The 56,387-nt window shown below is 73.2% G+C and carries 55 protein-coding genes (1 of these 55 only partly in view); 28 read left to right on the top strand and 27 right to left on the bottom strand.

All coding sequences use genetic code 11. From position 1 onward, the window contains the following. The 10 genes from BJ971_RS31515 to BJ971_RS31470 all read left to right on the top strand — a co-directional run. A protein-coding gene (locus BJ971_RS31515; RefSeq protein WP_184996784.1) for a JAB N-terminal domain-containing protein crosses the window boundary here: on the top strand, positions 1-180 show its end. Its footprint begins 825 nt before the window's first position; only the last 180 of its 1,005 coding nucleotides appear in the window; its start codon lies off the left edge, out of view; it ends in the stop codon at positions 178-180. Continuing rightward, the gene (locus BJ971_RS31510; protein ID WP_184996783.1) at positions 168-1,106 is read left to right on the top strand and encodes a hypothetical protein; all 939 of its coding nucleotides are present in this window, start codon (positions 168-170) and stop codon (positions 1,104-1,106) included. Before BJ971_RS31515 ends, BJ971_RS31510 begins: the two co-directional genes overlap by 13 nt. After that, on the top strand, positions 1,106-3,022 hold the full coding sequence (locus tag BJ971_RS31505) for an ATP-binding protein (RefSeq protein WP_184996782.1): 1,917 nt from the start codon (positions 1,106-1,108) through the stop codon (positions 3,020-3,022). Before BJ971_RS31510 ends, BJ971_RS31505 begins: the two co-directional genes overlap by 1 nt. 35 nt (positions 3,023-3,057) lie before the next feature. Beyond that, the gene (locus BJ971_RS31500; RefSeq protein ID WP_184996781.1) at positions 3,058-4,218 is read left to right on the top strand and encodes an AAA family ATPase; all 1,161 of its coding nucleotides are present in this window, start codon (positions 3,058-3,060) and stop codon (positions 4,216-4,218) included. A 28-nt stretch (positions 4,219-4,246) separates the two neighbouring features. Then, positions 4,247-5,020: a molecular chaperone DnaJ gene (locus BJ971_RS31495; protein WP_184996780.1), complete on the top strand. Its 774-nt coding sequence runs from the start codon at positions 4,247-4,249 to the stop codon at positions 5,018-5,020. A 19-nt stretch (positions 5,021-5,039) separates the two neighbouring features. Next, positions 5,040-5,312, top strand: coding sequence for a hypothetical protein (locus BJ971_RS31490; protein WP_184996779.1), 273 nt, complete (start codon positions 5,040-5,042; stop codon positions 5,310-5,312). Beyond that, positions 5,309-5,932 (top strand): soluble NSF attachment family protein, encoded by a 624-nt coding sequence (locus BJ971_RS42360; protein WP_184996778.1) that lies wholly within the window; start codon positions 5,309-5,311, stop codon positions 5,930-5,932. The genes BJ971_RS31490 and BJ971_RS42360 overlap by 4 nt, the downstream gene beginning before the upstream one ends. Next, positions 5,929-7,581, top strand: a complete 1,653-nt coding sequence (locus BJ971_RS31480) for a DUF8588 domain-containing protein (RefSeq protein WP_184996777.1) — start codon at positions 5,929-5,931, stop codon at positions 7,579-7,581. Before BJ971_RS42360 ends, BJ971_RS31480 begins: the two co-directional genes overlap by 4 nt. A gap of 70 nt (positions 7,582-7,651) precedes the next feature. Continuing rightward, on the top strand, positions 7,652-8,308 hold the full coding sequence (locus BJ971_RS31475) for a hypothetical protein (RefSeq protein WP_184996776.1): 657 nt from the start codon (positions 7,652-7,654) through the stop codon (positions 8,306-8,308). Next, positions 8,305-11,685, top strand: coding sequence for a WD40 repeat domain-containing protein (locus tag BJ971_RS31470; RefSeq protein WP_184996775.1), 3,381 nt, complete (start codon positions 8,305-8,307; stop codon positions 11,683-11,685). Before BJ971_RS31475 ends, BJ971_RS31470 begins: the two co-directional genes overlap by 4 nt. A gap of 21 nt (positions 11,686-11,706) precedes the next feature. On the opposite strand, the gene BJ971_RS31465 is transcribed toward BJ971_RS31470, so the two are convergent. Next, positions 11,707-12,381, bottom strand: coding sequence for a TetR/AcrR family transcriptional regulator (locus BJ971_RS31465; protein ID WP_307837376.1), 675 nt, complete (start codon positions 12,379-12,381; stop codon positions 11,707-11,709). Positions 12,382-12,488: 107 nt separating this feature from the next. On the opposite strand from BJ971_RS31465, the gene BJ971_RS31460 reads away from it, so the two are divergent. Next, complete coding sequence (locus BJ971_RS31460) at positions 12,489-13,223, top strand: DUF4386 domain-containing protein (protein ID WP_184996773.1); 735 nt, start codon at positions 12,489-12,491, stop codon at positions 13,221-13,223. Here the strand turns inward: BJ971_RS31460 and BJ971_RS31455 are convergent. Continuing rightward, entirely contained in the window at positions 13,188-13,547 is a 360-nt protein-coding gene (locus tag BJ971_RS31455; RefSeq protein ID WP_184996772.1) for a hypothetical protein, read from the bottom strand. The genes BJ971_RS31460 and BJ971_RS31455 overlap by 36 nt on opposite strands. A 116-nt stretch (positions 13,548-13,663) precedes the next feature. Between BJ971_RS31455 and BJ971_RS31450 the strand changes: the two genes are divergently transcribed. From BJ971_RS31450 to BJ971_RS31425, 6 genes are all read left to right on the top strand, one after another. After that, positions 13,664-14,068 carry a helix-turn-helix domain-containing protein gene (locus BJ971_RS31450; RefSeq protein ID WP_221478884.1) on the top strand — a complete coding sequence of 135 codons (405 nt, stop codon included), beginning with the start codon at positions 13,664-13,666 and terminating at the stop codon, positions 14,066-14,068. A 41-nt stretch (positions 14,069-14,109) separates the two neighbouring features. Then, complete coding sequence (locus tag BJ971_RS31445; protein ID WP_184996771.1) at positions 14,110-14,655, top strand: hypothetical protein; 546 nt, start codon at positions 14,110-14,112, stop codon at positions 14,653-14,655. A gap of 158 nt (positions 14,656-14,813) precedes the next feature. Continuing rightward, on the top strand, positions 14,814-15,224 hold the full coding sequence (locus BJ971_RS31440; RefSeq protein WP_239087384.1) for an HPF/RaiA family ribosome-associated protein: 411 nt from the start codon (positions 14,814-14,816) through the stop codon (positions 15,222-15,224). 28 nt (positions 15,225-15,252) lie between these two features. After that, on the top strand, positions 15,253-16,077 hold the full coding sequence (locus BJ971_RS31435; protein WP_184996770.1) for a TrmH family RNA methyltransferase: 825 nt from the start codon (positions 15,253-15,255) through the stop codon (positions 16,075-16,077). 77 nt (positions 16,078-16,154) lie between these two features. Next, positions 16,155-17,768 (top strand): methyl-accepting chemotaxis protein, encoded by a 1,614-nt coding sequence (locus BJ971_RS31430; protein WP_184996769.1) that lies wholly within the window; start codon positions 16,155-16,157, stop codon positions 17,766-17,768. Positions 17,769-17,872: 104 nt separating this feature from the next. Next, positions 17,873-18,685: a class I SAM-dependent methyltransferase gene (locus BJ971_RS31425; protein WP_184996768.1), complete on the top strand. Its 813-nt coding sequence runs from the start codon at positions 17,873-17,875 to the stop codon at positions 18,683-18,685. Between the two features lie 7 nt (positions 18,686-18,692). On the opposite strand, the gene BJ971_RS31420 is transcribed toward BJ971_RS31425, so the two are convergent. The 3 genes from BJ971_RS31420 to BJ971_RS31410 all read right to left on the bottom strand — a co-directional run bounded on the left by BJ971_RS31420 (position 18,693) and on the right by BJ971_RS31410 (position 20,606). Beyond that, positions 18,693-19,136, bottom strand: a complete 444-nt coding sequence (locus tag BJ971_RS31420) for an SRPBCC family protein (RefSeq protein WP_184996767.1) — start codon at positions 19,134-19,136, stop codon at positions 18,693-18,695. Positions 19,137-19,219: 83 nt separating this feature from the next. Beyond that, the gene (locus BJ971_RS31415) at positions 19,220-20,062 is read right to left on the bottom strand and encodes an SHOCT domain-containing protein (RefSeq protein ID WP_184996766.1); all 843 of its coding nucleotides are present in this window, start codon (positions 20,060-20,062) and stop codon (positions 19,220-19,222) included. A 106-nt stretch (positions 20,063-20,168) separates the two neighbouring features. Then, positions 20,169-20,606 (bottom strand): protein-tyrosine phosphatase family protein, encoded by a 438-nt coding sequence (locus tag BJ971_RS31410; protein WP_184996765.1) that lies wholly within the window; start codon positions 20,604-20,606, stop codon positions 20,169-20,171. Positions 20,607-20,813: 207 nt separating this feature from the next. Here BJ971_RS31410 and argS point away from each other — a divergent pair, with 207 nt between their 5' ends. After that, on the top strand, positions 20,814-22,472 hold the full coding sequence (gene argS / locus BJ971_RS31405; protein WP_184996764.1) for an arginine--tRNA ligase: 1,659 nt from the start codon (positions 20,814-20,816) through the stop codon (positions 22,470-22,472). Here the strand turns inward: argS and BJ971_RS31400 are convergent. Beyond that, the gene (locus tag BJ971_RS31400; RefSeq protein ID WP_184996763.1) at positions 22,408-23,427 is read right to left on the bottom strand and encodes an RDD family protein; all 1,020 of its coding nucleotides are present in this window, start codon (positions 23,425-23,427) and stop codon (positions 22,408-22,410) included. The genes argS and BJ971_RS31400 overlap by 65 nt on opposite strands. A gap of 40 nt (positions 23,428-23,467) precedes the next feature. Between BJ971_RS31400 and BJ971_RS31395 the strand changes: the two genes are divergently transcribed. After that, a complete protein-coding gene (locus BJ971_RS31395) occupies positions 23,468-24,463 on the top strand; it encodes a stage II sporulation protein M (RefSeq protein WP_184996762.1) in 996 nt (331 codons plus the stop codon). A gap of 6 nt (positions 24,464-24,469) precedes the next feature. Here BJ971_RS31395 and BJ971_RS31390 read toward each other — a convergent pair whose 3' ends face one another. Further along, the gene (locus BJ971_RS31390; protein WP_184996761.1) at positions 24,470-25,372 is read right to left on the bottom strand and encodes a LysR family transcriptional regulator; all 903 of its coding nucleotides are present in this window, start codon (positions 25,370-25,372) and stop codon (positions 24,470-24,472) included. 110 nt (positions 25,373-25,482) lie between these two features. Here BJ971_RS31390 and BJ971_RS31385 point away from each other — a divergent pair, with 110 nt between their 5' ends. Beyond that, positions 25,483-26,196: a type 1 glutamine amidotransferase domain-containing protein gene (locus BJ971_RS31385; protein WP_184996760.1), complete on the top strand. Its 714-nt coding sequence runs from the start codon at positions 25,483-25,485 to the stop codon at positions 26,194-26,196. On the opposite strand, the gene BJ971_RS31380 is transcribed toward BJ971_RS31385, so the two are convergent. Continuing rightward, the gene (locus BJ971_RS31380) at positions 26,174-27,328 is read right to left on the bottom strand and encodes an outer membrane protein assembly factor BamB family protein (RefSeq protein ID WP_184996759.1); all 1,155 of its coding nucleotides are present in this window, start codon (positions 27,326-27,328) and stop codon (positions 26,174-26,176) included. The genes BJ971_RS31385 and BJ971_RS31380 overlap by 23 nt on opposite strands. Positions 27,329-27,391: 63 nt before the next feature. On the opposite strand from BJ971_RS31380, the gene BJ971_RS42355 reads away from it, so the two are divergent. Continuing rightward, a complete protein-coding gene (locus tag BJ971_RS42355) occupies positions 27,392-28,033 on the top strand; it encodes an HAD-IIA family hydrolase (protein ID WP_184996758.1) in 642 nt (213 codons plus the stop codon). A gap of 4 nt (positions 28,034-28,037) precedes the next feature. Here the strand turns inward: BJ971_RS42355 and BJ971_RS31370 are convergent, their stop codons facing one another. Genes BJ971_RS31370 through BJ971_RS31345 form a run of 6 tightly spaced genes read right to left on the bottom strand, consistent with a single transcriptional unit; the run spans position 28,038 to position 33,579 of the window. Further along, positions 28,038-28,490: a pyridoxamine 5'-phosphate oxidase family protein gene (locus tag BJ971_RS31370; protein ID WP_184996757.1), complete on the bottom strand. Its 453-nt coding sequence runs from the start codon at positions 28,488-28,490 to the stop codon at positions 28,038-28,040. Positions 28,491-28,512: 22 nt separating this feature from the next. Continuing rightward, positions 28,513-29,832, bottom strand: coding sequence for a DUF58 domain-containing protein (locus tag BJ971_RS31365; protein WP_184996756.1), 1,320 nt, complete (start codon positions 29,830-29,832; stop codon positions 28,513-28,515). A gap of 6 nt (positions 29,833-29,838) precedes the next feature. After that, a complete protein-coding gene (locus BJ971_RS31360) occupies positions 29,839-30,813 on the bottom strand; it encodes an AAA family ATPase (RefSeq protein ID WP_184996755.1) in 975 nt (324 codons plus the stop codon). Further along, the gene (locus tag BJ971_RS31355) at positions 30,810-32,165 is read right to left on the bottom strand and encodes a DUF4350 domain-containing protein (protein ID WP_184996754.1); all 1,356 of its coding nucleotides are present in this window, start codon (positions 32,163-32,165) and stop codon (positions 30,810-30,812) included. Before BJ971_RS31355 ends, BJ971_RS31360 begins: the two co-directional genes overlap by 4 nt. Beyond that, on the bottom strand, positions 32,162-32,746 hold the full coding sequence (locus BJ971_RS31350; protein WP_184996753.1) for a DUF4129 domain-containing protein: 585 nt from the start codon (positions 32,744-32,746) through the stop codon (positions 32,162-32,164). Before BJ971_RS31350 ends, BJ971_RS31355 begins: the two co-directional genes overlap by 4 nt. Beyond that, entirely contained in the window at positions 32,743-33,579 is an 837-nt protein-coding gene (locus BJ971_RS31345) for a hypothetical protein (protein WP_184996752.1), read from the bottom strand. The genes BJ971_RS31350 and BJ971_RS31345 overlap by 4 nt, the downstream gene beginning before the upstream one ends. 184 nt (positions 33,580-33,763) lie before the next feature. Between BJ971_RS31345 and BJ971_RS31340 the strand changes: the two genes are divergently transcribed. After that, the gene (locus BJ971_RS31340) at positions 33,764-35,566 is read left to right on the top strand and encodes a bifunctional metallophosphatase/5'-nucleotidase (protein ID WP_184996751.1); all 1,803 of its coding nucleotides are present in this window, start codon (positions 33,764-33,766) and stop codon (positions 35,564-35,566) included. Between the two features lie 115 nt (positions 35,567-35,681). Here the strand turns inward: BJ971_RS31340 and BJ971_RS31335 are convergent, their stop codons facing one another. The 5 genes from BJ971_RS31335 to BJ971_RS31315 form a co-directional block, all read right to left on the bottom strand. Then, positions 35,682-36,899 (bottom strand): hypothetical protein, encoded by a 1,218-nt coding sequence (locus tag BJ971_RS31335; RefSeq protein ID WP_184996750.1) that lies wholly within the window; start codon positions 36,897-36,899, stop codon positions 35,682-35,684. A 178-nt stretch (positions 36,900-37,077) separates the two neighbouring features. After that, on the bottom strand, positions 37,078-37,920 hold the full coding sequence (locus BJ971_RS31330) for a MerR family transcriptional regulator (protein ID WP_184996749.1): 843 nt from the start codon (positions 37,918-37,920) through the stop codon (positions 37,078-37,080). A 44-nt stretch (positions 37,921-37,964) separates the two neighbouring features. Then, positions 37,965-39,446, bottom strand: coding sequence for a serine/threonine-protein kinase (locus BJ971_RS31325; protein ID WP_184996748.1), 1,482 nt, complete (start codon positions 39,444-39,446; stop codon positions 37,965-37,967). A 139-nt stretch (positions 39,447-39,585) separates the two neighbouring features. Then, the gene (locus tag BJ971_RS31320) at positions 39,586-40,161 is read right to left on the bottom strand and encodes a YdeI/OmpD-associated family protein (RefSeq protein WP_184996747.1); all 576 of its coding nucleotides are present in this window, start codon (positions 40,159-40,161) and stop codon (positions 39,586-39,588) included. A gap of 39 nt (positions 40,162-40,200) precedes the next feature. Continuing rightward, positions 40,201-40,686, bottom strand: coding sequence for a hypothetical protein (locus tag BJ971_RS31315; protein WP_184996746.1), 486 nt, complete (start codon positions 40,684-40,686; stop codon positions 40,201-40,203). A gap of 362 nt (positions 40,687-41,048) precedes the next feature. Here BJ971_RS31315 and BJ971_RS31310 point away from each other — a divergent pair, with 362 nt between their 5' ends. Beyond that, positions 41,049-41,417 (top strand): STAS domain-containing protein, encoded by a 369-nt coding sequence (locus BJ971_RS31310; RefSeq protein ID WP_184996745.1) that lies wholly within the window; start codon positions 41,049-41,051, stop codon positions 41,415-41,417. Positions 41,418-41,546: 129 nt separating this feature from the next. Next, on the top strand, positions 41,547-42,416 hold the full coding sequence (locus BJ971_RS31305; protein WP_184996744.1) for a serine/threonine-protein kinase: 870 nt from the start codon (positions 41,547-41,549) through the stop codon (positions 42,414-42,416). Positions 42,417-42,426: 10 nt separating this feature from the next. On the opposite strand, the gene surE is transcribed toward BJ971_RS31305, so the two are convergent. The 4 genes from surE to BJ971_RS31285 form a co-directional block, all read right to left on the bottom strand. Beyond that, positions 42,427-43,269, bottom strand: a complete 843-nt coding sequence (gene surE, locus BJ971_RS31300; RefSeq protein WP_184996743.1) for a 5'/3'-nucleotidase SurE — start codon at positions 43,267-43,269, stop codon at positions 42,427-42,429. Continuing rightward, positions 43,266-44,204 carry a 1-phosphofructokinase family hexose kinase gene (locus BJ971_RS31295; protein ID WP_239087899.1) on the bottom strand — a complete coding sequence of 313 codons (939 nt, stop codon included), beginning with the start codon at positions 44,202-44,204 and terminating at the stop codon, positions 43,266-43,268. Before BJ971_RS31295 ends, surE begins: the two co-directional genes overlap by 4 nt. 68 nt (positions 44,205-44,272) lie before the next feature. Continuing rightward, a complete protein-coding gene (locus tag BJ971_RS31290) occupies positions 44,273-44,584 on the bottom strand; it encodes a hypothetical protein (protein ID WP_184996742.1) in 312 nt (103 codons plus the stop codon). A gap of 77 nt (positions 44,585-44,661) precedes the next feature. Next, the gene (locus tag BJ971_RS31285; RefSeq protein ID WP_184996741.1) at positions 44,662-45,576 is read right to left on the bottom strand and encodes a cation diffusion facilitator family transporter; all 915 of its coding nucleotides are present in this window, start codon (positions 45,574-45,576) and stop codon (positions 44,662-44,664) included. A 133-nt stretch (positions 45,577-45,709) separates the two neighbouring features. Here BJ971_RS31285 and BJ971_RS31280 point away from each other — a divergent pair, with 133 nt between their 5' ends. Further along, on the top strand, positions 45,710-46,630 hold the full coding sequence (locus BJ971_RS31280; RefSeq protein WP_184996740.1) for an SMP-30/gluconolactonase/LRE family protein: 921 nt from the start codon (positions 45,710-45,712) through the stop codon (positions 46,628-46,630). Here the strand turns inward: BJ971_RS31280 and BJ971_RS31275 are convergent. Both BJ971_RS31275 and BJ971_RS31270 read right to left on the bottom strand, forming a co-directional pair. Continuing rightward, positions 46,627-48,750, bottom strand: a complete 2,124-nt coding sequence (locus BJ971_RS31275) for a HelD family protein (RefSeq protein ID WP_184996739.1) — start codon at positions 48,748-48,750, stop codon at positions 46,627-46,629. The two genes, BJ971_RS31280 and BJ971_RS31275, sit on opposite strands and share 4 nt — an antisense overlap. 139 nt (positions 48,751-48,889) lie before the next feature. Next, the gene (locus BJ971_RS31270; protein ID WP_184996738.1) at positions 48,890-49,831 is read right to left on the bottom strand and encodes an alpha/beta fold hydrolase; all 942 of its coding nucleotides are present in this window, start codon (positions 49,829-49,831) and stop codon (positions 48,890-48,892) included. A 185-nt stretch (positions 49,832-50,016) separates the two neighbouring features. Between BJ971_RS31270 and BJ971_RS31265 the strand changes: the two genes are divergently transcribed. Beyond that, the gene (locus BJ971_RS31265) at positions 50,017-50,679 is read left to right on the top strand and encodes a carbonic anhydrase (RefSeq protein ID WP_184996737.1); all 663 of its coding nucleotides are present in this window, start codon (positions 50,017-50,019) and stop codon (positions 50,677-50,679) included. Between the two features lie 81 nt (positions 50,680-50,760). Here the strand turns inward: BJ971_RS31265 and BJ971_RS31260 are convergent, their stop codons facing one another. Next, positions 50,761-51,090, bottom strand: coding sequence for a hypothetical protein (locus tag BJ971_RS31260; RefSeq protein WP_184996736.1), 330 nt, complete (start codon positions 51,088-51,090; stop codon positions 50,761-50,763). 253 nt (positions 51,091-51,343) lie between these two features. Between BJ971_RS31260 and BJ971_RS31255 the strand changes: the two genes are divergently transcribed. Beyond that, positions 51,344-51,835 (top strand): DUF3145 domain-containing protein, encoded by a 492-nt coding sequence (locus BJ971_RS31255; RefSeq protein WP_184996735.1) that lies wholly within the window; start codon positions 51,344-51,346, stop codon positions 51,833-51,835. 65 nt (positions 51,836-51,900) lie between these two features. Beyond that, complete coding sequence (locus tag BJ971_RS31250) at positions 51,901-53,640, top strand: glycoside hydrolase family 3 protein (RefSeq protein WP_184996734.1); 1,740 nt, start codon at positions 51,901-51,903, stop codon at positions 53,638-53,640. Positions 53,641-53,682: 42 nt separating this feature from the next. Here BJ971_RS31250 and BJ971_RS31245 read toward each other — a convergent pair whose 3' ends face one another. Next, positions 53,683-56,331, bottom strand: a complete 2,649-nt coding sequence (locus BJ971_RS31245; protein WP_184996733.1) for a tetratricopeptide repeat protein — start codon at positions 56,329-56,331, stop codon at positions 53,683-53,685. Positions 56,332-56,387: the final 56 nt, after the last annotated feature.

Here is a 56,387-nt window from a genome sequence, read left to right as displayed (position 1 = left end):
GGCGTCGGGCTCTCGTCGATCGACGTCGACCTGCACACCACCACCTTCCGCCGGCCGTGGCATCTAGCGGCGCTGCTCAACATCGACGACACCGGCGAGCGGCTGCTGCGGACCTACCGCTGGGACGGCGAGGAGATGCGGCTCGCCCGGCACCGGATCGGGGCGCCGTGGAAGCCCTGACGACGGCCCGCGAGGTGCTGCGCTGGTCGATGCGGCCCGCGGGGCCGCCGCCGGCCGGGCGGCTGACCCGGATCGGCGGCCTGGCCCGTCCCGACGCGGCCACCGCCGACACGCTGCGCTGGGCGACGGCCACCACCGCCGCCCGGATCGGTGCGGGCCGGCCGCCGCTTGGCGACCCGGGCGCACCCGGCCCGGCCGCGGTCCTGCTGGCCGCGGCCATCGGCGGCCGGCGGCAGTGGGAGCAGAGCGCGAAGGTGCTGAGCCTGGTTCCCCGCCTGCGGCTCACCCGGCGCGACGCCGGCTGGGCCGAGGGCGTGGCGCGCCACGCCGTCGTCGGCCCGGCGGTGTCCGCGGAGCCGCCCGCCGGGGGCGCACCGGCGGAGTTCGTCGAGGCGCTGCTGGCGGCGTCGCCGCTGACGACGGTGCTGCACCGGCCGCCGGACGCCGACCGCGCGACCGCGGGTGGCGTACTGAGCCGGCTCCTCCGCCGCCCCCGGGGCATCGCGGTCCTGGTCGCCGCGTGCGCCGCGCCGTCGGCCGATCCGCTCGTGCTGGAGTGGCGCTGGACGGTGCTCGACCGGCTGCGCCAGGAGCGGGTGGCGGACATGCTCGACGTCTACATTGCCGCGCGGCTGTGGCACGGCCCGGCCTGGGACGCACACATCGAGGAGGCCCGCCGCGGCCTCACCGGGCTGCCGAGCCCCCGCACCGTCGCGACGCTCCGCTTCTGGCTGCCGCTGGCCATCCTCGACGAACAGGAGCAGCGCGAGTCCGGCCTCGCCTACCGCGTCGAGCGGGGCGGCGCCGTCCTCGCGGCGCCCGGCACCTCGATCAAGGGCCGGATCCTGCTGGATCACGCCGAGTACGGACCGGTGCTGGAGCTGGTCAACCGGCATCGGGCCAGCCTCCAGAACGGAGGCGCCTGATGGCACCGCGAACCACCGTGCGGGTGGTGCCGCTCGGTGACCGCCAGGCGTTCGCCGACCGCATCGCGGAGGCCGAACACGACGGTCGCACCACGCTCGGCGATCTGCTGCGCGAGGGGCCCGCGCTCGCGTTGCAGCCGCTCGACGGGCTGGCCGGCACGCCCGTCGTCAGCCTCAGCGTCGAGATCGTCGATCCCGGCCCGGACCAGCCGCTCTACCGGCCGCCGGGGATGGTCGTCGACGGCACGGCCGCCGCCGCGCCGCCCGCCGATCCCGGCCCGCCGGCGGAGCAGCGGCCGATGGAGGGTGCGCGGCCGGCGGCCGGGCATCCGGAGGTCATCGACGAGGCCACCACGGTCCGCATCGCCTACGACGAGCAGATCAGGCAGACCGCGGAGTACCTCGCCGCCGACCTGTCGGTGCTGGTCCGGTGCGAGAAGCTGCTCGTCGAGCACCTCGCCCTGGAGATGGCCGGGCGCTCGGGACACCACGTCAAGGTGATCCCCGCCGAGTCGGCCGGCGGGAAGCCGTCCGGCGTGCTGGCCGGCGGCGGGGCCGGGCGCCGGCAGCAGATCCTCACCGAGCTCCAGGTCGCGGTGCGGCACTGCGGCAAGCGCGACGTCATCGTCGTCGCGCACCTCGACCTGCTCGCCGGCGGCAGCGACGCGGCCCTCGGCGCCGAGGCCCGCGAGCTCATCGACGTCCTGTACGAGCGCAGCAAGGTGGTGCTGCTCGCCTTCGTCGACCCGTCCCTTGTCATACCGGAGGTCCTGGCCAACCGCTTCGCGGTGCGGGTCGACATCGACATCCTGCCGAGGGAGGTCCTCGCCGAGTCCGGTGAGCCGATCCCGATCGGGACGGCGCTCGTCACCCGGGACGAGGCGGAGCGGTTCGAGGGCTTCCAGCCCGTGCAGTTCTACAAGCACATCGCCGGCCTCAACGCGGTCCGGCTCCGGCACGCGATGATCTACGCCAGCCACGTGCACCCGCGCGGCGTCTTCCAGGATCTGCTCGACGAGCTGCGCAAGTTCAAGGCCAGGACCACCGCCAGCTCGTTCGAGGTGCCCAACGTCACGCTCGACGACATCGGCGGCTACGGCGACGTGCGCAAGGAGCTGCTCCGGGCGCTGGCGCTGCTCAACGAGCCGGAGCGGATACCGAAGAAGTTCCGCTCGGAGCTGCTGCCCAAGGGGTTCATCTTCTACGGGCCGCCGGGCACCGGAAAGACGCTCTTCGCCAAGGCCGTCGCGACCGCCATGAACGCCACGATCCTCGTCGTGTCCGGCCCCGAGGTGACCGACATGTACGTCGGCGAGAGCGAGCGGAAGGTGCGCGAGATCTTCGCCGAGGCCCGGCGCAACGCGCCGTCCATCATCGTCTTCGACGAGATCGACTCGATCGCCTCCCGCCGCTCCGGGCGCGAGGACGGCGGATCCCGCGCCGGCAACGCGATCGTCGCGCAGCTGCTCACCGAGATGGACGGCTTCCGCCCCGAGGTGCAGGTGCTCATCATCGGTACCACCAACCGGCTCGACATCATCGACGAGGCGCTGCTGCGCCCGAGCCGGTTCCGGGCCGTCGCCATCGGGCTGCCCGACCGCGACGCCCGGCGCGAGATCGCCGCGGTGCACGCCCGCCACTTCCAGGTGACCGTGCGCGACGCGGTGCTCGACCGGATGGCGCTCGTCACCAGGGACATGAACGGCGACGAGATCCGGTCGATCTTCCGGGACGCGCGGGTCGACCAGCTGCTGACCAGCCCCGACGGCGACGTCGGGCCGGACCGGCTCGGCACGGTCGTCGGCCGGCTGCGGCAGGGCAGGCATCAGCGGGACCTGAACCGGGAACAGGGAGCCTCCGACCACCCCGAGGCGGACCCGCCCGCCACCGAGACCGACGACGACGTGGTGCTTTAGCACCTGAGCCCGAGCATCGACTGGAGAAGCAACCCGTGATCACCGAGCTCGACCCGGCGGTGCGCAGGCTCGCCCTGAACTTCGGCCGTCAGCTGCGACGCATCAAGGACGACTTCGTCGAGCGCGACACCGCGGTCGACGTCATCGCGCTCGCCGCGCTCTGCCGCGAGCACGTCCTGCTGATCGGGCCGCCCGGCAGCGCGAAGACCGGCGTGCTGGAGCGCTTCAGCCTCATGCTGCACGCCCGGTACTTCCGATATCTGCTTACCAAGTTCACCGAGCCGGACGAGCTCTTCGGCACCATCGACGTGCCGAGCTTCCACGCCGGACACCTGAAGCTGAAGACCGAGGGCATGCTGCCGCAGGCGCAGATCGCCTTCCTCGACGAGGTGTTCAACGGCAGCAGCGCCATCCTCAACACGCTGCTCACGCTGATCAACGAACGCACCTTCCAGAACGGGGCGCAGCGCGAGCGGGCCGACCTCATCACGCTGCTCGGCGCCTCGAACGACATACCGGACGACCCGATGCTGCGGGCGTTCTGCGACCGGTTCCTGTTCCGCTACTCCGTCCACTACGTCTCCGACGAGGCCGTCGGTGACGTGCTGCGGCTCGGCTGGAGCCGCGAACTGGCCGCGCTCGAACCGGCCGAGCCGGCTCCGGACCTCGCCGACTTCCCGCTCGGCGACCTGTCGGAGCTGCAACGGGCGGTGGGCGGCATCGACCTCACGCCGGTGCATCACACGCTGATCTCGATCCTTCGCGCCTTCCGCGACGAGGACGTGAGCTTCTCCGACCGCCGGGCGGTCAAGGCGCAGAAGGCGATAGCCGCCATGGCGCTGCTGGACGCCCGGGGGCGCGCCGAGCCGCAGGATCTCTCAGTGCTCGCACACCTCTGGGCCGATCCGGGCGACAGGCTGACGATCCGCCAGGTGATCAAGGCGCACGACGTGCCCGAGCCGGCCCGCGACGGCGCGGTGATGGACCTCGGTGAGCTGGAGAACATGGTCCGCAAGACCGGGCTGGATCTGCCGCAGGTGGAGTCGGCCGAGGAGGTCCGGGAGATCCAGCGGCGGCTGGGCCGGTGGCTGGCCGACGTGCGCGACTTCCATCCGGAGCGGGAGGACCTGCTGGAGATGCTCGGCCGCCTCCAGGCGGAGGCGCTCGACCGGCTGGAACGGTCCCTAGCGGGCTGAACGACCGCCCGAGACAGGAGGAAAGCCGATGTGCAATCCACGGCGGGTGGAGGTCACCGCCACCCGGCAGCTCGACGAGGCCTGGGAACACGAGATCCGCCGGCTGTCGCTGGTCTCCGCCACGGCGGTGGGTGAGGCGACGGTCCGCGAGGCGCTCGACGACAGCATCGGCGAGCCGACGCTCGAGGCGCTGGTCGGCGTGCTCGAACGCACCGAGGGCTGGGAGCGCGACGGCGACGCCTTCCGGTACGCCCTGCCGGACGGCCACGTCACCTATCACGTCGAGGACCAGGAGCTGGAGATCGTCGTCCGGCTGTCGGCCGAGGTGGAGGCCGAGGCGGAGGCGGTGGCGACCGCGGGCGGGCGGATCTCCGAGACGCTCACGGTCACCGGGCAGGGCACCTACTACGACGACGGATGGGGCGACATCACCGAGGACGACGCGGCGCGCGCGGCGCAGGCCGACGCGCAGCGGCTGCTCGACGGCGGGCGCCGCGAACGCCTTCAGGCCGAGGCCGCCGCCGCCGAGCGGGAGCACGACCGGGCGCTCACGGCCGAGGCCGGTGAGCGGGCGAGGGCGCTGCTGGACGAGCGGCTGCGGCAGCGGTCCGAACGACTGCGCACGGAGGCGCTGCGCCGCCTGTCGGCGGCCGGGATCCTCGCCCGGACGACCTTCTACCAGGCGCTGGCGCAGGCACTGCGGGACACCCTTGTGGCGTACGCGCGGGCGAACAACGCCGAGGGGCTGACGCTGAGCGAGAGCGACGGCGTGCTGAACATCCAATTCGAACTGCGCGTCTGAGGCCTGAGGGGTGGGGACCATGCGGGTGCGGATCACTTTCCGGTACCGGGTGGAGACCGGCGAGGTCGAGGTCTTCCAGGTCGACGACGTGCCCGAGGGCCCGAAGTCGGCCGATCACGATGCCCGGCACGAGCGGGCGGCGCGCGGCCTCGCCCGGCTGGTCGACCCGCATGCCCGGATCGTCGAGGAGCTGCCGGCCGACGTCGAGCCGGCCGCGACGCCGGAGCCGCCCGCCGTCGAGGAGGCCACCACCAGCCGGCAGCCGCCGCTGCGTGAGGGTGGATCGCGGTGACCCTCTGGGAGAAGGCCGGTGACTGCTATCAACAGAACGGTGCGCTCGGCGACGCCGCCCGTTGTTACGCCCGGGCCGGACGCTTCCGGCTGGCCGCCGAGCTGTACGTCCAGGCGGGCGACGTGCACGCGGCCGCACCGATGTACGAGCAGGCCGGCGACCCGAGCCAGGCCGCCTGGCTGCTGGTGCACACCGCCGGCGACGTGACCGCCGCCCGCGCCTGCCTCGCCCGCGGCGGTACGCCGGAACCCACCGACACCGGATCCGGCCCGGCCTGGTCCGCGGCCTCGCTGGTGCACCGCCTGGCCGAGGCCCGCTGCGACCTCGAGGAGCGGATCCGCGAGCCGGCCACCCTGCGCCTGCTCGCCGACGTCCAGGAGGCGCTGGCCGGCGGTCACCCGGTCAACGACATCCGGATTCCGGACTGGTCGACGATCATCGCCGTCCGGCTGCGCCGGCTCGACCAGGCGGCGCTGGTGCACGCCGCGGCGGTGCGCGGGCGCCGGTCGGGCGCCCGGCAGCGCTGGATCACCTGGTCCGCCGCCGAGTTCGGCGTCCCGGTCGTGCTGCCGCCGGATCCCGTCGCCGCGCCGGCCCGCGCCGCGGAGCGTCCGGCGTGACCGGCCGGCGCCGCGACCAGCACCAGACCCGGCCGGTGGTGCCCGAGCGCCGCGCCGCGCTCGCCATCGAACGGGTCGACGACCCGGAGCCCGGTGCGGCGGGCCCGGTCGCTCCCGTGGAACCCTTCGCCCCGGCGTACCGGATCGCGGCGGCGCCGTTCGCGTCCTGGGCCGAGCTCGCCGCCGGATTTCCCGACGCCGGCGCCGCGCTCGCGTGCGCCGGCCACCTCATCGGCGTCTACGGCGGCGACTGCCTGCGCGCCCACACCCGGGCCGGCGAGTGGTGGCTCACGATGTCCGTCGAGCCCGACCACGGTCGGTCGGCGGTATACGCCGCCGGTGGTGTCCTCTACGCCCTCGTCGACGGGCGTTTCACCCGCGACCGCGGGTTCGGCCGGCTGCCCGCGACCGTCGGCCGCGACACGGTCGAGCCGGATTCGCTCGCCGATCTTCCGCTCCTGGAGCTCCTGCGGGAGGCGGGCCTGCGCCCGATCCGCGGCGTGCCCAGGACGGCGGCGACGCTCCTGCTGCCGGGCCGGGTGGCGGCCGGCGCCATGCGGCGGGCCCTCGACGTCGGCCTGGAGGTGAGCTTCCAGCCGGTGCGGCTCGCGCCGCTCTTCGGGGACGCCGGCGTACCCACCGACGGCCACCCCGTCGCCCGCGTCGATCTCACCGCGCCGGACGGGGTGATCTCGCCGACGCTGCTGGACGCGTTCGGCCGGCTTCCGTTGACCCTGGTCGCCCGGCAGGGCGGCCCGGACCGCAACGTCCTCCTACAGCACCGCCGGGCCTCGCCGATGCCGGACGCGCACCTGGCGCTGCTCGTCGAGGAGGGCGGGAGCTGGGTGCTGGCGGACGCCGCGTTCGGCTGCTGGCGCCTCATGGAGCTGGCCGGCCCGCAGGACGCCGCGGACCTGGTGATGGCCGGTCCCGGATACCGGCTCCGCGACTCGGGGTCGCCGGCCGCCGCGGGCGAGGCGCCCGCCCCGCCCGTCGTGCGCGTGGTCGCCGACCGGGCCGCCAACCGGCGCAGCGACGCGATGCTGCTGACCGACGCGGAGCTGGGCGGGCTGGCCGCGCTGCTGGAGGGCCACCCGGTCGCCGACCTCGCGGAGATCGTCTACGGGGACACCTGGCACCTCGTGATGGCGCCGGGCGGTCTGCTCGAGACCTTCCCCGTCGGTCAGCCGCTGACCTGTATCGGGCCGGGCCTGCTCTACATCGGCCGGGGCCGGCGGCTCAGCCCGGAGCTGCCCCCGGCGGCGCGCCGGCGGATCTTCGCAACGGATCCGGAGCACGCGATCGTGCTGCTCGGGGACCGCGGTCTGCGGTTCCGGCTCGGCGAGCGGCGCCCGGTCTGGTCGCTGTGGGCCGTGTCGGGCCCGCCGATGGAGACCCAGCTGCCCGGCGACACCGTTGCGGCCCTCGCGGCCCTGGATCCGCAGCCACCGGTCCGGCGCCTGCCGGCCGGCCCCTGGCGGCGCCTCGCCCGCGACGCCGGGCACGACACCCCGGACGAGCTCCTTCGCCAGGCGCTCGTGGCCGAGGCCGCGGGCGACCTGGTCGCGGCCGCCGAGCTGCACCGGCGCCGCGGCGACCCGTACCGCGCCGGCACGCTCTACGAGCGCGCCGCCGAACAGGGCCTGTGACACCTCCACCCCAACCGCTCATCGATTGCTGAGGAACCAGATGGAACACCCGGAACTTGAATGGCGATCGGTGCCGATGGGACTCGACGAGGCCGTGGTGCGCGGCGGCGACGACGACCACGGCGGCGCCGACCTGGGCGAGCGGGTCCGGATCGGCGGCCCGCTCGCCGTTCCGGTGCGGCCCGAGGACGTCGAGGGCGACCTGCGGACCTTCGTCGCCGCCGAGGCCGGGCGCCACACGTACCACCTCACCCACGTCGCGCTGTCGCTGATCTGCGACCGCGGCGATCCGAAGTTCGAGTCGGCGACGCTGAGCCTGCTGCTGTCGGCGACCGGCGGCGCCGCTCCGGAGCCGGTGGCCTGGTCGATGCTGCCGCAGCGGGTCACCGAGGAGGAGAGCGTCACGACCAACTTCCGCTTCGGACCGGAGCTCACCCTCGAACCGGTCGGGCTGTCGCTCGGCTCGGTGGAACGCTCCGGCACCAGGACCAGCGCGCGGCTGGCCGTCGAGGCACGGGGACTCCTGCGGTCGGACCCGAGCTGGCGGCTGACGGACACGCCCCGGAACCCGATCGCGGGCATCCACCGGCTGGTGCTCGTCGTGCGCGGCGCGGCCGGTGCGGTGCCACAGGCCGTCGTCGGCGTGCGCGCCACCGTCCGGGAGCGGCGCGTGCTCCGTTACCGGAGCCGGGACCTGCCGCCGGTCGTGATCGCCGGATCGCTGTGAGCGCCCCGGCCGCGGGCGGCGGCGACCAGGACGGTGAGCTGGCCGCGTGGGCGTCCGGGCACGCCGCGACCGTCGGCCGCCCCGCCCCGGCCCGGCAGGCGGGTGCGGAGATCGCGGCGGCGGAGGAGCTCGAGCCGCGGCTGCTCAGCGTGCTACAGGGCAAGGGCAATCGCCCGGAGGGCGGGGCCACCCGCAGCGGTGAGGATCGCCAGGGTGTGCGGGGACTCGCCCTCGCGAGGGTCGACGACGGCGGCTTTCTGCTCGCGACCGGTTCGCACGACGGCACGGTGAAGGTGTTCGATCCGATAACCGGAGCGCTGCTGCAGACCATCACGGACCACACGGACACCGTGCGGGGCGTGGCGCTGCACGCCCTGCGCGACGGGAGCGTGCTCCTCGCCACCTGTAGCGAGGACGGAACGGTCCGGGTCTGGGATCCGGTGGAGGCCCGGTGTCTTCAGGTGCTGGAGGACACCGGCGGCTGCTCCGACGCGGCCGCCTTCATCGAACTGGACGGCGAGCTGCTGCTTGTCACCGGGGACCGGGACGGCGCGCGGATCCGGGACCCGCACACCGGCGAGACCCTGCGCATGCTCGAGGGTCACCGCCAGAAGGTGTACTGCCTCGCGGTGACCGTGCTGCCCGACGGCACCGCCCTGCTGGCCACCGGCAGCAACGACTCGAACGTGCGCGTCTGGGACCTGCGGACCGGCGCGTGCGTGCACGTGCTCGAGGGATACTCCGCAGAGATCCACACGGTGCGTTTCGGCACCCTGCCGGACGGCACCACGTTCGTCTTCTGCGACGGCATGGGCAGCCGGCTCATCGCGTGGGACGTCGGCACCGGGGCGCAGCTCTACTCGACCGTGCATGACGCCGGTGTGGTCGAGGCGTCGTCGTTCCTGCTGCAACCGGACGGTTCGATCGTCCTGCTCCTCACCGATTCGTCGGCTCGCGGTGTGCGCCTCTGGGATCCGGTGCGCGGCCAGCCGGTACGGCAGTTGCTCACGGTGGATGACCCGCCGTGGTCGATGCTGCTCTTCACCGCGCCCGACGGCCGCCTGTTCATGGCGGCCGGCACGAGCACGGGTGACGTCTCCGTCTGGACACTGACCGGCGAGCGGGCGCTCGCCGACGGGCCACGCGGACTCACCCTCGGCGCCGAGCAGGCGAGGCTGGGTGCCGCGGGGCCGAGGGGCCCGGCTCGCCTCCTGCGGAGGGCCGGCGCGCCCCCGCTGGTCGCCGTCGCCGACGAGGGCGTCATCCGCGTCTGGGACATCGCCCTCCAGGAGACCGTGCATACCCTCCAGGAGGGCGGCGCCCTGGTCTGGCACCTGTCGTCGGCGGCGCTGGACGGCGGCACCGAGCGGGTCATCGCCTCGGAGCAGGGCGGAACCGTACGGATCTGGGATCCGGAGGCCGGCACCTGCGTCGAACGGATCGAGACGTCGTCCGCGATCGCGGCCGCCGCGACGACCATGCCGGACGGCAGATCGATCATCGCCGTCGGCGGTGTCCGGTCGACACACGGCGTTCGCCCGGACGTGCAGCAGAGCGTCGGCCTCGCCTGGCTGCCCGCCGAGGAGGAGTATCCGCCGCAGGTCACCGAGCAGCCCGAGGTCGGCTACTCCCTCGCCTTCACCAGGCTGGGCGACGGCACGACGATCCTGTCGATGGGCGGTGGCGACGGATCCCTGACGCTGTGCGACATCGCGACCGGCGACTGCCGTACCAGAATCATGAGCCAGGGTTCCGTCCGGTCGGTGGTGAGCTGCGATCTGTCGGACGGGACGGCGATCGTCGTGGCCGGCACTGAGAGCGGCACGATCATGGTGGTCGATGCCGGCACCGGGGTCCGCCTGCACGAGATCGATACGAGTGTCGCCGGCGCCGCCCGGCGCGGCGTCGAATCGCTGTCGGCCGTCGCCCTGCCGGACGGGGGCGGGCTTATCGCGGCGGTCGTGAGGTCCGCCGAGGGTCCGGAGGTCGGCATCTGGGACGTGGTGACCGGTGAACAGCTGTTGCTGCTGCCCGGGGCCTCCAGCGGCAACTGGGTCTCGACGGAGACGATCGGGCTGCTCGCCGACGACACCGGCCTGATCTGGATCGTCTACCCGCACGGGCAGGACTACGTGGTATCGACGCTCGACGTCGCGCTCGGCGGGCCGGCCGGATTCCGGCACCGCGACCGCCGGCCGTTCGCGGCCGTGCAGGCCGCGGTGGACGGGCTGCCCTGGCTGGCGAACGCGGGCATCCACGCGCCGCTGTCGCTCCTGGCCGATCTGGTCGTCCTTACCGGAGGGCGCGAACCCGCGGACCAACTCGCCGCGCTCGCCGAACACCCGGGCGCGGACCGCCTGCGATCCCTGCGGTGGCCGCCGCCCGCGCGGGTCGGCCTCGCCGCCCTGCTGCTGGAGAACGCGAACTTCGACGCCGGGTTCGTCGCGCCGCAGGCACCGGTCCCGGACCTTCGGCGCGCTCTTCTCGCCGCCATGCGGAGGACCCCGAACGCCGCGGCGCCGGTCGTGCCGCCGATGGGAGCCCTCATGGCCGGCGCCGACGAGGTGACCGAACAGGTCCTCGCCCTGCTGGCGCTGCTGGGGCCCGACGCCGTCGCGGCGGATCCGCTGTTGCCGCTGCGGGTCCGGCACGAGGCGGCCTGCCTGCCGCTGCTCGACCCGCGCGTGCGTACCGCGATCACCGAGATTCCCCGCCAGGTCAAGACCCAGATCGAGTCGCACGCCGCCTCCTCGCGCGCCAGCGCCGGCACGGTGGGTCTGCGGCGCCGCGGTACGCCGCGCAGCCTGCTCCGCACCCAGCTGGCGCTCCCTTCCGAGCTGCGGAACCTGCTGGAGGTGCGGGGCAACCTGCTGTACCGGCTGCACGACGGTGAGCCGGAGCTCCACCTCGAGCCGATGGTGCTCGTGCTGGACACCTCGCCGCCGACCTTCGGGCCGGTGGAGAGCACGCTGCGGCTCGTCGCGCACGGGCTGGCGGGAGGGCTGCTCGGGCGGCAGCGCGAGGCGGCCGTCGTCACGCTCGACCGCCCGGCCCGGGTCGTACCGTTGCGCCGGCACAGCGACCTGATGGCGCTCTGGACCAGCCGCATGCTCGATCCGCCGCAGCTGCGGACGGCCCTGCTCACGGCCGAGAGCGTGGGGTTCGCGGCGACCGCCGTCCTCACCACGCACCACGTCGCCCGGGAGTATCCGTTGCCGGGCCGGGCGAACCTGCGCGTGGTGACCGCGCACGCGCCCGGCGAGAAGCCGCCGCTGGCCACGACCAACCCGTACACCGTGCACCTCGGCCCGCGGGCGCAGGCCACCGAGATCGCGCGGGCCGTGGTCACGATCCTCGTCGGCGCGGACGGCCGGTGAGGCGCGGGCGGCCGGTGAGGCTCAGCCGCGTGCGCGCTCGATGCCGTCGAGGAGCAGGTCGACGGTGAACTCGAACTCGACCTGACTGTCGCACCAGCCGAGCGTGGGGTCGGCGGCGGCGTGCGCCTCGGCCGCCATCATCGCGGTCAGGTGCGGCAGCGCCTCGGCCATCGCCGGCAGTTGCGCCTCCACGGCGTCGACGTCCATGCTCCCGCCCGCCGACGCGGGGCTGAAGACCTCCTGGGCGAAGCCGAGGGCCAGGCTGCCGAACGCGTGCAGCGCCCGGTGCGCGATCCGGTGTGAGAACCCGGCGCCGACGAGCGTGGCCACGATCGCGTCGTAGTAGCCGTAGACCCCGAACGGGATGGTTGGGCGTGAGGCGAGGAGCCCGGGCGCCCACGGATGACGCAGCATGACCTCCCGCGCCGCGAGGAACCGCCGCCTCAGCCGCGTCCGCCAGTCCGGGTCCGGCCCGCTCGACTCGGCGGCGGCGACCGCGGCGCCGATCTCGTCGACGACGGTCTCGGCGAGGCCGTCGAGCAGCCCCTGCTTGCCGGGGAGGTGGTGGTAGATCGACATGGCCTCGACGCCGAGGTCGGCGGCGAGGCGGCGCATGGTCAGCGCCCGGAGCCCCTCCGCGTCGGCCAGCGCTACCGCCGCCGCCAGCGCGCGGTCGCGGCTGAGTGGTTCCCGCACGGACTTCGCTCCCATTTCTCTGCCGACCCTTGCCCGTACCTTACAACGTATGGTTACCTTACAACGTAAGGTGGCCGACCTCGGGCACCCGGAAGAAGGAGTGCCAGATGCCACCGCTGATCCGCCTCGCCCGCCAGACCGGCCTGCTCTATCTCGGCCTGGCCATCGCCGGCGGGCTGGGTTTCCTGCTCATCCGCCCGCGGCTGTTCGCGGCCGGCGACGCCGGTTCGACCCTGGCCCACCTGGTCGAGCACGAGGGGCTCGCGCGCGCCGGCATCGTCCTCGAGCTGCTCGTCGTGCTGACCCAGGCGCTGGCCGCCGTCTGGTTCTTCCGCCTGTTCCGCACGGTCGACTCCGTCGCCGCCGGCGGCATCGCCGCGTTCGGCCTCGTCAACGCCGTCGTGGTCCTGACCAGCGCGGCCCTGCTGGCGACCGCGACCGAGGTCGCGTTGCAGCCGGTCGGCGACGCCGCCGCGAACGTCCAGCTGCTGTACCTGGTCAGCGGCAACCTGTGGACGGTCGGTGGCCTGTTCTTCGGGCTGTGGCTCATGCCGATGGGCTGGTGCGTGCTCCGCTCGGGATGGATGCCCCGGGCGCTCGGCTGGATCCTCATCGGCGGCGGCGCCGGCTACGTGCTGAGCCCGTTTGTGGGGTACCTCATCCCGCAGGCGGGTGCCGCCGTCGACCTCCTCGCGCTGCCCGCGTCGGTCGGCGAGTTCTGGATGATCGGTTACCTGCTCCTGCGCGGCGTGCGCGCCGGTGCGCCGGACGGGGATCCGGCCCGGGGCCGCGACCTCGGCAGGCTGTCAGACCCGGCTGGTGCGCGCCCGGCCGGCGGGTGAGGCGAACCGGCCGAAGCCGTTGTTACCGCGGGCGCGCCGCAGCGCCGGCGGGGCGGGCGCCGGGGCCGGCTGCTCCGCCGGCGTCTCGATGATCTCGGCGGTGGTCCGCGCGGCCGGTGCGGCGGCCGGCTCGGCCCGCGTCGCCGGTCGCGCCGCGGAGGCCGGTCGCGGGCCGGGCGCCGGGGCTGCCGCCGGCACCGGGCTGCCGCCCAGGTCGTCCGGTGTGCCCATGGCGAATCGGGTCCATCGTGGCCGGTGGCGAAGGAAGACGGCCGCGCCGATGCAGATCATCAGGATGCTCACCAGGACCGTCGTCCGCATCACGCCGCCACGACCTCTCGCTCCAGCCCCGATTTCATTGGTTATCTAGCCAACGACGGTAGCAGCACGCGGGGTTTCCACCAATCGCCCGACGGCCGCGGAGCGCCTATCCTGGGCCTATGACCCCTTCTCGGCCGCTGATCGGCTTCGGTGGCTACCTGAAGGAAGCGATCCAGGAGGCCGGGTTCCCGACGCCCACCCACTTCGCGCGGGCGGTCGGCACCGATCCGTCCGTCGTGCTGCGCTGGCTCAGCGAGGAGCAGCGGCCCACCATCAGGTCGATCGAGCGCATCGCGCCCGTGCTGGGACGGACCATCCCCGAGATCGTCATGGCGGCGTACCCGGATCGGCTGGGTGGGCCGCCGCCGGCCGCGCCCGCCGCCCATCCGCTGGTCCGCGAGCTCGGGCGGATCCTCGGCGAGGACTCGCCGATCCCCGCCGAGGACCGCGCCGCGCTGGAAACGGTGCTCGACCGGCTGTTCGAGCCGTACCGGAAAGTGTTGCGGCGGCGAAGATCAGCATGATCGATGTCGCATCCACACCGGAACTTCCGTAATCTCGGACCATGACTGAGCGGGCCCGCGCCGATCAAGGGTCCACCATGGGTGGCCTCTCCATCCACGTGAGTAAGCTGCTGCTGGTCTGCCTCGTCGTGGCCACGGCCGCGACCGGCGCCCTCATCGTCACGATCGTGGTCGGGCTGCCGCCATCGCACCCGCCGCCCGGACCCAACGGCATGCCGCCGCCCCCGCCCAGCCTGCGGCCGCTGGCCACGTTCCCGGTCGTCACCGGGTTGTTCGTGCTGGCCTGGCTCTCGGTCGTGGTGGTGTTCTCCCGCGACCAGATCCTGCGGCGGATCCGGCAGGGGCAGGACCGGCCGGAGGCGGCCTTCGAGCGGATCGACGAGTTGTTCACCGAGCTCCGGTCCCAGCTCGCCGCCGACCGCGACCGCGAGCTGCGGATGCTCGAGGAGCGCATCGCCGAGCTGACCACCGAGTACGGCGAGCAGCGCGAGACCGACGGCTACCTCAGCGGCCTGCGCGTGGCGACCACCGAGGACCCGGCCGCGAAGGTGCACGCGATCCGCCGCGACCGCCGCCCGGGCGGCTGACGGGTTTACTTCCGATTCGGGAGCTGAAGTCCGTTTCCCCCGCCCTTCCGGGTGGGTAGTCGGTCTTCAAGAACATTCCCGAGCGAAGGGCCAGCGACCATGGTGACCGTAACTGCGTGCAATGCCCGGACCGTCTCCGTCGAGCGGGAGGTGCGGCGATGAGCCACGTCGCGAACCCCGCAACCGTCGAGGACTGCCTGCGGGTAGGTGCCGGGTTCTCCCAGGGTGACCGCAACTGGATCGCCGAGCTGTTCGCGACGCTGGACGCCCGGCTGGCCGGCTTCCACGCGGACACGACCGAACTCGAGGTGTCGGTGAAGGACCGCGAGGTCCGGGGGCAGAAGGTCACGCTGGAGTGCTGGATCGCCGGTCGGCAGAAGGTCGTGACGACCTCACAGGAGGAGGACCTGCACGCGGCGCTGAACGACGTCCGCGACGACCTGCGCCGCCGGCTCAACGACGCGAAGACCCGGCAGGAACCGCGCAACAACCGGCATCTGCGGGAGCAGGCCGTGCCGGCGGAGACCGAGGCGCCGCCCGCGGACGGCGGCTACCCGCCCGAGATGTGAGCGCGCGAGATGCACCAGACTGTTCGCCGTGGCCAGAACGATAAGGATCAGCACGCGTAACGCGACCTTCCAGCAGTGGCAGGCGCTGCTCACCAACCGGAACAAGAGGCAGCGCGCCGGCGAGTTCCTGGTGCAGGGCGTCCGCCCGATCTCCCTGGCCGTCGAGCGCGGCTGGGAGATCCGGGCGATGCTCGTCTCGGACGGCCCGGGCCTGTCCCGGTGGGGGCGCGACATCGTCGACATCGCGGGCGCGCCGCAGGCGGTCGTCGCCGGGGAACTGATGGGTGAGCTGGGCGGAAAGGACGACGAGGCGCCGGAGCTGCTGGCCGTCGTCGCGATGCCGGGCGACGACCTCGACCGCATCGCCGCCGGCCCGGGCATGCTGGTCGTGGTCTTCGACCGGCCGACCACGCCCGGCAACGTCGGCACCCTGGTGCGCTCGGCGGACGCGTTCGGCGCGGCCGGGGTGATCGTCACCGGGCACGCCGCCGACCCGTACGACCCGAAGGCGGTCCGGGCCAGCACCGGCTCGCTCTTCGCCCTCCCGGTGGTACGGGTGCCGAGCCACGTCGAGGTACTCGACTGGGTGAAAGTCGTGCGGACCGACGGCGTACCCGTGCAGATCGTGGGCACCGACGAGCGCGGCCCGGTCGGGATCGCCGAGCATGATCTCACCGGGCCGACCGTGCTCGCGATCGGAAACGAGACGCACGGCCTGAGCGCCGCCTGGCGCGACGCCTGCGACGAGACGGTCCGCATCCCCATCACGGGAGCCGCGAGTTCGCTGAACGCGGCGTCGGCCGGATCCGTCGCCCTGTACGAGGTGGCGCGCCAGCGAAGCAATTCGAAATAGTCCCTTATTCGCCGCGATCTCCGGCCGAAAGGTAAGACGTGCGGTATACCCGGTGCCGCCGTCAGAGGGAGAACCTCGTGCGCGTCAAGGACATCAGCGTCGGTAAGCGGCTCGGCGTCTCGTACTTTCTGCTCACTTCGCTGATCGTCGTCTCGGCGGCGGTCGGCTGGTGGGGGCTCCAGCAGCAGAGCGAGGCGCAGCATCGCCTGACGGCGCTCGAGCAGGTGCGTGACGATGTCCGGGCGGCCAAGTACATGGCGGCGGACGTGTCCGGCTGGCAGGGGCTGATGGTCGCGGACGTCGGCGCGTTCGGATACACGGCGGCGACCGGCCCGGACGGCTACAACCGGCAGGGCGAGCTCGAGTCGAAGAAGACCATCTACGAGGACCTCGCCTCCGCGCACACCGAAGACATGACCGACGCCGAGCGGGCCACGTACGCCCAGCTCAAGCCGGCGTGGGACGACTTCTTCAAATGGGACGACACGATCATGAAGTGGCTGGCGGCGGACACGCCGGCCAGCCGGGCCAAGGCGATGAGCACCATCAACGGCGGGCCCGCCTCCGACTCGTACGGCAAGGTCCTGGACATCACGGCGGCGCTCGACAAGTCGGTCGAGGCCCGGGCCGATCAGCTGCGCGCCGACGCGGCCGCCGTCCGCGCCACCAGCCTCAAGGTGCTCGGCGGCACGCTGCTGCTGACCGTGATCCTCGCGTGCCTCATGGGCATCGGGGTCACCCGCTCGGTGGTCCGGCCGCTCGCGGTGGTCGTCGGCGCGCTCGACCGCCTGGCCCGGCGCGACCTGACCGCCCGCGCGGGCCTCTCGCGCAAGGACGAGCTCGGCCAGCTCGGTGACGCCGTGGACCGGACGGCCGAGTCCCTCGGCGAGACCGTCACCGCCATCGCGGGGCACGCCGGCACGATCGCGGTGGCGTCCGACGACCTGTCGGCGGTGTCGGCGCGGGTCGCGGAGTCCAGCGCTCACGTCGACAGCCAGGCCGCCGCGGTGGCGCAGGCCGCCGACAGCGTCTCCGGCAACGTCCGCACGATGGCCGCGGGCAGCCAGGAGATGAGCTCCGCCATCGACGAGATCGCCCGCAACGCCGGCGCGGCCGCCTCGGTCGCGAGCGAGGCGGTGGAGGTGGCCACGCAGACCAACACGACCGTCGGCAAGCTCGGCGAGTCCTCGGCCCAGATCGGGGACGTGGTCAAGATGATCACCTCGATCGCGGAGCAGACCAACCTGCTGGCGCTGAACGCGACGATCGAGGCCGCCCGGGCCGGCGAGATGGGCAAGGGTTTCGCGGTGGTCGCCGGCGAGGTCAAGGACCTGGCACAGGAGACCGCGAAGGCGACCGAGGACATCGCCCGGCTGGTGCAGGCTATCCAGGCCGACTCCACGAACGCGACCGAGGCGATCGGACAGATCAGCTCGGTGGTCGGCCGGATCAGCGACTTCCAGACGCTGATCGCGGCGGCGGTGGAGGAGCAGACGGCCACGACCAGCGAGATGGGCCGCAGCGTCGGCGAGGCGGCGGCCAGCAGCGAGAACATCGCGTCGAACATCGCCGGCGTCTCCGCGGCGATGGGCGAGACGACAATCGCGGTGCGCCAGGCCCGGGAGTCGGCGGAGGGCCTGGCCCGGACGAGCGGCGAGCTGCGCGGCCTGGTCGACAGCTTCCAGTTGTAGGGCTTGTCCAGGGGTGCGCGTGCTCTCTTTGGACTGATCCCCAATATGGGGGGAGTTCACCTCGCGCACCCCGGTCCCCGGCCGGTGGCTCGTAGCGTCAGCCTATGACGAGTTCACCTGCGCTGGGCGACATCAAGGCACGCCAGCAGAAGACCTGGGCCAGCGGCGACTACGGCGCGGTGGCCGCGCTCATCCAGCCGGTCGCGGAGAACCTGGTGCAGGCGGCGGACCTCTCCGCCGGGTCGCGGGTGATCGACGTCGCCACCGGTACGGGCAACGCGGCGATCGCCGCGGCCCGCTGCCTCTGCTCGGTGACCGGTGTGGACTATGTGCCCGCGCTGCTGGAGCGCGGCCGGGCCCGGGCCGCGGCCGAGCATCTCCCGGTGAGCTTCGAGGTCGGTGACGCCGAGGCGTTGCCCGGCCGGGACGGCGCCTGGGACGTGGCCCTTTCGGTGTTCGGCGTCATGTTCGCTCCCGATCAGGATCGGGCCGCCGCCGAGCTGGCCCGGGTGGTCCGCTCCGGCGGCCTCATCGCCCTGGCGAACTGGGTGCCCGACGGATTCATCGGCGAGGTGTTCCGCACGGTGGGTCGCCGGGTGCCGCCGCCGCCCGGCGTGCGGGCGCCGTCGGAGTGGGGCAGCGGGCCGCGGCTGCGGGAGCTGTTCGGCGAGCAGGTGACCGACCTGCGGGTGAACCGGCGGGAATTCGTGTTCCGGTTCGCGTCCCCGGAGAACTTCGCCGACTACTTCCGGGCCAACTACGGGCCGACGCTGAAGGCGTTCGAGGCGCTCGACGACGAGCAGGGCCGGCTGCTCTACGCCGACCTGGTCGACCTGGCCACCCGCCACAATGTCGCGACGGACGGCACCGCGAAGATTCCGTCCGGGTACGTCGAGGTGCTTGCCACCCGGGCCTGACCGCCCGTCAGGCGGCCGACGTCAGCCGGTTCAGCGCGTCCGTGAGGCCGGCCGCGGTCTCGTCGCCGAGCTTCTCGAACTCCATCCGCATGACCGGGGTGGCCAGCTTGGCGAGGCCGTGCATCTCGAGCTCCACGTGATAGGTGACCTCGCTGCCGCCGCCGACCGGGCGGACGGTGATCGTGTCGGTGGAGGTCGCGCCCTCGCTGCGGCCGGCGAAGACCAGGCGGTCGCGCTCGACGACCTGGAGCGTGTAGGTGAGCTCGCTGGTCACGCCGAGGATCTTCGAGGTGTTGTGCCAGCTCGCGCCGACGGCGAGCGGCCCGTCGTCGGTGCGTACGGTGTGCCGCGTCGCCGAGTCCCAGGCGTTGGTGTTGCCGAAGTCCATCAGGTACGCGAGCACCGCCTCCACGTCGGCGGCGACGGTGAACGTACGGGAGATCGTGATCATCGTCTTCCCCTCGAGGGCCCGGCGGTGCGTTTCCACCCTAAACGCCGGTAATCCCTCCCGCCGCGCTTTCGGCCACGGCGGCGTCAGGCGCCGGTGAGCCGGGCCCGGGCCGCCGCGTACTCGGCGTCGGTGATCTCGCCGCGCTGGTGCCGCCGGGCGAGGACCGCCAGTTCGGCGTCGACCGCGTCGCTCGGGCGGGGCGCGGACCCGTCGACGGGGCGGCTCCACGGCGGGCCGGTCGGACCAACGACCGGCGGCGGCCCGGCGGGCGGCGGAGCCGTGAACGGCCCGGGCGGTGGGCCGCCGAACATGCCCTGCTGCCGAGGCTGGGTCACCGGGTGGTAGCCCGCCGGCCAGGCGACCTGCCGGGGCTGCGGCTGCGGCCGGAACCAGCGGCCGGCCGAGGGCCGGGTGAGCAGCACGATCGCGACGATCAGCGCGACCATCGCCAGGCCCGCGAAGATCCCGCTCCCGATCCGGTACGCCGCAGGGTAGGAGTCCGGCAGCGAGCCGAGCGAGGTCGTCCGCGTGACGGTCCCGTCCGAGCGTGACGTCCAGAACGCCATGTTGCCCCCGAAGTCGGGCGTTCCGCCCCGCGTGATGGCGCTGGTGCCGCAGAGCAGGAGTAGCCCCATGACGGCCCAGGCGACGATCCGGCCGGCCTGGCTGCCGGAGCGCACCGCCACCGCGGCGCCCAGCAGGAGCAGCGCCGCGACGATCGTCATCACCGCGACGATCACGACGCTGGACCCGGCGAGGCTGGGCATGAACTCGTCCTGGCCGAACTCCTGGAACTCGTCGCGAGCCCACGCCCGGGTCCGGCCGACCTGGCCGAAGAGCGCGAACCCGGTGATCAGATAGCCGAGCGCAGTGATCATCATCAGCGCGACGGCGGCGGTGACCGTCGCCGGGCGTGCTCTGTCCATGGTGCTGGTCATCCGCGGAGCCCCGTTTCCCCCGAACCGATACCGGCCAGATCAGTGAAGCAGCTCACAGCAACTCAGGTAAGTCTGAAGTGGACTGTTTATCTGATCAGGGCCGCGTCGCGGGATAGTGGCGGACGTAGCGCCGCTGCCAGGGCGTCTCGACGGCGCCCGGGTGGTAGTGCAGGCGCACCCAGGCGACGGCCTCCCGCGGCGGGACGCCGCCCAGCACGGCCAGGCACGCCAGCGCGGTGCCGGTGCGCCCGCGGCCGCCGGCGCAGGCCAGCTCGACCCGCTCGGTCGCGGCACGCCGCCACGCCTCGTGCAGGACCTCGGCCGCCCGGTCCCGGTCGGCCGGCAGCCGGAAGTCGGGCCAGCGCAGCCACCGGCTCTCCCAGGCCACCGGCGGCGGCGCGGAGCCGAGCAGGTAGACGCCGAACTCGGGGTCGGGCCCGGCCGGCGCGGGCCGCCGCAGGCCGCGCCCGCGCACCCGCCGGCCCGACGGGAACGTGACCACGCCCTGATCGTCTGCCGCCCAACCGCTCACCCGGTCGATTCTCCACGGCGCCGCGCCGGCCGGCCCGCTATCATCGGCGGCGTGCACAGTGCCAGCAGCGAGCGACGCCGGATGACCTCCCTCCGGTTGAGCTAGCACGTTCCCAGCCGGTGGGTCGATCCCGCCGGCGCCGCACCAGCACCGACCGCACAGGCACCGATCGACCCGCCTCCCCGCGTACCGTCGATTGGATTGTCAATGAATCTCGAAGCCCTGCTCGCGTCGCGGCTCGGCGCCGCGTTCTCCCAGGTCGCGGGCGCGACCGTCGATCCGGCGGTGCGGCGCTCGCGGCACGCCGACTTCCAGTCCGGCGCGGCCCTGCCGCTGGCCCGGCGGCTGGACCGGGCGCCCCGCGACCTCGCGGGGGAGGTGCTCGCGAGGGCCGACCTGGCCGGCGTCGCGACGGCCGAGGTCTCGGGCCCCGGCTTCCTCAATCTGCGGCTGGCCGACGAGGCGATCGCCGCCGCCGCGAACGAGGTCGCCGCCGACCCGCGGCTCGGTGTGCCGGCGGGCGCGCGGCCGGAGCGGATCGTGGTCGACTACTCCTCGCCGAACATCGCCAAGGAGCTGACCATCGGGCACCTGCGCTCGACCGTCATCGGCGACGCCGCCGCGCGGCTGCTCGAATGGCTGGGCCACGACGTCGTGCGCGCCAACCACCTCGGCGACTGGGGCACCGCCTTCGGCCTGCTCATCGAGCATCTCGGCACCGGCGACGCCGCCGGGATCGGCGATCTCACGGCCTTCTACCAGGCCGCGCGGCTCAGGTTCGACACCGACGAGGAGTTCCGGACCCGGGCCCGGCTGCGGGTGGTGGCGCTGCAAGCCGGCGACGAGCCGACGCTGCGGCAGTGGCGGCACCTGGTCGCCGAGTCGCAGCGCTACCTGCTGCTCGCCTACGACCGGATGGACGTCACGCTCGGGCGTGAGCACTTCATCGGCGAGAGCTTCTACAACGACCGGCTGGAGTCCGTCGTGGCCGAGCTCGCCGACAAGGGACTGCTTGTCGAGAGCGAGGGCGCGCTCTGCGCCTTCCCGCCCGGCCGGACCGGCCGGACCGGCGATCCGCTCCCGCTGATCGTGCGCAAGAGCGACGGCGGTTTCGGGTACGCGGCGACGGATCTCGCCGCGCTGCGGTACCGGGTGCGTGAGCTCGGCGCGACCCGGCTGCTCTACGTCGTCGGCGCGCCGCAGCGGACCCACTTCGAGATGGTGTTCGCGGTGGCGGCCGCCGCCGGCTGGCTGCCCGACGGCGTGACGGCGGAGCACGCCGGCTTCGGCTCGATCCTCGGCACCGACGGCAGGATGTTCCGCAGCCGGTCCGGCGAGTCCGTCCGGCTGGCCGCCGTGGTGGACGAGGCGATCGCCCGTACCTCGGCGCTCGCGCCCGAGCCGGAGGTGGCCCGGGCCGTCGGCATCGGCGCGATCAAGTACGCGGACCTGTCCGGCGACCGGATGTCCGACTACGTCTTCGACTGGGACCGGATGCTGGCGCTGACCGGCAACACCGGGCCGTACCAGCAGTACGCGTACGCCCGGATACAGGCGATCCTGCGCAAGGCGGGCGACTTCGAGGGCCGGATCAGGCTCGGCGCGGCCGCCGAACGGGCACTCGCCCTCGAACTGCTCGGCTTCGCGCCGGTGGTCGAGCAGGCGGCCCGGTCGCTGGAGTTCCACCGGCTCGCCGGCCACCTGTACGGCACGGCGCAGGCGTTCAGCGCCTTCTACGAGAGCTGCCCCGTGCTGAGCGCGCCTCCGGGCGTACGGGAGAGCCGCCTGGCCCTCTGCGCGCTCACTGCCCGGACCCTGCGGCGGGGCCTGGATCTATTGGGGATCTCCACGCCGGAGCGGATGTAGGCGAGGGGTCCGGCCGGCCCTCCTCCTTCACGACGCCGAGGAGCGGCCGGTTGCTGCCCGCCGGGTCCCAGGACGGGTCGGCGACGGCCGGCTGTGCCCAGGCGAGCCGGCCGAAGCCGGGCCAGATCCGCTGGGTCAGCGCCCGGGTCGCGTGCACCCGGGCGCCGGCCCGGCGGCGGCGCTCGGCGAGCACGGCGCTGAGGAACATCCAGTGCGGCGTGCCGGGCGGCGGCTGCTGGGCGATCTTCTCCGCGACCTCCTGCGCCAGCCGGTAGGCGAACCGCCCGTTGTGCGGCGGGCGGATCGCGGCGGCCCGGGCCAGGTAGTGCCGGGCCGCGAGCGCCAGTTCGTCGTCGAGCCCGCTCAGGTCCAGCCCGGACGCCCAGCCGGCGAGCTGCGGCGGCATGGACGGCACCCAGCCCCACGGCGCGGGCGAGCGCTCGTGGATGACGAAGGTGCCCGCCGCCTGGTCGCCGAGGCGGCGGCCCTGCGGCGAGACGAGCATCGTGGTCAGCGCCACCGCCCAGGTCAGCGGCGGGAAGAGCAGGCCGGGCCACTCCACCGCGGCGCCGACCAGGGCCCGGGTCAGCGCGTGCCGCAGCCGGATCGGGCCGCCGTCCACCCGGACCACCCGCAGGCCCATCGCCCGCTTGCCGGGGCTTCGGCCGTTGGTGAGCGTCTCGACGACGGTCGGATAGGCGATGAGGACGACGATTATCGAGATCGTGACGGCGGCGTCCATGAACGCCTCGTCGGCGACCCCGGCCGGCAGCATCGTCGACACGATCCCGCACAGGGTGATCATCAGTACCGCGAGGACGGCCTGCACCGCGATGTCGAGGATCAGCGCGAGCCCGCGCGAGCCGACCCGGGCCGGCCGCACGTCGACCTCGACCGCCTCGCCGTTGACGAGCGGATCGTCGCGCCGGCCGGTGATCGTCGCCGCCACAGTCATGCGGGTAGTTAACCCGATCGGCGTTGGCTACGCTGCGCCGGTGGACCTGGACGCGTACGTCGCCGAGCGCCGCGGTGAGTGGAACAGGCTCGAGGTGCTCGCCCGCCGCCGTCGCCTCTCGCCGGACGAGGCGGACGAACTGGTCCTGCTGTACCAGCGTGCGGCCACCCACCTCTCGGTGGTGCGCAGCCACTCGCCCGACCCGGTCCTGCTCGCCCTGCTGTCGCAACTGGTCATCGCCGGCCGCTCGGCGGTGACCGGCGGCCGCCGCTTCTCCTGGCGGCCGGTGGCGCGGTTCTTCACCTCGTCCTTCCCGGCCCAGCTCTATGTCGCCCGGCACTGGTGGCTCAGCGTCATGGTGGTCAACGTGCTCGCCGGCTGGGCGCTGATGTGGTATTTCTCCACCAACCCGGACATCATCAGCAGCTTCGCCAGCGGCGAGGCGCTACGGGAGTACGTCGAGGACGACTTCGTCGGCTACTACAGCGAGTTCCAGGCGCAGAACTTCGCGGCGAGCGTCTGGTCGCACAACGCGCTGATCGCCGCGCAGTGCCTCGCCTCGGGCGTGCTGATCCTGCCGGTGCTGTACATCCTCGGCCAGAACCTCTTCGCCATCGGCATGACCGGCGGCATGATGATCTACGCCGGGCACGGCGGGACGTTCTTCGCCATGATCCTGCCGCACGGCCTGCTCGAGCTGACGTCGATCTTCGTGGCGGCCGGGGTCGGCCTGCGCATCGGCTGGGCCTGGATCGCACCCGGCCCGCACCGCACCCGCGGCCAGGCACTCGCCGAACGCGCGCGCGCCGCGATGCTGGTGGCGCTTGGCCTGGTCGTGATGCTCGGCGTCTCCGGGGTGCTGGAGGCGTACGTGACGCCGTCGGGCCTGCCCGACGCCGTGCGGATCGGGATCGGGGCCGCGGTCTGGCTGGCGTTCATGGTCTACGCGCTCGGCGTCGGCGGCGCGGCGCACCGCGCCGGCGAGACCGGCGCCCTGGCACCGGAGCACGACGTGACCCCTGTGCCGACGGCTTAGCGAACCTCAGAGGGAGCCCCACTGCCGTGCCCGGTCCAGCAGCCGGCCATGGACCGCCGCGATCGTCGGGTCGTGCCGCCGGCCGGCGGCCACCGCCAGGAAGATCGTGTTGAGCGGTTCGACCTCCGGGCGGTGCAGCTCCAGCACGGACCCGGCGCTCAGGGCCGCCTCGGCGAGGAACCGCGGCAGGACCGAGACCCCGGCGCCGGCGACCACCGCGGCGAGGACCGCCCGCAGATCCGGTGCGGTCAGGACCACCTCGTTGGGCGGGCGGCGGCCGAACTCGGAACGCCAGTAGCGCCGGATTATCGGCAGGTCCTCCGCGTAGGCGACGAGCGGCAGGTGTGCCAGCGCCCGCGGCGGGTCGGCCGCCAGCGCCGCCGGATCCACGGTCCGGGCCAGCGACGGCGGGCCGAGCAGCACGAACTCCTCGTCGATGAGCGGCGTCGCGAGCAGGCCGCGGGCCGTCGGCCGGATCGCGGAGACGACCAGGTCCAGCTCGCCGCGGGCGAGCGCGGCCAGCAGGTCGGCGGCGAGTCCGAAGCTCGCCCGGACCCGCAGCCCGTTCTCGATCAGCGGGGTGAGCGCGGGCAGGATGCGGGCGGTCATGCCCTCGGCCGGGCCGCCGATCCGGATCGTGCCGAGCGGCTCGGGCGCCGGCTCGCCGGTGGCCAGCGAGCGGCGCAGCGCGTCGAGGTGCGGCCCGGCGCGGCGGGCCAGGTCGTCGGCGCGCTCGGTCGGGGTGGCGCCGCGGTGTGTGCGCACGAACAGGGGCGCGCCGACCTCCCGTTCGAGGCGGGCCAGTTGGCCGCTGATCGCGGGCTGGCTGACGCCGCGCAGGCCGGCGGCCGCGGACAGCGAGCCGGTGCGGTAGATGTCCAGGAAGACCGCGAGCAGGTCAAGGTCCACGGTCGCCGCCAGTCATAAGAATCCTTATATCACCTCGCGGGGGAGGCGATAGTTTTCCTATGAGGGCCGGGCACCGGCCCGCCCGATTCGCGAAGCTTGAAGGAGACCCGATGTCCTCGGTACTCATGGTGGTCACGGCGGCGGACTCGCTCACCCTGGCCGACGGCGACAGCCACCCGACCGGCTTCTGGGCCGAGGAGGTGGCCACGTCGCACCGGATCCTGCGCGAGGCCGGCCTTGACGTGCGGATCGCGACGCCCGGCGGCCGGCCCGCGCCGGTCGACCCGATCAGCCTCGACGAGCGCGGCGGCGTCGCCGCCGAGGACGCCCGCGACCTGAGCGCCTACCTCGACTCGATCTCGGCGGAGCTGAGCCGGCCGCTCGTCCTCGCCGACGCGCGGGTCGCCGACTACGACGCGGTCTACCTGCCGGGCGGGCACGGGCCGATGGCCGACCTGGCCACCGACCCGGACCTGGCGCGGATCCTCGCCGAGGCGGACGCCCGCCGGCTGACCGTCGCGGCCCTCTGCCACGGCCCGGCCGGGCTGCTGGGCGCCGTCGGCGCGGACGGGCGGTTCCTGTTCGCCGGGCGCAGGCTCACCGTCTTCACCGACGACGAGGAGCGCCAGGGCGGACTCGGCGACCGCACCCCCTACCTGGTGGAGTCGCGGCTGCGCGAGCTGGGCGCGGTGATCGCGTCCGGACCGGCCTGGAGCAGCACGGTCGTCAGCGACGGCAACCTGATCACCGGTCAGAATCCGCAGTCGAGCGCCGATACGGCCCGCGAGGTGGTGAAAGCCGTCAGCGAATCGCGTACGCGGTGAGGACGCCCTCGTTCGCCTGATAGAGCACGCCGCCCGTCACGACGACGTCACCCTCGAACGCCGGCACGTCGTCGATCACCTTGCCCCGCTCGGCGTCCAGGGCGACGTCACCGGCGTAGACCAGGCCGCCGGCCACCAGCGGCTGACCGGCGAAGCTCGCCAGCTTCCGGCTCCACGCCTTCTTTCCCGTACGGGCGTTGAAGGCGGTGACCGTGTCGTCGGACGAGCGGTACACCCGGGCACCGTCCGTCGCGATCGGCGCGTACGACTGCCCGGGCGGCGGCGCCGTCCAGCGAACGGCACCGTCCTTGACGCTGACGGCCGCCAGCTTGTCCTTGGCGTCGGGGCCGTAGAACGTGTCGGCACCCGGACTCGCGGCGTCGGCCGACAGGTACCCCTTCCGGGTCCACCGCACGGCCCCGCTGGTGATGTCGAACGCCACCATCTCGCCGGCGCGCACACCCTCGTCGTCGGTGGTGTATGCCGGGACGGTGCCGTCGGCGGAGACCCCGGCCGCGCGACGGTTCTCCACGCTCCACAGCTTCTTGCCGTCCCGTACCCGGTAGGCGACGGTCTGCGTGTCACCGTAGATGTCGGTGTCGGAGGCCAGGATCACGCCCTTGTCCATCACCAGGCCGCCGACCAGAGGGGAGCCGCCGGCCCAGCGCCGGGCTCCGGTCGCCACGTCGAGCGCGATCACCTGTGAGTTCGGGTCGCTCATCGAGTAGCAGTCGTTGTAACCGGCGACGAGCAGGCCGCCGATGACCGCCATTCGCGGCGGATTGCCCTCCCCGAACTCGTCCCAGTCGAAGCTCCACTTCTTGGCGCCGGTCGTCGCCGAGTACGCCGAGATCCCGGCCTGGTCGCCCACGAAGATGCGCCCGCCGGCGATCACCGGCGCGCCGAATCCGGCGCAGCTGTCACCCTTGCGCAGAACCACCGACCACTTCTTGGCGAGCCGGCCCACCGTCGCCGCGGTGATCACGTTCTCGTGCGGGTTGAAGTAGGTGTTCTCGGCGTCGTAGCCGACGTGCTCCCAGCGCAGCGGCGCCGGCGCGGCGGCGGCCGGCGTCGCGCCGGCGGCCAGGATCAGCGACAGCGCGGCGGCCGGAACTCGGATCAATACATGCATAAAAGCAACTTATGTTGCATAACAGGCCTTCGATGGGCCATTGGCCAAAGATAGTGTGCAGCCGTGGAATCGCAGACGGTCCTGCTCGACCTGGACGGCACGCTCGGGGAGCTGTTCACGCCGGTGACCGCGGCGCAACGGGTGCTGGCGGCGGCGCCCGGATGCCGGGTCCTCGTCCTCGCCGACGAACCCGTGCGCGATGAGCTGGCCCGCCACGGACGGCTGGTGAGCCTCGACGAGGCGCGGTCGGCCAGCCATGTCGTCATCGGCGACTGCCGGCAGACGCTGTCATACCGGCACCTGGACGCCGCCTTCCGGGCCGTCCGGGCCGGCGCCGAGCTGATGGCCCTTCAGCGCGGCCGCTACTACCGCGCCGCGGACGGGGACCATGTGGACACCGGCGCGATCGTCGCCGCCGTCGAGTACGCCGCCGAGCGGCCGGCGCGCGTGCTGGGCAAGCCCAGCCGGGACTTCCTGCGGCTCGCCGACCAGTCGGCGGGCGGCGCCGCCGCCGGCCGGCTCTGGGTGGTGGGCGACGACCGCACCACCGACATCGAGATGGCGAACGCGGCGGACGCGATCTCCGTCCAGGTGCGCACCGGCAAATACGCCGACCAGCGGGACAACGACGCCCTGGCGCGGGCCGCGCACGTCATCGACTCCGTGGCCGACCTGCCGGAGCTGATCTCCCGCCGCCTCTCCTAGCCGGTCAGACCAGCCAGGCGCCGTCGCGCATCAGCGTGCGGCCCGGGATCTCGTTCACCTCGCGCCAGGCCTGTACGCGCGCCGGGAGCAGGACGAGGAAGACATAGCCGTCGCCCGCCGTACGCGGATCCCAGTCGCTCTGTGCCGCATAGGCCTCGCCCACCGCGCCGGCGTCGGCGACCGGGAGGGTGCGCTCCAGGGAGGCATCGATCATCACCACGTCGCGGGTGCCGCCCAGCGCCAGCCGGGCGCCGCCCCGCGCGACGAGGTTGCGAGCGGTCGGCGCGTCGCGCGCCGTGGCGAGCACGATGCGGTCGTCGAACCAGGCCATCGTGAGCGGCACCAGATACGGCCCGTCGCCGTCGGAGGTGGCCACCCACGTGTCGGCGACCTTCGCGCTCAGCAGCTCCAGCACGTCCGCCTTGCGCTGGGTTCTCGTCCGCGGTTCGTCAGCCATGCCCCATCACACCACGCAGGACCTAGAGCCGCCCGGCCGCCTTCAGCATCAGGTACACGTCGGCGACCTTGGAGGCGAAGCCGTCGCGGAGCTCGTCCACCACGATCACGCCCTGCTGCTCCAGCAGGGCGCGCACCCGGCCGCGCTCGGCCAGCGCCAGCTCGGCGGCCGCGGCGACGTGCACGGCCTCGGCGCTCGCGTCCCGCTCCGGCAGCTGGGCAAGCTGCGCGGTCTCCGGGTCGCGGACGCTGGCCAGGACGATCCGGTGGCGGGTGGTCAGTCGGGTCAGCATCGGCAGCAGGCCCTCGACGATCGGCGCGGCGTCCAGCGCCGAGAAGATCACCACCAGCGAGCGCTTGTGGTCGCGGCGCAGCAGGTCGGCCACGGCCAGGCCGAAATCCGTCTCCACGAGCGCCGGCTCCAGCGCCGCCATCGAGCCGATCAGCCGGGGCAGCTTGGTACGGTGCCCACCGCCCTCCACCTTGGCCCGCACGACGGTGTCGACCGCCAGCAGGTCGACCCGGTCGTCGGCCTTGGAGGCGAGCACCGCCAGCAGCAGCGCCGCGTCGATCGCGGCGTCCAGCCGGGGCTCGTCCCCGATCCGCGCCGCCGAGGTCCGGCCGGTGTCCAGCACGCAGACCACCCGGCGGTCGCGCTCCGGGCGCCAGGTCCGGACCACCACGTCATGGGTACGGGCGCTGGCCCGCCAGTCGATCGAGCGGACATCGTCGCCGATCACGTACTCGCGCAGCACGTCGAACTCGGTGCCCTGTCCCCGCCCGCGGGTCACCACGGCGCCGTCGAAGATGCGCAGCCGGGCCAGCTTCTCCGGCAGCAGCCGCCGGGACGGGAAGCGGGGCAGCACCCGCAGCGTCGTCTCCGGGGTGACGGCGTCGTTCCACCGCTGCCGCCGCTGCCGGTACGCGAGCCCCAGCGGACCGCACGAGCGCAGCGTCACCCGCACGGCCGGCCGGTCGCCGTGCCGGGTCGGTGTCAGCGTGGTGACCACCTCCCGCTGCTCGCCGGGCGGCAGGTCGAGCCGGTGTTCGGCGTTGCCGGCGCCCGCCGAGGGCACCCAGCGGTCGCGCAGCCGCAGCCGCATCCGCCGGTCACCGGCGTTGCCGACGGTCAGCGTCGCCGCGGTCGTCTCGCCGAGCCACACCGTCGCGGGAGCCTCGCGGCGCAGCGTCACCCCGGTCAGCGGTGCCGCGATCAGCAGATCCAGCGCGGCCGCCGCGGCGGCGAGCCCGACCACGGCGAGCACGGCGAGCCACGGCGACCCGAGCAGCGCCGGCAGCGGTACGCCGAGCGCCAGCAGCAGCGCGAAACGCCTGGTGACCACGCGCGGTCAGCGGGGTGCGGGCACGGCGCCCAGCACCGTCCGCAGCACCGAGTCGGTCGAGACGCCGTCCAGTTCGGCCTCGGCGCGCAGCCGGACCCGGTGCCGCAGCGTCGGGATGGCGAACGCCTTGACGTCGTCGGGCAGCACGTAGTCGCGCCCGCTGAGCCAGGCCCGGGCCTTCGCGACGGCCAGCAGGGCCGTGGTGCCACGCGGCGACGCGCCCAGCTCCAGCGCCGGGGACGTCCGGGTGGCCCGGCACAGGTCCACCACGTACTCCAGCACCGGCTCGGCGACCGCGACCCCGCGGGCGGCGGCCCGGCCGGCGGCCAGGTCGGCGGCGGTGGCGACCGGCCCGACGCCGGCGGCCTTGAGGTCGCGCGGGTCGAAGCCGTTGTGGTGCGCCCGCAGCACGCCCAGCTCCTCGTCGCGCTGCGGCAGCGGCACGGCGAGCTTGAGCAGGAACCGGTCGAGCTGCGCCTCCGGCAGCGGATACGTGCCCTCGTACTCGATCGGGTTCTGGGTGGCGACCACGATGAACGGCTCAGGCAGCCGGCGGGTCTCGCCGTCGGTGCTGACCGTGCGCTCCTCCATGGCCTCGAGCAGCGCCGCCTGTGTCTTCGGCGGCGTCCGGTTGATCTCGTCGGCGAGCAGGAGGTTCGTGAAGATCGGGCCGGGCCGGAAGTTGAACGCGGCGCTGCGCGCGTCGTAGACCAGCGAGCCGGTCACGTCGCCCGGCATCAGGTCCGGGGTGAACTGCACGCGCTTGGTGTCCAGGTCCAGCGCGGCGGCCAGAGCGCGGACCAGCAGCGTCTTCGCCACGCCGGGCACGCCCTCGAGCAGCACGTGGCCGCCGCAGAGCAGCGCGATGACCACGCCGCCGACCACGGCGTCCTGGCCGATGACCGCCTTGGCGACCTCGTTCCGCAGGCGCTGTAGCGCATCGCGGGCCGCGATGGCCTCCACCGGTACGGAAGACGTCACGTCACATTCCCCTCGTCAGTTCCCTGTCGCCAGTTCTGCCGCCCGGTCACGTAGCGGACCAGGTTCTGCACGGTCGTCGCGGCGCGGGCCAGCTCCTCGTCGCTGTCCTCGACGCCGCCGCCGAGCATGTGCCGCACCTCGTTGACCGGGTGGCCGGTGACGGCGGCGACGCGCTCGGCCACCTCGTCCATGCCGGCGTCGGGCGGCAGTCCGAAATGCTCGGTGAGCCGGCGACTCGCGGCCGCCTGGAGCGTCGCGAGCGAGTTGCCGCGCGCGCCGGCCCGCCGGTACAGCCCGCCGAGGCCGCGTACCGTCTCGGCGGCCCGGACCCGCACCGGCAGAGGCTCGGCGACCGGCGCGCCGAGCCGCCGGGCCGAGGCGGCGGCCAGCGCGAGCGCGGCCAGCGCGAGCAGCGCCAGGGTCGCCCAGACCACGGGCGGGAAGGCGCGGGCCAATGGGCTGTCCGTTACCGGGTTGCCGCCGCCCTGTGCCTGGCCGTCCTGCCCGCGGCCAGGGCGGGGATTTTGGTCGCCGTTCTGCGGATCGCCGGCCGGATCGCCCTGCGGGCTGCCGCCGGGCTCGTCGCCGGTGCCGTAGCCGGGCTCGCCCTCCGGATCGGTGCCAGGGTCCGGCTCCTGCTGCGGGAAGGTGTCGGTGACCGGATCGGGCTCCCGCTCGTGCAGGTCGAGCCAGATCACCCGGGGATCGCGCGCCAGCAGGCCGGCGGCGAGGGCCTGGTTGCCGTGCTCACCGGCGCGGTCGTTGCGGAAGGGGTCGGCGGCGCCGATCAGCGTGATCGCGGCGCGGGCGGTGCGGAGCTCGACGAGACCGTCCCGGTAGCACCGCACCGCGCCGTAGCCGCGCGGGTCGTAGCTGCGGCGCAGCGCCGCGGCCCGCCCGGCCGTGCCGGCGAACCCGGCCGCGCAGCCGGGCCGCGGCGCCGCGGCCATCCAGCGGGGCCCGCCGACCGCGACGTCGAGGCCCAGGAGCCCGACCTGTTGCGCGTCGGGCGCCACGAGGATCACCCGCACCTGCGGCGGCAGCGCTGCCAGCCGGCCGAGGTATACCGGATTGACCAGCTCCGGCGTCGTCACCAGTACGGTCGCGGGGCCGCCCGAGGCGGCGGAGGCCAGCGCGTCGGTGCTCGTGGTCCGCACGTCCACCTGGACGCCGCCGCCGGTCAGGCGGTCGGCCAGCAGGCGCGCGCCGTCACCGTCGTCGCTGGTCGGCGAGAGGAACGACGCGTCGGTCGGGTCCGGCTGCTGCACGACGTGCGCGATCGCGGTGATCGTCACCAGGCCGGCGACGACGGCGAACGGGAGCGCGAACCGCAGCCGGCGGCGGGACCTCACGGCGTGCCCTCGCGCATCCGCAGGCGCACGTCCCCGGTGAGGACGCGCATGCGCTCGTCGTGTGCGGGCAGGGCGGGGCGGTCGCCGTACCAGATCTCCGAGAAGAGGTCGGTCGCGCCGCCCAGCGAACCGGCCACCGCCGGGCGGTGCGCGGCCGCCGAGGCCGCGACCTCGGCGGCGGTCGTGCCGGGCAGCGGCGCGACGACGCCCGCGGCGGTCAGGTCGCCGACGATGTCACGCAGCCGCTGCCGGATGGCCTCGGCGTACCGGCCCTGCGCGGCGAGCCGGTCGGCAAGCAGGGTGCCGTCGGCGAGCACCACGGTCGGCGCGAAGACCGGCTCCGGCTCGGCTGCCGCCTTCGCGGCCTTGGATTTCCTGGTACGCCGGAAGCGGGGCAGCCGCAGCCGCGGCAGCCGGAACCGGGGCATCCGCCAGCGCGGCCACCGGCGCGGCACCCACGCGGGGAACCAGTACCAGAGCGCGCCGGTCAGCCCGGCCAGCAGCAGCATGAGCAGCAGCAGGGTCTGCGGCGGCACGACGTCGAAGACCGCGGCCGCGAACTCGTCCCAGGACCGGGTCATCTCGTGTACACCAGGGGAGCGGAGTCGTCCTCGCCCCGCGCCCGGGCCCGCCCGATGGCGATGTCGAGCCCCTCGGTGCGGATCCGCGTCTCGAGCGACACCACCGCGGCGACGCAGGCGAGCGCGGCGTAGGCCACCGTGTTGGCGATCGCCCAGGAGAGCGGGGTGACCCAGGTGAGCCAGCCCGGGTCGCCGCCGCTGACCAGCGACAACAGGGACACCCAGCCGCTGCCCAGCGCGAGCCGGATGGCGAACCAGGTGACATAGGCGGCCAGCAACGTCCAGAGGCCGCGAATGCCGCCCCGGGTGGCAAGCGCGGCGGACCGCCCGAGCGCGGTGAACGGATTGGCGGACCGGTCGATGACCAGCACCGCGGCGGCGAAGCCGAACAGCCCGAACAGGATCAGCCACGGCACGGCGCCGAACAGGAAACCGGCACCGCCGGCGATGCCGAGCAGCACCGCCGTGCAGACGGTCGCGACGGGCCGGGTCCGCGCCCAGAGCTCACGGTGCCGGACCGCCCGGCCGATCAGCGCGGGCCCGGCGGCGGCCGCGGCGAGCGCGCCGAGCAGCGTGAGGATGAACGCCTCGGTGGCGAACCCGGCCGCGGTGGCGGCCCACCACGCGCCGAAGTGGCCGTGTGCCGGCCCGTAGTAGGGCGGGGTGGCGAACGCCGCGGTACGCAGGGAGACGATCAGGACCTGCTCGAGCAGGGCGAGCACGGCCGCGGCGGCGAGCAGCGGGACGGCCCGGGCGCGCAGGAGCGAGATCGCCGCGTCCAGTGCTTCGCCGAGAGTCATGGGACGCAGCGGCAGATCCGGCTGCGCAGGCATGGCGGCGATCCTACGAGATGCCCGCTCGCGGTGGTATTCGGCGCCGAGGGCCGGGCCGACCCGGGGCTTTGTGTCGAGGTCATCGACGTCTGCCGGTTGGTATCGCCTGCCGATGCATCGGCGGTTATGGTGCCTCTTGGGCGCCCACGAGGCGCCCCGCTACCTCCCCTTCGAAAGGTTCCTGATGACCCTTCCCGCAGGCGTTTCGCGGCGCGGCGTGCTTGCCGCCGCCGCTGCCGGAGTCGCCGTTCCCCTCGTCCTCGGCGATTCCGCCGAGGCCGCGCTCGCGCACGGCCACGGACATGGGCCCGCTCCGAAGACGTACGACCTCACCGTGCTCGGCACCTCCGACACGCACGGCAATGTCTACAACTGGGACTACTACAAGGACCTGGAGTACGACGACAGCGCGCACAACGACATCGGCGTGGCCAAGCTCGCCGGGCTGGTGAACCAGATCCGGGACGAGCGGCGGGGCAAGGCGACGCTCGTGCTCGACGCCGGCGACACGATTCAGGGCACGCCGCTGGCCACGTACTACGCCAAGCAGGAGCCCATCACCACGACCGGTGAGCGGCACCCGATGGCCCGGGCCATGAACGTGTTGCACTACGACGCCGTCACCCTGGGCAACCACGAGTTCAACTACGGACTGCCGCTGCTCAACCTCTGGATCCGCCAGCTCGGTTTCCCGGCGCTCGCTGCCAACGCCGTCGACGTTCGTACGGGCCGGCCGGCCTTCACGCCGTACGTGATCAAGAAGGTCTCGCTCGGGCACGGCGCGCCGACGCTGCGGGTCGGGATCCTGGGTCTCACCAACCCGGGCGTGGCCATCTGGGACCGGGCCAACGTCGAGGGCAAGCTGCGCTTCGACGACATGATCGCGACCGCCGCGAAGTGGGTGCCGATCATGCGGGCCCGCGGCGCCGACATCGTGCTGATCTCCGCGCACGGCGGTGACAGCGGCACCTCGAGCTACGGCCCCGAGCTGCCCAACGAGAACCCGAGCGCGCTGATCGCCGAGCAGGTGCCGGGCATCGACGCGATCCTGTTCGGACACGCGCACGCCAACGTTCCGCAGCGCTTCGTGACCAACGCCGCGACCGGCGCGCAGGTGCTGCTCGCCGAGCCGTCGAAGTGGGGCCAGCGGCTCGCCCGGATGGACTTCACCCTGACCCGCGACCGTGGCCGGTGGACCATCACCGAGAAGAAGTCGGACCTGCTGAACACCAACACGGTTGCCGAGGACCCTAAGGTGCTCGCGGCGGTGCGAGCGCAGCACGCCAAGACGGTCGCCTACGTGAACCAGGTCGTCGCCACGTCCACCGAGGAGCTGTCCGCGGCGGAGTCGCGCTACAAGGACACGCCGATCCTGGACTACATCAACAAGGTGCAGACCGACACGGTGACGGCGGCGCTGGCCGGCACCGCGTACGCGGCGCTGCCGGTGCTGTCGATCGCGGCGCCGTTCAGCCGTACCGCGGTGTTCCCGAAGGGCGACGTCAAGATCAAGGACGTGGCCGGGCTCTACATCTACGACAACACCCTCGAGGCCGTCGTGATGACCGGTGCCGAGGTGCGGGCGTACCTGGAGTACTCGGCGAAGTACTTCGTGACGCTGCCGGTCGGCGCGACGCCGGACCCGGCGACGCTCAACGACCCGAAGGTGCCGGACTACAACTACGACGTGTTCTCGGGCGTCGACTACGACATCGACATCAGCCGGCCGGTCGGCGACCGGATCACCCGCCTGGAGATCGCGGGCGCGGCGGTGGCGGCGGACGCGCAGTTCGTGGTGGCCGTGAACAACTACCGGCGCAGCGGCGGCGGCAACTTCCCGGGCATCGTGAAGACCCAGGTCTACAACGCGCAGCAGGAGATCAGGCAGCTGCTGATCGACTGGGCGCAGGCCAAGGGTGAGATCAACCCGGCGGACTTCTTCGCGCCGAACTGGCGGCTGGTCCGCGAGGGCGTCCCGGTCTTCTGACCCTCAGGTAGACGGCAGGTGCCGTCGTGATGCACCCCCCGGCGCACCACGACGGCCACCCGCCCACCCCAGCAGGTCCATGCACCAGCGGGGACAATCTCGGCGGCGCCCCGGATCAGTCCGCGGTCCGGGACACCCAGTTGCCGTCGGAGTCCGCGGTTAGCGTGAGCGTCGCGGTGCGCCCATCGTTGAGGCTCAACCGGCACAGGTACTCGCGCATGCCGTCGGCGCGGCGCTCGGCGATGGCCCGGCACTCGGCCTTGGTCGCGGTGATGTTCGCCTTCTGGAGCTGGCCGTCGTGCAGGATGGCGTCCTCGACCGCCGCGAGCCGCTGACCCTCACGGATGTCGGTGAAGAGCGGCACGGCGACCACCGCGCCGACCACGAACCAGATGAACGAGGAGGCGGCGAGCGTGACCAGGAACGTGACCCAGTAGGGCGCGGTGCTGTTGCGCCCGCGCCGGGCGTCGGCGGCGCGGCGGCCCGCGGAGATCACCCCGAGGACCCAGAAGAGCAGGGTGAACACGGTGACGGGCCAGACCGCCGGCGGATGGGAGCGCGAGGCGTTGCGCATCTCGTCCGGGAACGGAACCAGCAGGCTGCCGTGCTCGGTCGCCGGCTGCGCGGGCGCCGCGGGCGCGGGGGTGGTGCTCACCTGGGCGGTGGCCGCCCATGGGGGAGAGGTCGGGTACGCCGAGGGCGGCGCGGACGCGCCGGCCTGTGCCGGAGCACCCGCCAGGGCGTAACCGGCCGGCGCACCCGCCGGGGCGTAACCGGCCGGCGCACCCGCCGGGGCGTAACCGGCCGGCGCACCCGCCGGGGCGTAACCGGCGGGAGCACCCGCCGGGGCGTAACCGGCCGGCGCGCCGGCCGCGTGCATGCCGGGCTGCGGGTGACCGGCCGCCGGGGGATACGGGCCGAGCCGGGCGGGGCCGCTCGCCGGGAGCGACGGCGCGACGGCCGGCGGGTAGGCGGCATCCCCGCCGTGGCGGTGGACGCCGTGCCGCCGCAGTCCGCTCGTCTCCGGGTAGCCGTCGTCCTCCGCGGCGTCGCCGCCGGCGGCCGGCGCCGTCACCTCGGGCGCGTAGGCGGTGGCGGCGCCGCCCTGGTGATAGCCGGCCGCCTCGAGGGTCAGTTGCGGGTACGGCACCGGCTCGGGAAAGGAAGCCGCGCCCTCCTGCGGGTACGCCACAGCCCGGTACCCGTCGGCCGGGTGGGCCGCGGGAGGGGAGGAGTCCGCCGGCGCATAGTGATCCGGTGCCGGCGGGTACTGTGCGTAGCCCGTGGCGAACTGCGGATACTCCTGTGTGCCGTAGGGATCCTGCGAGGTCATGCGGAGCCTTTCCGGTAGCGGCTCGGGAGCAATGCCGTGCCAGTGGCCCACCTCATCGGCCCGCGGCCGCTGGAGTTGAGCACTCCTGCCCCCGTAGCGCGCACCACCGGCCGATCGGCCAGTCCGGCCTGTCCGCCCCGCCCCGCTTGGCCCCGCCCGGCCCTGGCCGGGGACGCCGTCAGGTGACCGGCGCCACCGCCACCTGCATCTCGGTGATCCACTTACTCAGGTCGTCCATCGGGCAGTCCAGGTAGATCTCGCGGGCGTACCCGCTGCCGACCGTCTGGTAGCCGCTGTCGTCGATCCAGTTCGCGATCAGCTGGCCGGTGCGGAACGCCTCCGACATCGGGCCGTGGTGCAGCAGGGTGGCGGCCCGCTCGACGGCCGGCAGGTCGACGACCTGGAAGCCCGGGTCGGCCGGCACGTCGCCGGTGATCGGGAATGCGGCGTGCACCGTGATCGACTCGTCGCCCGGGCCGTGCGGGTCGGGCAGGTAGTAGGCCATCGGCGGACCGCTGATCGTCACGCCGCCGCTCTCCAGCCGCTCGATGAGCTGCGGATAAAGCGGGCTGAGCGCCGTGGTGATGTCCGGCCCGTCATAGCTGGACGCGGGCGCCGACAGCTCCGCGACGCGTACCGCCGGGATGTTCTTGAGGATGACGTCCCCGGTGTCCATGTGTCCCTCCGTCTCGATCATTCGCAGACGCGCGTCGACCAGGGCCAGCCGTGCGGTGCCGGCGGCCATCTCCTCGGCGAGCTGGGCCCGGCGCAGGCGCAGCATGCCGCGCAGCTCGCCGGGGTCGACCTTCTCGTCGATCAGCACCTGGACCTGTTGCAGGGTGAAGCCGAGGTCCTTGAGCGCGATCACCCGGTTGAGCAGGGGCAGCTGCGCGGCGGTGTAATACCGGTAGCCGCTGAACTCGTCGACGCGGGCGGGGCGGATCAGGCCGATCGCGTCGTAGTGGCGCAGCATGCGCACCGACACGCGGCCCAGGGCGGCGAAGTCTCCGATACCGAACATGTTCTCCTCACCCTCGCGCCTGACACGGTGTGAGGGTCAAGCGCTCAGTTGGCGGTGAGGTTGCCGGCGCCTTCGCCCTCGGGCGGCTTGGTCGGCTCGGTCGTCGCCGGCGTGGTGGGCGGGGTGGTCGAGGTCGGCTCGGTCGCCGGCGGGCTGGTCGGGTCCGCCGTCGGCGTCGCCGAGGTGGTCGCGGAGGCCGTGGCGGACGCGGTCTTGCTCGGCGGCGTCGTGCGGTTGGACCGCGGGTTGTTGCCGTTCGGCTGGTTCTGGTTGCGGGTCGGCGCCACGGTCGGCTCGACGGGCTCCTCGGACTCCTCCGGGTCGACGCTGGGTGCGACCGGCACGACGCCCTTGTCGGACGGGCCGGAATCGGCGCCGGTGCGCTGCATGGCGATCGCCAGGGCCAGCCCGCCGGCCACGACGAAGAGCCCGATCACGGTGAGCAGCACGGCGAGCTCGTTCCACGACCGGCCCCGCCGGCGGGGGAACGTCTCCGGCGCCGCCGGCGCGGCCTCGAGCAGGTTGCGCTGCCCCGGCAGGATGCGGCCCGGCGCGGCCGGGCTCATCGGCCGGGTGAGCGCCGTCCCGGTCATCGAGGCGCCCAGCGTGGTGCCGGCCGACGTGGGTGCCAGCATCGACGGGCGGCGCAGGGTCGTCCCGGTGATCGAGGCGCTGGTCTGGCCGCGCCAGTCGAGCGATCCGGACGCGGCGAGCGCGGCGTCGGCGAACTCGGCGGCGTTGGCGAACCGGTCGTCCGGGTGCTTGGACATCGCGCGGCTGATCAGCTCGCGCACCGCGGGCGGCACGACGTTGGCCGGCAGCGGCTCCGGATCGTCCTCGAGGTGACGCAGCGCGACCTGCAGGGCGTTGTCGCCGTCGAACGGCGGGTGCCCCGCGATGCAGTGGTATGCGACCGCGCCGAGGGCGTAAACATCGGTTGCCGGGGTGACGTTGCCCTTGGCGACCTGCTCGGGCGCCATGTAGAGCGCCGTGCCGACGATCGCGTTGAGGCCGGTCACGCTGGTCACGGCGGCGGAGCGGGCCACGCCGAAGTCGACAAGGATCACGGTGCCGTTGGGCTTGACGATCAGGTTGCCGGGCTTGACGTCGCGGTGCACCGTGCCGTTCTCGTGGGCGGCGTGCAGGGCGTCGCCCGCCTGCGCCACGATCGACATGGTCTCGGCGACGCCGAGGCGGCCCTGCTCCTTGAGCCGGGTGGAGAGCGGCTCGCCGTCCACATACGCCATCACGAGGTAAGCGCAGTTGTCCTCGTCGTGGGCGTCCCCGGCGCTGTAGTCGTAGACCTCGACGACGCCGGGGTGGCGGAAGGCGGCCATCATCCGCGCCTCGCCGTAGAAGCGGGCGGCGAACTCCGGGTCGGCGAGCATCGCGGTGCGCAGCACCTTGACGGCGATCGTGCGGCCGAGCACCACGTCGGTGCCACGCCACACGTCACCCATGCCACCGGTGGCGATGCGCTCGTCCAACCGGTAGCGGTTGTCCAGGAGACTTCCCGAACTGAGCACCAGCTGGACCTATCTACTCGGGTGTCGGGAGGGACGGAACACGACCTGCTCCGCCCGACCTGTTGGCCGGGCACAACTGTACAGATTCACGATGCTTCCCGGGGAGGTCGGTGGGTTGCGGAACGGACGCGATGATCATTCACCGGCGGGTCAGCGGCGGGACCGTCCGTCCGGCCGCGGAGTCGGTGATGAGCTGAGCCAGGCGCCGCTCCCGGGTGTCCTCCCGCTTTGCGCTGACCACCCAGTGTGTGGCCGCGCGGCGATAAGAGGCCGACTGCGCCGAGAACCACTCCCATGCCCCCTCCTCGCTCTTGAACCTCGCCGTCTGCCGTTCATCGAGAACAACGCCCGGTGGCTGCTCATATGAGTAGGCCGCCACCCGTTCGGGTTTGCGGTTCTCGAACGCCAGCAGGCCGGCCGGATGCATTTTGCCCGCCGCGGTCAACTCGGCGATCTTGGCGACGTTGATCGCGCTCCACACGCTGCCCCTGCGCCTGGGCGTGAACCGGACCTGGTGGCGGTCCTCGTCGATGCGCCGGCCGATGCTGTCGATCCAGCCGAAGCAGAGCGCCTGCTCGATGGCCTGGTGGTGCTGGACCGTCGGCCTGCCGGTGTGCTTCTTGTAGTAGCCGACGAACAGCTCGGGCGCGTCGGCGTGGTGCTCGGCGAACCAGGCGCGCAGCTCTGCCGCGTCGGCGAAGAACACAGGCTCCATGCCTGGAGCCTAGGCGCGGGGTGCGACAGGCGTTGACCGTCAGTTGTCGTACGCCGGAGTGGTGATCATGGCGGTCTCCGCCCGCTCCAGCTCCTCGTTCTCCGCCTGGCGCCGGAGCGCGGCCTGCGCCGTCGACGCGGCGGTCCAGCCCAGCGCTGCGCCGATCAGGCCGGCGCCGACGATCAGCCCCCACGGCAGGCCCGGCCGGCGCCCGGCCAGCGCGTTCGCGGCCAGGTTGGCCCGGGCCCACGCCTCGTCGCTCACCGCGTTGAGCGCGGTGCCGGCCCGGTCGGCGAGCCGGGAGGTGCGCCGGGCCGTCCGGTGTGCCAGCCTCGAGCTCCGCCGGCCGGCCCGGCCGGTGAGTCTCGACGCGTGCGCGCCCGCCGCCGACGCGCCGGTGCCGGCCAGGTCGGCGGTGTGCCGGCCGGCGTCCATCACGCCCTCGCCCGCGGTCGACATGGCCGACGACAGGTAGTCCCAGGCCTGTGCCGCGGTGCGTTCGGCGGTGTTCCTGCGAGAGAACATCTTCCCGTTACCTCCTGCGATCGCCGGACCGGCGTTGGGCGTCCTTCTGCCAGGTTGCCCCCTCCGGGCGGCGGGCAAACCCGTCGAGGCGGGAAACCGACATGCCGGTGAACGTCCGGAGACGCCCGAATCGCGGGCGCCTCGGCGGGATTAAACGGTGGACAGGGCTGGTTACGCTTTCTGCGGTTAAACACGTGGCACTCAGCCACCTGCCAGGTTCGGGCACTACGGTTCAAGGCAGTTTCACCGGACCCGACGGGGGTGGTCTCCGCTGCCCCCCGGATGAGGACGGCCCCGGTTCGGGCCGCCCTCGTTTCGAGGAGAAGACGCCTGGGGTATCCCGGGCGGGTGGAGGTATTGGCGTGACGCTGTCGATTACGACGTCGACGCTGCCCCTCGGGGTGGTGGAGATCTCACCGAGCGGCGAGATAGACGTCGAGAACGCGTACGAGATCAAGGAAGCTGTGGCGGAGCTGCTCGCCGCCGGACACCCCGAGCGCATCGAGCTCGACATGCACGCCGTGGCCTTCATCGACTCCGTGGGCATCAGTGCCCTGGTGGCCGCGTTCCAGCTCGCCAGCGTGAGCGGCGTGAAGCTGGTCGTCACCCGCCCCAGCCGGTTCGCACACCGTCAGCTGTGGGTCACCGGGCTGCTCGGCCTCTTCGGCGCCCCGGAGCCGTGCACCGATTGTCCGGATCCGTCCCGGCCGGCGCTCGCGTCCCGGCCCTGACAGTGGTCTCCGGCGGGATTGATGGTCCGGGTCCCGCCGGTCCCGGGACCGGGTTGAAAAAGGTTCGTTGTCTTAACCGTCTCTGAGGCGCTTGTCGGTACCCACGGCGGTACGGAATAGTGCCAATTCGTGGCGCTACTTCCGATGGGCACCGCCATCTTCAGGCGATATGTGCTGATCTGCGCCATCGGCCAGGGTGGCGTCTCGACCGTGTACTCCGCCGTCGACGCCCGCCGCGGCCGCAAGCTCGCGATCAAGGTGCTGGCCCCGAGCCTGGCGCACGACCGGCGGGCCCGCGACGACGTCCGCCGCGAGGCCCTGATCACCGATCGGCTGCGGCACCCGAGCGTGCCCCGCGTCTTCGAGTACGGCGAGGCGCCGCTGCCGGACGGCACGGTGGTCCCGTACGTGGTGTTCGAGCTGCTGGCCGGGGTGCCGCTGACCGAGCGGCTGGCCGGCGGCCGGCTGGACTGGCCCGAGGCCGTCCGGATCGCCGCGACGGCCGCCGACGTGCTGGCCGTGGCGCACCGCCGCGGCGTGGTGCACCGCGACCTGACCGCCCGCAACGTGATGGTCAGCGCGGGCGCCATCAAGATCATCGACTTCGGGCTGGCCACGGCCGCCCTGCGCGCCGGCGAACCCTCCGCGCCGCCGATCGTGGTGCGCGGCGACAACCGCAGGCCGCCCTCGCACCCGAAGACGGCGTTCGCCCGGCCCTCGGACGACGTCTACACGCTGGGCGTGCTGCTCTACGAGATGCTGACCGGCCGGTCGCCGTACCCGTCGGCGATCGCGGCCACGATCGTGGCCGCCGGCCGGGTCGCCCATCTGGCGCCGACCCCGGTCCTGACGATCCCGGGCCTCCCGCCGCAGCTGCGCGACCTGGTCCGCGCCTGCATGGCGAAGCGGCCCGACGACCGGCCCCGCAGCGTGGACGTCGCCCTGGCGCTCTGGCGGATCCTGGACGGCGTGCGCCTACCGGAGCCGAGCGTCAACTGATCGGGAGCCGCTAGATCGCCGGCGTCTGCACCACGATCGCCTCGAGGTTGAACGTCACGTCCGTCGCCTCGGCCGGCGACCGGATCGGTGTCACCACCGCGTAACCCTCGGCCAGCGCGGCCAGGTCCGTGCCCGGCTCGATCGGCTCGTCGGCGGCCTGCACCGCGGTGCGCACGTAGCCCTCGCCCGCCTCGGCGATGCTCATCTGCACCTGGCCGAACCGGGCCAGCCCGGCCCGGCGCAGCCCGCGGATCCCGTCCACGTGCAGGTCGGGCACGTTCAGGTTGAGCACGGTGCCGACCGGCGTGTGCGTCAGCGTGGGCAGCAGCTTGATCGCCAGGTCGGCCGCGCTGTCCCAGTGCCGCTTCTCGTCGTCGTCCTGGCCGGGTTCGCCGGCGGCCTGGCCGCCGTCCTCCGAGATGGTGTTGGCGGGGGTGAACACGTCCAGGGAGACCGCGAGCCCGTGCAGGCCCGCGTGGGACGCGGTGAGCGTGGCGCCGACCGTGCCCGAGTGCACGACGGACGCGCCCGCGTTCGCGCCCCGGTTGACCCCGGCGATCACGATCGTCGGCGGCGGCCCGAAGGCACCGCGCAGGGCCAGCAGCACGATGAAGGCGGGCGACGCGGCCACCCCGTACGCGGGGACGTTCCTGACCCCGGTCAGCTCGCGCCGCTGCACGACGATCTTGCCGTTCTGCTCGACGGCCGTGATGGCGGCGCCGCTGCCGCTCGCCTCGGTGAGCGGCGCGGCGACGACGATGTCGAGGCCCTGGCGCGCGGCGGCCCGGGCCAGGTGCCGGAGCCCGGGCGAGTCGATGCCGTCGTCGTTGGTGATCAGGATTCGTGGCGTCATGCCGGCACCTTCGTGTCGAGGGGCGTCAGTCTCACCCGTTCGGTAAGCACCTGGACCGCGTCGTAGCGTCCGGTGCCGAGCCCGTGGCGGGTGACGTTGAGGGCCCCGGCGGCGGCGCCGGTACGCACGGCGTCACACGGCGTACCACCCTGGGCCAGCACCGCCGCGATGCCGGCGGTCATCGAGTCGCCCGCGCCGCGCGGCTCGGTGGCGATCATCCTGGGCATGTCCACCTCGTACATCCGGTCCTCGATCAGGGCCAGCGCGCCCGCGTCGCCGCGCGAGACCAGCGCCATCGCGGCGCCGTCGTCGTGCAGCCCGTGCAGCGCGCCGGCCAGCGAGTCGGTGGTGTCCTCGGTGGCCCTGCCGTCGCGCAGCAGCTCCTCGTGGCTCACCTTGACGACGTACGGCCGGGCCTCGAGCGCGGCGCTGAGGTGCGCGCCCGACAGGTCCACGATGACCTTGCAGCCGTTGGCGCCGAGGTCGGTGGCGAGCCGCCGGTAGACCTCGGCGGGCACCACCGAGGGGTGCGCGGGCCCGCCGAGCACGGCGATGCCCGCCCGCAGCCCCTCGGCCAGCGCGATGCTGTACAGCTCGTCCATCTCGTGCCGCGACAGCGGCTGGCCGGGATCCTCGGCGAGCGCCGTACGCTCGCCGCCGCGCCGGTCGTGCACGTACCAGCCGGTGCCCCAGCCGCGCCTGATGGTCTTCAGCGTCACGCCCTGGAACTCCAGCAGCGGCTCCAGCACCTGCCCGACCTCGCCGCCGACGGCCGCGCAGAGGGTGACCTGCGCGCCGAGCAGCGTGATCATCCGGGCCTGCCAGACGCCCTGGCCGCCGGGGTGCACGTGCAGTTCGGCGCGGTCGTTCTGCTGCTCGAGCGTCACGGTCAGCTGGGGCGCGGGCACGAACACCATGACGCCTCTGTGGCTCATGTGACCAGTCTCGCGGACGGTACGCCCCAGCCGGGCCGGATCGGCGATTTAGCCGGCCGGGGCCGTGGTCACCGGGCGATGCCCTCGGTCAGCTCCTGCACCGCGCTGATCAGGTCGGGGCGCCGGCGCATCAGGTCCTCGAGACGGACCCGCCACCTGGCGACCTCGACGTCCTCGACGGCGTGCTCGTCGCTGTCGCTCTGCACCGTCGCCGTGAGCATCCGCTGGCGCGTGTTGGCCAGTTCGCCGTACCAGTCGGTGCCGAGCTTGCCGAGCATCTCGGTGGCGAGTGCGCCGTACTCCGAGCCGCCCGCGGCCCCGACGAACGCGCGTGCGCCGTCCCAGGCGACCTTGGGCTGATGGATGACGGTCCTAGCCATGGCGTCCCCCCGCGATTTGGCGTCATCGAGGAGTCTAGGCAGCTCACGGCCGCCCTCGTGTGGCTTCGCCGCGGTTGCTACCAGCCCGCCGGCGTGCAGGACCCGCCGGTGGTGACCGGCTCGACCTGGAGGGTCGCGTGCTCGATCTCGAACTCGTCGTGCAGCGCCTCGCGGGCGGTGGCCAGCACCGTGCCGAGTTCGGCCGTCGGCTCGAGGCGCAGGTGCGCCGAGGCCACGTCCATGCCCGAGGTGAGCGTCCAGACGTGCAGGTCGTGCACGTCGCGCACGCCGGGAACGGCCGCGAGCCGGTCGCGCACCACCGTGACGTCGAGGTGCGCGGGCGCGGCCTGGACCAGGATGCGCACCGCCGAGCGCCCGAGGGCGAACGTGCGCGGCAGGATCATCAGCGCCACGATCACGGCGACGATCGGGTCCGCGTACGACCAGCCGGTGACCGCGATGATCCCGGCCGCGATGATCACGCCGACCGAGCCGAGCAGGTCGCCGACCACCTCGAGGTACGCGCCGCGCACGTTCAGGCTCTCCTTGGCGCCCGAGCGCAGCAGCAGGAACGCGACGATGTTGACCACGAGGCCGCCGGTGGCGACCAGGAGCATCGGCCCGGCGGGCACGTGCGGGGGATCGGCGAAGCGGCGCACCGCCTCGATCAGCACATAGACCGCGACGCCGGTCAGCAGCAGGGCGTTGCCCAGGGCGGCGAGCACCTCGAGCCGGTAGAGCCCGAAGGTGCGCTGGGAGTCCACGCCGGCCCGGCCGGCGGCGGTGATCGCGGCCAGCGCCATGGCGATGCCCAGCACGTCGGTGAACATGTGCCCGGCGTCGGAGAGCAGCGCCAGCGAGCCGGTCAGCAGCGCGGCGGCGGCCTCGGCCAGCATGAACGTGGCAAGTAGTCCGGCCGCCCACCAGAGGCGGGACCGGTGCCGCTCGCCGGCGCGCAGCGCCTGGCCTCCGTGGTCGTGCCCGGCTCCCATGGGCCTGCCTTCCAACGCTCCGCCGAACCTCGGCAAATATATGTTCACATCGCTATGTATGCAAGTTGAACTCGGTTGCCATTGCCGGGGTACAGGGTGACGACAGACCGAACCCGCCTGGAAGGAATTGCTCGTGTCCAGACGTATTCTCGCGCTCGTCACCGCGGCCGCACTCGCGGTCGTGGCCGGTGCCACCCCCGCGGGTGCTACTCATCGTTCCCCGGGCCCGGCCACCATCGCGCTGCCCGACGGCTTCCAGCCCGAGGGAATCGCGATCGGCGCGGCACCGTACGCGTACTTCGGTTCCCGGGTCGACGGCGACATCTACCGGGCCGGCCTGCGCACCGGCCGCGGCGAGGTGATCAGCCAGGGTCCCGGCACGCCCTCGCTCGGCCTCAAGATCGACGGCCGCGGCCGGCTCTTCGTCGCCGGCGGCAACGGCGGCGACGCCCGCGTGCTGAACGCCGCCACCGGCGCGGTGCTCAGGTCATACACCCTGCAGACCGTCCCGGCGTTCATCAACGACGTGGTGCTCACCGGCGGCGCCGCCTGGTTCACCGACTCGAACAACCCGGTGCTCTTCCGGCTCGCGCTGGGCCGCGACGGCGGCCTACCGGCCGCGGCGACCCCGGTGCCGCTGACCGGCGCCATCGTGCACCAGGCCGGCATCAACGCGAACGGCATCACCGCGACGCCCGACGGCCGCGGCCTGATCATCGTGCAGTCCGGCACGGGCAAGCTGTTCCGGACGTCGTACGCGGGCGTGACCACCGAGATCGACCTGGGCGGCGAGTCCGTGCCGGGCGGCGACGGCATGCTGCTGCGCGGCCGCACGCTCTACGTCGTGCAGAACCGGCTCAACGTGATCACCCGGATCCAGTTGGACCGGCGCGCCACCCGGGGCGAGGTCGTCAGCCGCACGACCGACCCGCGCTTCGACGTGCCCACCACCATCGCGGAGTACGGCAAGCGCTTCTACCTGCCGAACGCCCGCTTCACCACGCCGCCGACGCCGACCACGCCGTACACGGCCGTCGCGGTGCCGCGGCCCTAACCGCCCGTCCTGGTCCAGTCGCGGGTGCCCACCGTCGTGAGGCGCTGGGTCGCCCGCGACAGGGCCACGTACAGGGTGCGGGTGCCGCTGGCGTCCGTGGCGATCTCGGCCGGCTCGACGAGCACGACCGCGTCGTACTCCATGCCCTTGGCCTCCAGCGCGGTCACCACCTGGATCCGCTCGGGCAGCCCGGCCACCCACCGCGCCATCTCGTCGCGCCGCGGCACCGGTGTGATCACGCCGATCGTGCCGTCCACATCGGAGAGGTGCTTCTCCGCGGACTCGCGCACCGCGTCCGGTAGCTGCGCGGTGCCGACGACCAGGTCGACCGGCTCGACGCCGGTGCTGCGCACCGCCGAGGGCAGCGGCAGGTCCGGCATGATTGTGCGGATCACCCGGGCGGCCACCGCGAAGATCTCCGACGAGTTCCGGTAGTTGGTCGTCAGGGAGTAGCTGTTGCGGCGCCGCGAGCCGAGCGCCCGGTCGCGCGAGCGGTCCAGCTCCTCGGGGTCGCCGGACCAGGCCGTCTGCGCCGGGTCGCCGACGATCGTCCACGACGCGTACGCGCCCCGGCGGCCGATCATGCGCCACTGCATCGGCGACACGTCCTGCGCCTCGTCGACGACCACGTGCGCGTAGTCGCGGTAGTCCTCGTCGCGGACCACCTGTGCGCGCGCCGCCGCCTGCCGGTCCGCGAACGTGCTGACCTCCTGCACCCCGTCGCGGACGTGGAACGGGTTGCCCTTCTTGCGCTGCGGCTGCCGAGGGCGGCCCATCAGCTCGTCCAGCTCGTCCAGCAGCGCCACGTCGGAGATGGTCGGGCCGTCCGCGGCCAGGCCGTCGAACGAGCCCTGCAACAGCGCGATCTCCTCGCGCGACAACAGCCCGTTCGCGTACGCCCGCAGCCGGGCCGGCTCGGCCAGCCAGCGCAGCACCCGCATCGGGGTGAACCGCGGCCACCAGGCGCGCAGGAAGTCCCGGAAGTCGCCGCGGTCGGCCAGCTCGGCCTCGAACTCCCGCTTCTCCGGCAGGTTGCGGACCGAGCCCTTGGCCTGCGCCCAGAGCGCGTCGAAGATCCGGTCGAAGCCGGTGCCGCGCACCTCGTTGCGGCGGGCGCCGCGTGGCAGCGCCTTGCGCCGGATCCGGTCCAGGTCGCCGGCGTCCAGGCGCAGCAGGGCGCCGTGGTAGAGCAGCCGCAGCTCGGTCGGGCCGCCCGGCACGGCGTCGTGCGAGGCCCGCTCGAGCACCCGGCGCATCCGCAGCGAGCCCTTGAGCGCCGCCACGTCGGTCGGGTCCGTGCGGGCGGCGTCGTAGCCCGCGACCAGCGAGCCGAGCGAGCGCAGCGTCGCGGTGTCCTCGCCGAGCGACGGCAGCACCGTGGCGATGTAGTTGACGAACACCCCGGACGGGCCGACCACCAGGATGCCGCCGCCGGCGAACCGGCTGCGGTCGGCGTAGAGCAGGTACGCCGCCCGGTGCAGCGCCACGGCGGTCTTGCCGGTGCCGGGGCCGCCGGTCACGATCGTCACGCCCGAGGCGGGCGAGCGGATCGCGTCGTCCTGCTCGCGCTGGATGGTCGCCACGATGTCGCGCATGCCGCGCCCGGTGGCCTTGGAGAGGCTGGCCAGCAGCGCGCCGTCGCCGACCACCCGCATGTCCGCGGGCGCGGCCTCGGGATCCAGCAGGTCGTCCTCGATGTTGGTGACCCGCTCACGGGTGGACTGGATCATCCGGCGCCGGACCACGCCCAGCGGGTCGGCCGGGGTGGCCCGGTAGAACGCCGCCGCGGCCGGCGCACGCCAGTCCACCACCAGCGACTGCGAGTTCTCGTCGCGGATGCCCATGCGCCCGACGTAGTGCACCGCGCCGGTGCCCAGGTCGAGGCGGCCGAAGACGAGGCCCTCGTACTCGGCGTCCAGGGCGTGCCGGCGCCGCGCGCGGTGGTAGACCATCGCGTCGCGCTCGACCAGCGCGCCGAAGGTGCCGACCCCGGCGAGCTGGTAGCCCTCCTTCTCGGCCCGGGACGCGTCCTTGCGCAGCTCGGCGAGCCGGGTGTAGACCCGGTCGACGTGCTCCTGCTCGACCGCGATCTCCTGCTGCAGAACGGTGGCGTCGCTCAAGTCGGTTGTGCTCCCCGCTGGTGTTCCGCGTGCTGACGCCGCCCGGCACCGGCGCCAGGGGGCAATCGAACTTACTCCTGCCGCGGTACCCCCGTCGACGTCGGCACGCCCGCAAACGCTTGACCTGGTAAATCGGGGCTCAGGCCGCCTGGTCGTAGCCGATACGGGGTTCCCGGCGGCGTTTCGCCGGTAGCCTCTTGGCGGCGCGTGCCGCCACGGCCAGCACCGCCGCGGAGACCTCGAAGGGGCGCTCCATCATCAGCATGTGGCCGGCGCCCGCGAAGACGGTCAGTTCGGTGCCCGGCAGGGCGTCGGCGATCGACTCCGCGCACGGCGGCGGGGTCAGCCGGTCCCGGTCACCGACCAGGGCGGCGGCGGGCACGTCGCCGAGCGCGGCGAGCGTCTCCAGCCGCTGCTGTGCGCCGACCGAGGCGCGGAACCCGCCGATCGACCGCAGCGACGCCCACCCGAACGCCGACATCGTGATGTCCAGGTCGGCGGACCGGTAGCCGTCGCCGAAGAGCAGCCAGCGCACGGCGGGGCGCAGGGCCGGCAGCATCGCGCGGTGCGGGCGCCACACGCCGAGCCGGGCGAGCAGCCCGGCGCCGGTCGTCTCGGCGGCCCGCAGGATCGAGGTGAGCGCGGTGGGCAACCCGTAGCTGGTGTGCGTCGCGCCCTCGGCCGTCGTCGACACGAAGACCAGGCCGGCCACCCGGGCCGCGAACTCGTCCGGGTGGGAGTCGGCGTACTCCATGATCGTCATGCCGCCCAGCGAGTGGCCGACCAGCACGATCGGGCCGTGCGGCGCGTACACCCGCAGCACCTCGGCCAGGTCGTCGCCGAGCTGCCCGAGGGTCGCGGCGTGCCGCCGGGTCGCCGAGGACCGTCCGTGCCCGCGGGCGTCGTACACGATCACCCGGGCATCGGTGGCCTCAAGGGCGCTGAGCTGGTAATGCCAGGTACGCCGGTCGAGGCACCAGCCGTGCAGCAGCACGACGGTCACCGGCGCGTCCGCCGGCCCGCTCGTCTCGACGTTCAACCGGACGCGGTCTGGAAGCATGAGCTTCGAGCGCTCGGGCATGGGCACCTCCGTGTTTCGCACGGCCCCCGTCGTACCCACGGGTAATAAGCATCACTCGTGATTTCCGGAATTGCCACTGGCCATCCGGATCTTGCGCTGAACGGTCGTTCGGGATAATCGTACGGCTCGGGTGATGTAGCTCGCATACGCTGTCGGTAGCCCGTCACTCGTAGAGAATCTGACGCATGACGGGTATCTCACCTGGTGACAAGGCGACCCGGGTGGCGGTTTCGACCGCCCCGGTCAGCACCGCACCGGCTCGCATCGTCCGGCCGGCGGACGCGCTGGCGGCGCTCGTCGCCGGCAACCGCCGCTTCGTCAGCGGCCGTCCCGAGCACGGCCACGACGTCGCCGCCGCCGCCGCGTCATCGGGCGGGCAGCTGCCGCACGCGGTCGTGATCGGCTGCATCGACTCGCGGGTGCCGCTCGAGGCGATCTTCGACCAGACGTTCGGGTCGATCTGCGTGGTCCGCTCCGGCGCGCACGTGGTGGATCGCGCGGTGCTCGGCTCGGTCGGTTTCGCCGTCTCCGCGCTCAAGGTGCCGCTGGTGATGGTGCTGGGCCACGTCCGCTGCGGCGCGGTGGACGCGACGATCGCGGCGCTGCGCGCGGGGGAGCGGCCGGAGGGCGACGTCGGCTACCTGGTCGACGAGATCGCACCGGCGGTGCACGCGGTCGGCCTGGACGACCCGGACGTCGCCGCCAAGGCGATGCGCGCGCACGTGACCCGCACGGTCCGGCGCATGCGCGACGTCACCGGCGTGGCGGACGCGATCGCCGAGGGCCGGGTCGCGGTGGCCGGCGCGGTCTACGACCTCGACACCGGCTGGGTCGACCTGCTGCCCTGATCAACTTGTCTTGATCTTCGGCAATTGCAAAAAGGCGCTCCCCGGGCGGTCTGCCCGGGGAGCGTCCCTGTGTCGTCTGGCTCAGCCGCCGAAGACGCCGGCGTCCTCGAGGCGCTTCTCGGTCGTGCCCCAGCCGTGAGCGGGGAACGACTCGTTGAGCGAGGCGAGCTCGGCGCGGATCTTGGCGCCGTGCCCGGCGGTCGCGAGGGTGCGGATCTCCTCGACGAAGGCGTCCGAGTCGGTGCGCAGGTGGTGGGTCTTGCCGTTGGTGAGGTTGCGCACGTAGGCGAAGCGGCCCTCGGCGAGCGGGATGAGGTACTTGAACTCGCCGAGCACGCTCAGCGCGTCGCCCTTACCGGCCTGGCCGGCGCGGACTGATGCGCGGGCGGTCTTAGAGGTGTTGCTCGCCACGGCGGTACTCCTAGCTAAATGATTCTCGGCAAAGTTTGTCGGCAGAAAATGCCGCAGCAAGCCTACACGACCCCGGCACGGCCGCACCGCCGGAGCCGGTTCGGCCGTTAGGTCAGGTGTGCCGGTACGGCACTGCACATGTCGATATTGCGGTTTCTCTGGCGCACCATCCGCACCACCCGGCATCATGGAGCACGATCAACCGCGGTCGAGGTCGTAGGGGAAGACGCACCTCGGTCTCCGGGAGGTCACCGTGCCAACGTGTGGCGTCGTATACGTCCACTCGACTCCACTCGCCGTGTGCCAGCACGTCGAGTGGGCGATCGCGCGCGTCCTGACGGCCGCGGTCAACCTGCACTGGACTGCGCAGCCGGCCGACCCCGGCATGCGGCGGTCCGAGTGCAGTTGGACCGGAAGGCCTGGGACCGGCGCGGAACTGGCTGCTGCCCTCCGGCAGTGGCCCATGGTCCGTTTCGAGGTCACCGAGGAACCGAGCCCCGGTGTCGACGGGGAGCGGTTCATGCACGTACCCGGCCGCGGCTTGTTCCGCGGCACCATCGGGGCGTCCGGCGACATCCAGATCGGCGAGGACCGGCTGCGGGCCATCATGGCCACCGCCAGGGCTCCCGAGGCGCTCTCGCACGCCCTGGAGAAGGCGCTCGGCACCGCCTGGGATGCTGAACTCGAGCCGTACCGCTACGCCGGAGACGGCGCGCCGGTAACGTTGCTGACCCGCGTGGGGTAGGCGCCGGGGCAGGCATCCGCGGCCCCGGACGACGCCGTTTGTCGAAGTTGCCGGGAGCTGATCCAATGGCGGCCGTGAATAGGGCGCTCCGCGTGGCTGTGGCCGTACCCCTGGCGATGCTTGTGGGTTGCGGCAGCGACACGCCGTCGGCGCCGGCACCGCCGCCGGCGCCCGGCCCGGCGTCCGCGCCGGCCGTCCCGCCGTCGGCGAGCGTCCCGCCGCGCCCGACCGGCGACCCCGCCACGCTGGCGCGGGCCGCGGTCGCCGCCTTCACCGATCAGGACCTGGCCGGCCAGGTCCTGATGCCCTATGCGTACGGCGACACGGCCGACCGGGTCGACAAGACCGCCGCCGCGGGCAACCAGAACATCGCCGGCGTGAACACCCCGGCCGAGATGATCACGAAGTTCCGGCTCGGCGGCCTGATCCTGGTCGGCTTCACGCCCGACGACCCGACCGGCGCCACCAACCCGGCGACGAACGTGGAGAACCCGAAGCAGGTCCGCGGCCTGACCGACGGCCTGCAACGGGCCGCGGCCCAGCTGCCCGGCGGCGCGCCGCTCCTGGTCGGCACCGACCAGGAGTACGGCGTGGTCACCCGGATCCGGCAGGGCGTGACGCTGCTGCCGTCCGCGATGGCGTTCGGCGCGGCCGGCCGGCCGGAGCTGACCGAGGGCGCCTGGCGCGCCGCGGGCGAGGAACTGGCGGCGATGGGTGTCAACCTCGACCTCGCGCCGGTCGCCGACACGCTCGGGCCCAAGGGCAGCTCGGTGATCGGCTCCCGCTCGTTCGGCGCCGACCCGAAGGCGAACTCCGCACAGGTGCAGGCGGCCGTCCGCGGCATACAGGGCGCCGGGATATCGGCGGCCCTCAAGCATTTTCCGGGGCACGGGCACACCACCGGTGACAGCCACGACGGGCTGCCGGTGGTCGCGCAGACGAAGGAGCAGCTCGCCGCCGAGGACCTGCCGCCGTTCGCCGCGGGCATCAACGCGGGCGCCGGCGTGGTGATGTCCGGGCACATCGACGTCCAGGCCCTCGACAAGGGCGTGGCCGCGACCTTCTCCCACAAGATCATGACGGACCTGCTCCGCACCGAGCTGAAGTTCACCGGCGTCGCGATCACCGACGCGATGAACATGCCACCGGCGATGAAGTGGCCGCCCGGCGAGGCGGCCGTGCGCGCCCTGAACGCGGGCAACGACCTGCTGCTCATGCCGCCGAACCTGGCCGGCGCCCGGGACGGCATCCTGGCCGCGCTCGGGAACGGCACCCTCAAGCGCGAGCGGCTCGTCGAGGCGGCCACCCGGATCCTGACGCTGAAGTTCCGGGGCGCCGCCATGCCGCGTCCGGAGCTCTCCACCGTGGGTTCGGACGCGCACCAGACGGTCGTCTACGACGCCGCCGCGGCGGCGGTCACCATCTTCCGGGGCCCCTGCACCGGCCCGCTGGTCAGCGGCCCGGTCACGGTGAGCGCCTCCGGCGGCCGGGAGGCGGCGCGGGTCGGGCTCGTCAAGGCGTTGCAGGCGGCGGGCGTCCGGGTACAGGCCGCAGGCGGCACGGTCGTGCACCTCGTCGGGTACGGCGACCGGCAGACCGACCTGAGCATGGACGCGGCGGTCACGGTCATGATGGACACCCCGTACCTGCTGGCGGGCTCGCGGTCGCCGACCCTGCTCGCCACGTACTCGTCGAGCCCGCTGTCCCTGACCGCGCTGGCGAACGTGCTGGCCGGCAAGGCCACGCCGCCCGGGAAGTCGCCGGTGCAGGTGGGCACGCTGCCGCGCAGCGCCTGCGTCAAATGATCCGGCGACAGCGCCCGGCGGCCGACGGGACGAGCGGCGTAGTCACCGCGCTGTTCCGTCAGTAGCGGGATTCTGGCTTTGGTGCAGCTCGGCGAGGGTCTTTGCCGCCGCCTCGTGTCGTGACGCAAAGGCCGCTGGTTCAGAGGCTGCCAGAGTCTCGAAGTAGCGAACCCCTTCTGCGGTCAGGGCAACGACGTCGTCGGTGACGCAACCAACTTTGAGGGCGACGAACCCCACATTCCACAACGACGTGGCGAGGTCGGGTAGGTAGGCGTCGCGGTCGAGCCTGGCCAACTCCCGGCGCAGGTCGACCGCTTCCTGGCTGGCGATCAGTGCCTCGGCCCGCCGGCCTGAGTCCGCCAACCGGTTCGCGTGGTTGTTCACCGACATGGCGAGGTCGGGTAGGTAGGCGTCGCGGTTGAGCCCGGCCAGCTCCCGGCGCAGGTCGACCGCTTCCTGGCTGGCGACCAGCGCATCGGCCCGCCTCCCCGCCTCCGCCAGGTCGACTGCCAGGTTGTTCACCGACGTGGCGAGGTTGGGTAGGTAGGCGTCGCGATTGAGCCCGGCCAGCTCCCGGTAGAGGTCGACCGCCTCCTGGCTGGCGATCAGCGCCTCGGCCCGCCGGCCCGACTCCGCCAACCTGATCGCGTGGTTGTTCACCGACGTGGCGAGGTTGGGTAGGTAGGCGTCGCGGTCGAGCCTGGCCAACTCCCGGCGCAGGTCGACCGCTTCCTGGATGGTGATCAGGGCCTCGGCCCGCCGCCCTGCGTCCGCCAACCGGTTCGCGTGGTTGTTCACCGACATGGCGAGATCGGGTAGGTAGGCGTCGCGGTTGAGCCCGGCCGACTCCCGGTAGAGGTCGACCGCTTCCTGGCTGGCGGTCAGCGCCTCGGCCCGCCGCCCCGACTCCGCCAACCTGATCGAGTGGTTGTTCATCGACAAGGCTAGGTCGGGTAGGTAGGCGTCGCGGTTGAGCCCGGCCGACTCCCGGTAGAGGTCGACCGCTTCCTGGCTGGCGGTCAGTGCCTCGGCCCGCCGCCCCGACTCCGCCAACCGCAGCGCGTGCCAGGTGGCCCAGTGCGCTCGATCGGCGAGCGAGGTGTCGGCGGGGAACCCGGTGACGATGTGCGTGGTCAATCCGAGCGCGAGCTGGCCGAGTTCCAATGAGGGGTACGGCACCCGCGCCGCCGTCTGTCGCGCCCAGCCGTGCTCGATGGTCGCGTCCGCCAGCAGAGCCACCACCCGGGACGTGAATATCCCCGGGAACTGCACGCCCACCTCGATGACTGCTTCCACCATGCCCGGCACATCCACCCCGAGCGCCGCATCGATCAATGTATCCACGCCGGCCTGGTGCACCCGCGCCCGGCCCAACACCGTCAAGACCCGCACCGCCTGAGCGGCACTCGACCCGGACAACACCCGCGCCCGTTCCTGCACGCCGCACTCGGTCAGCACCCGCGTGGCGACAGACTCCGCCAACAGATCCGGCTGTACCACGCCCAACGCGGATCCCTGCCCCGCCGGGTACAGCCCGGACAACCACGACACGTACCCGGCGATACGCGCCGCGTCCGCCTCCGCCAGCAGCGGCGCCCGCCGGACCACCTGCTCAACCTCGGCCGGACTGTCCGCACCCATCAGCGCGGCGATACCCACCACCTGCCGCACCGCGCGGTCGGCAGTCGGATCATCACCGGCGCCGAACAACCCGGCCCGCCGCGCCGTGAACCGCCAATACCGGCTCTCGTGCCCCAGCACCTCACCCAGCACGTCGTAATCACCCTGGCGGTGCGCACCGTCCAGCACCGCTACCAACGCGTCCGCGTGCAACCGCAACACCGGCGTATCCACCGGCCACGCCCGCATCCCCGCCAGTACCGGCACCGGCCGGCCCAACCTCTCCGCGAACGCCGCCGCCGCATCCGCCACGATCATTTTCGGGTCGTGTGCATCGTCCACCCGGGCCGTGACCTCGACCACCACACCGGGCGCGGTGGTCATCGCCTCCACGAGATGCGCCTGCCGGTCGAACGCCGCGGGCAGGCTCTCCCACCACAACCCCGCCGAACGCGCCAGCAACACCACCCGTACCCGATCCGCCAGGTGCACCGCCCACAACAGCTCGGCTACCGCCGCCCGGTCCCGCGCCTCCGCGTAATCCAGCACCAGCAACGACCGCGGCCCGAACCCGCCCGACGCGACCAACGCGGTCGTCTCCGCCTCCGCGTGCGGACTGATCCACTCACACCGCCACCCCGCCAACCGCGACGCCAACTCCCGCGCCAGCCGGGTCTTACCCACCCCACCCGCGCCCGTCAGCAGCCGCACCGCCACCGCATCCGGGTCACCGGCCCACATCTCCAACTGCCGCAGCACCCAGCCCCGGCCGAAGAACGGCACCACCTGCTGGTCCGGGCGCAACAACCGGGTCACCGACACCGGTAGATCCGCCACCCGCACCACGGCCACCGCGCCGGCACGCAGCTGCCGCCGCTCCCGCGCCGCCGCCACCCGATCCGCCACGGTCGGCCCGAACGCACCCGCCGCCCCCGCCAACGCCGCCGCGACCACCGTCCACCCGTGCTTGTCATCCGCCAGCGCCGCCCACCCCGCAACGGCGGCCACGAGCGCGGGCACGCCCGACCACAACCCGTACCGGCGCACCCGGCCCCAGCGGCCCACCACCATGCGCCACACCGTACCGACGGTCACCAATCCGTCACAAAGACGATCTTCGTAGCGCC

Source organism: Amorphoplanes digitatis (assembly GCF_014205335.1).
Classification (GTDB): domain Bacteria; phylum Actinomycetota; class Actinomycetes; order Mycobacteriales; family Micromonosporaceae; genus Actinoplanes; species Actinoplanes digitatus.
Note: the sequence above shows the minus strand (reverse complement) of the source record. Positions and strands in the feature narration are given on the sequence as shown.

What these genes read in the sequence shown, in the direction of transcription:
- BJ971_RS31505 (WP_184996782.1), top strand. Translation starts at nt 1,106, where the DNA reads ATGGCACCGCGAACCACCGTGCGGGTGGTGCCGCTCGGTGACCGCCAG.
- BJ971_RS31495 (WP_184996780.1), top strand. Translation starts at nt 4,247, where the DNA reads ATGTGCAATCCACGGCGGGTGGAGGTCACCGCCACCCGGCAGCTCGAC.
- BJ971_RS31490 (WP_184996779.1), top strand. Translation starts at nt 5,040, where the DNA reads ATGCGGGTGCGGATCACTTTCCGGTACCGGGTGGAGACCGGCGAGGTC.
- BJ971_RS31460 (WP_184996773.1), top strand. Translation starts at nt 12,489, where the DNA reads ATGCCACCGCTGATCCGCCTCGCCCGCCAGACCGGCCTGCTCTATCTC.
- BJ971_RS31450 (WP_221478884.1), top strand. Translation starts at nt 13,664, where the DNA reads ATGACCCCTTCTCGGCCGCTGATCGGCTTCGGTGGCTACCTGAAGGAA.
- BJ971_RS31445 (WP_184996771.1), top strand. Translation starts at nt 14,110, where the DNA reads ATGACTGAGCGGGCCCGCGCCGATCAAGGGTCCACCATGGGTGGCCTC.
- BJ971_RS31440 (WP_239087384.1), top strand. Translation starts at nt 14,814, where the DNA reads ATGAGCCACGTCGCGAACCCCGCAACCGTCGAGGACTGCCTGCGGGTA.
- BJ971_RS31425 (WP_184996768.1), top strand. Translation starts at nt 17,873, where the DNA reads ATGACGAGTTCACCTGCGCTGGGCGACATCAAGGCACGCCAGCAGAAG.
- BJ971_RS31420 (WP_184996767.1), bottom strand. Translation starts at nt 19,136, where the DNA reads ATGATCACGATCTCCCGTACGTTCACCGTCGCCGCCGACGTGGAGGCG.
- BJ971_RS31415 (WP_184996766.1), bottom strand. Translation starts at nt 20,062, where the DNA reads ATGGACAGAGCACGCCCGGCGACGGTCACCGCCGCCGTCGCGCTGATG.
- argS (WP_184996764.1), top strand. Translation starts at nt 20,814, where the DNA reads ATGAATCTCGAAGCCCTGCTCGCGTCGCGGCTCGGCGCCGCGTTCTCC.
- BJ971_RS31400 (WP_184996763.1), bottom strand. Translation starts at nt 23,427, where the DNA reads ATGACTGTGGCGGCGACGATCACCGGCCGGCGCGACGATCCGCTCGTC.
- BJ971_RS31385 (WP_184996760.1), top strand. Translation starts at nt 25,483, where the DNA reads ATGTCCTCGGTACTCATGGTGGTCACGGCGGCGGACTCGCTCACCCTG.
- BJ971_RS31380 (WP_184996759.1), bottom strand. Translation starts at nt 27,328, where the DNA reads ATGCATGTATTGATCCGAGTTCCGGCCGCCGCGCTGTCGCTGATCCTG.
- BJ971_RS31370 (WP_184996757.1), bottom strand. Translation starts at nt 28,490, where the DNA reads ATGGCTGACGAACCGCGGACGAGAACCCAGCGCAAGGCGGACGTGCTG.
- BJ971_RS31350 (WP_184996753.1), bottom strand. Translation starts at nt 32,746, where the DNA reads ATGACCCGGTCCTGGGACGAGTTCGCGGCCGCGGTCTTCGACGTCGTG.
- BJ971_RS31345 (WP_184996752.1), bottom strand. Translation starts at nt 33,579, where the DNA reads ATGCCTGCGCAGCCGGATCTGCCGCTGCGTCCCATGACTCTCGGCGAA.
- BJ971_RS31340 (WP_184996751.1), top strand. Translation starts at nt 33,764, where the DNA reads ATGACCCTTCCCGCAGGCGTTTCGCGGCGCGGCGTGCTTGCCGCCGCC.
- BJ971_RS31335 (WP_184996750.1), bottom strand. Translation starts at nt 36,899, where the DNA reads ATGACCTCGCAGGATCCCTACGGCACACAGGAGTATCCGCAGTTCGCC.
- BJ971_RS31330 (WP_184996749.1), bottom strand. Translation starts at nt 37,920, where the DNA reads ATGTTCGGTATCGGAGACTTCGCCGCCCTGGGCCGCGTGTCGGTGCGC.
- BJ971_RS31320 (WP_184996747.1), bottom strand. Translation starts at nt 40,161, where the DNA reads ATGGAGCCTGTGTTCTTCGCCGACGCGGCAGAGCTGCGCGCCTGGTTC.
- BJ971_RS31315 (WP_184996746.1), bottom strand. Translation starts at nt 40,686, where the DNA reads ATGTTCTCTCGCAGGAACACCGCCGAACGCACCGCGGCACAGGCCTGG.
- surE (WP_184996743.1), bottom strand. Translation starts at nt 43,269, where the DNA reads ATGACGCCACGAATCCTGATCACCAACGACGACGGCATCGACTCGCCC.
- BJ971_RS31295 (WP_239087899.1), bottom strand. Translation starts at nt 44,204, where the DNA reads ATGAGCCACAGAGGCGTCATGGTGTTCGTGCCCGCGCCCCAGCTGACC.
- BJ971_RS31290 (WP_184996742.1), bottom strand. Translation starts at nt 44,584, where the DNA reads ATGGCTAGGACCGTCATCCATCAGCCCAAGGTCGCCTGGGACGGCGCA.
- BJ971_RS31285 (WP_184996741.1), bottom strand. Translation starts at nt 45,576, where the DNA reads ATGGGAGCCGGGCACGACCACGGAGGCCAGGCGCTGCGCGCCGGCGAG.
- BJ971_RS31270 (WP_184996738.1), bottom strand. Translation starts at nt 49,831, where the DNA reads ATGCCCGAGCGCTCGAAGCTCATGCTTCCAGACCGCGTCCGGTTGAAC.
- BJ971_RS31265 (WP_184996737.1), top strand. Translation starts at nt 50,017, where the DNA reads ATGACGGGTATCTCACCTGGTGACAAGGCGACCCGGGTGGCGGTTTCG.
- BJ971_RS31250 (WP_184996734.1), top strand. Translation starts at nt 51,901, where the DNA reads ATGGCGGCCGTGAATAGGGCGCTCCGCGTGGCTGTGGCCGTACCCCTG.
- BJ971_RS31245 (WP_184996733.1), bottom strand. Translation starts at nt 56,331, where the DNA reads ATGGTGGTGGGCCGCTGGGGCCGGGTGCGCCGGTACGGGTTGTGGTCG.